General features: G+C 70.7%; 35 protein-coding genes, 3 tRNA genes and 2 pseudogenes (1 of these 40 cut by a window edge). 21 read left to right on the top strand and 19 right to left on the bottom strand.

Features of this window, described 5'->3' with window-relative positions; all coding sequences use genetic code 11:
• On the top strand, nt 1-8 hold the final stretch of the coding sequence (locus tag A5771_RS13755; RefSeq protein WP_064855772.1) for a LapA family protein. 316 nt of this gene lie to the left of the window's left edge; the window shows 8 of its 324 coding nt (coding positions 317-324); its start codon lies off the left edge, out of view; its stop codon occupies nt 6-8.
• Here the strand turns inward: A5771_RS13755 and A5771_RS13760 are convergent.
• From A5771_RS13760 to A5771_RS13775, 5 genes are all read right to left on the bottom strand, one after another.
• On the bottom strand, nt 5-646 hold the full coding sequence (locus tag A5771_RS13760; protein ID WP_064855773.1) for a histidine phosphatase family protein: 642 nt from the start codon (nt 644-646) through the stop codon (nt 5-7). The genes A5771_RS13755 and A5771_RS13760 overlap by 4 nt on opposite strands.
• Nucleotides 647-679: 33 nt before the next feature.
• On the bottom strand, nt 680-2,551 hold the full coding sequence (locus tag A5771_RS13765; protein ID WP_064855811.1) for an alkyl/aryl-sulfatase: 1,872 nt from the start codon (nt 2,549-2,551) through the stop codon (nt 680-682).
• Nucleotides 2,552-2,600: 49 nt separating this feature from the next.
• Nucleotides 2,601-2,732, bottom strand: a complete 132-nt coding sequence (locus A5771_RS24335) for a hypothetical protein (RefSeq protein ID WP_267887469.1) — start codon at nt 2,730-2,732, stop codon at nt 2,601-2,603.
• Nucleotides 2,733-2,959: 227 nt separating this feature from the next.
• On the bottom strand, nt 2,960-4,450 hold the full coding sequence (locus A5771_RS13770) for a sensor histidine kinase (protein WP_064855774.1): 1,491 nt from the start codon (nt 4,448-4,450) through the stop codon (nt 2,960-2,962).
• On the bottom strand, nt 4,428-5,132 hold the full coding sequence (locus A5771_RS13775; RefSeq protein WP_064855775.1) for a response regulator transcription factor: 705 nt from the start codon (nt 5,130-5,132) through the stop codon (nt 4,428-4,430). The genes A5771_RS13770 and A5771_RS13775 overlap by 23 nt, the downstream gene beginning before the upstream one ends.
• Before the next feature lie 75 nt (nt 5,133-5,207).
• Between A5771_RS13775 and A5771_RS13780 the strand changes: the two genes are divergently transcribed.
• From A5771_RS13780 to A5771_RS13810, 7 genes are all read left to right on the top strand, one after another.
• Nucleotides 5,208-5,552, top strand: a complete 345-nt coding sequence (locus tag A5771_RS13780) for a nuclear transport factor 2 family protein (RefSeq protein WP_064855776.1) — start codon at nt 5,208-5,210, stop codon at nt 5,550-5,552.
• A 6-nt stretch (nt 5,553-5,558) separates the two neighbouring features.
• Nucleotides 5,559-6,578, top strand: a complete 1,020-nt coding sequence (locus tag A5771_RS13785; protein ID WP_064855777.1) for a phosphotransferase family protein — start codon at nt 5,559-5,561, stop codon at nt 6,576-6,578.
• Nucleotides 6,579-6,581: 3 nt separating this feature from the next.
• Nucleotides 6,582-7,841, top strand: coding sequence for an amidohydrolase (locus A5771_RS13790; RefSeq protein WP_064855778.1), 1,260 nt, complete (start codon nt 6,582-6,584; stop codon nt 7,839-7,841).
• Between the two features lie 79 nt (nt 7,842-7,920).
• Nucleotides 7,921-8,229 carry a hypothetical protein gene (locus A5771_RS13795; RefSeq protein ID WP_064855779.1) on the top strand — a complete coding sequence of 103 codons (309 nt, stop codon included), beginning with the start codon at nt 7,921-7,923 and terminating at the stop codon, nt 8,227-8,229.
• 29 nt (nt 8,230-8,258) lie between these two features.
• On the top strand, nt 8,259-9,014 hold the full coding sequence (locus A5771_RS13800) for a hypothetical protein (protein WP_064855780.1): 756 nt from the start codon (nt 8,259-8,261) through the stop codon (nt 9,012-9,014).
• Nucleotides 9,015-9,020: 6 nt separating this feature from the next.
• The gene (locus tag A5771_RS13805) at nt 9,021-9,758 is read left to right on the top strand and encodes a hypothetical protein (RefSeq protein WP_064855781.1); all 738 of its coding nucleotides are present in this window, start codon (nt 9,021-9,023) and stop codon (nt 9,756-9,758) included.
• On the top strand, nt 9,755-10,480 hold the full coding sequence (locus A5771_RS13810; RefSeq protein ID WP_064855782.1) for a hypothetical protein: 726 nt from the start codon (nt 9,755-9,757) through the stop codon (nt 10,478-10,480). Before A5771_RS13805 ends, A5771_RS13810 begins: the two co-directional genes overlap by 4 nt.
• Before the next feature lie 80 nt (nt 10,481-10,560).
• Here A5771_RS13810 and A5771_RS13815 read toward each other — a convergent pair.
• Nucleotides 10,561-10,633, bottom strand: a tRNA-Arg gene (locus A5771_RS13815).
• Nucleotides 10,634-10,673: 40 nt separating this feature from the next.
• Nucleotides 10,674-10,765 (bottom strand) — tRNA-Ser (locus A5771_RS13820).
• A 97-nt stretch (nt 10,766-10,862) separates the two neighbouring features.
• On the opposite strand from A5771_RS13820, the gene hisC reads away from it, so the two are divergent.
• The 4 genes from hisC (at nt 10,863) to A5771_RS13840 (ending at nt 13,121) form a co-directional block, all read left to right on the top strand.
• Nucleotides 10,863-11,906: a histidinol-phosphate transaminase gene (gene hisC, locus A5771_RS13825; protein WP_064855812.1), complete on the top strand. Its 1,044-nt coding sequence runs from the start codon at nt 10,863-10,865 to the stop codon at nt 11,904-11,906.
• A gap of 11 nt (nt 11,907-11,917) precedes the next feature.
• On the top strand, nt 11,918-12,331 hold the full coding sequence (locus tag A5771_RS13830; RefSeq protein ID WP_064855783.1) for an SRPBCC family protein: 414 nt from the start codon (nt 11,918-11,920) through the stop codon (nt 12,329-12,331).
• A gap of 90 nt (nt 12,332-12,421) precedes the next feature.
• Nucleotides 12,422-12,889 carry a DUF4334 domain-containing protein gene (locus tag A5771_RS13835; protein WP_064855784.1) on the top strand — a complete coding sequence of 156 codons (468 nt, stop codon included), beginning with the start codon at nt 12,422-12,424 and terminating at the stop codon, nt 12,887-12,889.
• A gap of 43 nt (nt 12,890-12,932) precedes the next feature.
• Nucleotides 12,933-13,121 carry a hypothetical protein gene (locus A5771_RS13840; protein WP_064855785.1) on the top strand — a complete coding sequence of 63 codons (189 nt, stop codon included), beginning with the start codon at nt 12,933-12,935 and terminating at the stop codon, nt 13,119-13,121.
• A 47-nt stretch (nt 13,122-13,168) separates the two neighbouring features.
• Here A5771_RS13840 and A5771_RS13845 read toward each other — a convergent pair.
• A pseudogene (locus A5771_RS13845) lies at nt 13,169-14,032 on the bottom strand (TerC family protein); the annotation flags it as partial.
• 56 nt (nt 14,033-14,088) lie between these two features.
• Nucleotides 14,089-14,664, bottom strand: a complete 576-nt coding sequence (locus A5771_RS13850) for a TIGR03086 family metal-binding protein (RefSeq protein ID WP_064855787.1) — start codon at nt 14,662-14,664, stop codon at nt 14,089-14,091.
• Nucleotides 14,665-14,686: 22 nt separating this feature from the next.
• On the opposite strand from A5771_RS13850, the gene A5771_RS13855 reads away from it, so the two are divergent.
• The 4 genes from A5771_RS13855 to lipE are packed head-to-tail and all read left to right on the top strand — an operon-like array spanning nt 14,687 to nt 17,953.
• Nucleotides 14,687-15,511: a crotonase/enoyl-CoA hydratase family protein gene (locus A5771_RS13855; RefSeq protein WP_064855788.1), complete on the top strand. Its 825-nt coding sequence runs from the start codon at nt 14,687-14,689 to the stop codon at nt 15,509-15,511.
• Nucleotides 15,508-15,834, top strand: coding sequence for a DMT family transporter (locus A5771_RS13860; protein ID WP_064855789.1), 327 nt, complete (start codon nt 15,508-15,510; stop codon nt 15,832-15,834). Before A5771_RS13855 ends, A5771_RS13860 begins: the two co-directional genes overlap by 4 nt.
• Nucleotides 15,831-16,703, top strand: coding sequence for an acyl-CoA thioesterase (locus A5771_RS13865; RefSeq protein ID WP_064855790.1), 873 nt, complete (start codon nt 15,831-15,833; stop codon nt 16,701-16,703). The genes A5771_RS13860 and A5771_RS13865 overlap by 4 nt, the downstream gene beginning before the upstream one ends.
• 14 nt (nt 16,704-16,717) lie before the next feature.
• Complete coding sequence (gene lipE, locus A5771_RS13870; protein WP_064855813.1) at nt 16,718-17,953, top strand: lipase LipE; 1,236 nt, start codon at nt 16,718-16,720, stop codon at nt 17,951-17,953.
• A 96-nt stretch (nt 17,954-18,049) separates the two neighbouring features.
• On the opposite strand, the gene A5771_RS13875 is transcribed toward lipE, so the two are convergent.
• Nucleotides 18,050-18,901 (bottom strand): alpha/beta fold hydrolase, encoded by an 852-nt coding sequence (locus A5771_RS13875; protein WP_064855791.1) that lies wholly within the window; start codon nt 18,899-18,901, stop codon nt 18,050-18,052.
• A gap of 85 nt (nt 18,902-18,986) precedes the next feature.
• Between A5771_RS13875 and cynR the strand changes: the two genes are divergently transcribed.
• Both cynR and A5771_RS13885 read left to right on the top strand, forming a co-directional pair.
• A complete protein-coding gene (cynR, locus tag A5771_RS13880) occupies nt 18,987-19,904 on the top strand; it encodes a transcriptional regulator CynR (protein WP_064855792.1) in 918 nt (305 codons plus the stop codon).
• Nucleotides 19,905-20,010: 106 nt separating this feature from the next.
• Nucleotides 20,011-20,439 carry a hypothetical protein gene (locus A5771_RS13885; RefSeq protein WP_064855793.1) on the top strand — a complete coding sequence of 143 codons (429 nt, stop codon included), beginning with the start codon at nt 20,011-20,013 and terminating at the stop codon, nt 20,437-20,439.
• A gap of 258 nt (nt 20,440-20,697) precedes the next feature.
• Here the strand turns inward: A5771_RS13885 and A5771_RS13890 are convergent.
• The 4 genes from A5771_RS13890 to A5771_RS22000 all read right to left on the bottom strand — a co-directional run bounded on the left by A5771_RS13890 (nt 20,698) and on the right by A5771_RS22000 (nt 25,769).
• Nucleotides 20,698-20,784, bottom strand: a tRNA-Ser gene (locus A5771_RS13890).
• A gap of 18 nt (nt 20,785-20,802) precedes the next feature.
• The gene (locus A5771_RS24340) at nt 20,803-23,250 is read right to left on the bottom strand and encodes a PGRS repeat-containing protein (protein ID WP_131808915.1); all 2,448 of its coding nucleotides are present in this window, start codon (nt 23,248-23,250) and stop codon (nt 20,803-20,805) included.
• Between the two features lie 48 nt (nt 23,251-23,298).
• A complete protein-coding gene (gjpA, locus tag A5771_RS13900) occupies nt 23,299-24,375 on the bottom strand; it encodes an outer membrane porin GjpA (RefSeq protein ID WP_064855795.1) in 1,077 nt (358 codons plus the stop codon).
• Between the two features lie 332 nt (nt 24,376-24,707).
• Nucleotides 24,708-25,769 carry a MarR family winged helix-turn-helix transcriptional regulator gene (locus tag A5771_RS22000; protein ID WP_082947224.1) on the bottom strand — a complete coding sequence of 354 codons (1,062 nt, stop codon included), beginning with the start codon at nt 25,767-25,769 and terminating at the stop codon, nt 24,708-24,710.
• A 43-nt stretch (nt 25,770-25,812) separates the two neighbouring features.
• Here A5771_RS22000 and A5771_RS13910 point away from each other — a divergent pair, with 43 nt between their 5' ends.
• Entirely contained in the window at nt 25,813-26,781 is a 969-nt protein-coding gene (locus A5771_RS13910; RefSeq protein ID WP_064855796.1) for an NAD(P)H-quinone oxidoreductase, read from the top strand.
• 179 nt (nt 26,782-26,960) lie between these two features.
• Entirely contained in the window at nt 26,961-27,587 is a 627-nt protein-coding gene (locus A5771_RS13915; protein WP_064855797.1) for a GNAT family N-acetyltransferase, read from the top strand.
• Nucleotides 27,588-27,722: 135 nt separating this feature from the next.
• Here A5771_RS13915 and A5771_RS23070 read toward each other — a convergent pair whose 3' ends face one another.
• The 4 genes from A5771_RS23070 to A5771_RS13940 all read right to left on the bottom strand — a co-directional run bounded on the left by A5771_RS23070 (nt 27,723) and on the right by A5771_RS13940 (nt 49,979).
• Nucleotides 27,723-36,827, bottom strand: a complete 9,105-nt coding sequence (locus A5771_RS23070) for a hypothetical protein (RefSeq protein ID WP_207545447.1) — start codon at nt 36,825-36,827, stop codon at nt 27,723-27,725.
• Between the two features lie 118 nt (nt 36,828-36,945).
• Nucleotides 36,946-45,132, bottom strand: a complete 8,187-nt coding sequence (locus A5771_RS23080; RefSeq protein ID WP_207545448.1) for a PE family protein — start codon at nt 45,130-45,132, stop codon at nt 36,946-36,948.
• A gap of 91 nt (nt 45,133-45,223) precedes the next feature.
• A complete protein-coding gene (locus A5771_RS13935) occupies nt 45,224-47,605 on the bottom strand; it encodes a hypothetical protein (protein WP_064855801.1) in 2,382 nt (793 codons plus the stop codon).
• A gap of 49 nt (nt 47,606-47,654) precedes the next feature.
• Nucleotides 47,655-49,979 carry a hypothetical protein gene (locus A5771_RS13940; RefSeq protein ID WP_064855802.1) on the bottom strand — a complete coding sequence of 775 codons (2,325 nt, stop codon included), beginning with the start codon at nt 49,977-49,979 and terminating at the stop codon, nt 47,655-47,657.
• 249 nt (nt 49,980-50,228) lie between these two features.
• Between A5771_RS13940 and A5771_RS13945 the strand changes: the two genes are divergently transcribed.
• Nucleotides 50,229-52,043: a fatty acyl-AMP ligase gene (locus A5771_RS13945; RefSeq protein WP_064855803.1), complete on the top strand. Its 1,815-nt coding sequence runs from the start codon at nt 50,229-50,231 to the stop codon at nt 52,041-52,043.
• Between the two features lie 3 nt (nt 52,044-52,046).
• On the opposite strand, the pseudogene A5771_RS13950 reads toward A5771_RS13945, so the two are convergent.
• Nucleotides 52,047-52,240, bottom strand: a pseudogene (locus tag A5771_RS13950) (fatty-acid--CoA ligase); the annotation flags it as partial.

The raw sequence follows: 52,240 nt of genomic DNA on the forward strand, positions 1-52,240 counted from the left end.
GGCGTTAGCCAGCCGCGTCGGCGGCGTCATTGCCGGGCACTCGGGGTTGGTTGCGCGGCAACAGATCCCAAACGTGCTCGGTACCATTGGTGGAGGCCACCGCGGCCTGCCCGGATCGGGAATAGAGCAACCGCGTGATCGACACGTAGTCGATGGGAAACGACAGCAGCCGCTGAGTGCCCAGGATCTGGTGCAGCACCACATTGATCACCCCGCCATGGCTGAACACCGCCACGGTGTCGTCGGCGTCGGCGGCGGCCACCACGTCGGCCAGGGCAGCGGCCACCCGCGCGCAGAACGCGGCCTCGTCGACGTCGGCGGGCAGGTGGCCCTGGGCCATCCGGGCCCAGTCCTGCGGCCGCTCGGTGCGCAGCTGCTCGATCGGCAGGTAGCCGGCCAGGTTCCGGTCGTATTCGGCGAACCGCTCGTCGATGTCGATGGCCAGCTTGCGCTGGGCGGCCAGCGGTTCGGCGGTCTGCACGGCCCGACGCTGCGGGCTGCTGACCAGCCGGGTGATCGGGTACCGCGCCAGCGCGTCGGGCAGGCGCAGGGCCTGCTGGTGGCCGGTCTCGGACAGCTCGGGGTCCGAGCCCTGGCCGTACTCGCTGCGCAGCGGCAGCGCGTGGCGGATAAGCAGCATCTGCACGCTGCCACCCTAAGGGGCGTATTCGCCCCCGGGTCAGGGGGTGACGATGTTGAAACCCGGGTCGGCGGTGTCGAGCACCTCCCGCAGTTTCGTCCACGCCGACCGATCACCGGAGATCTCCAGTGTCCCGCTACCCAGCAGTGCCCCGAGCAGCGCCAGCTTGGTGGCCGCGGTGACGGTGGCGTCCGCGCTGGCTGGATCCGGCAGCGCCTTACGGTGGACCAGCACGCCGTTGCGCACGCTGAGCCGGTAGCTGAGGCCGCTGTCGGCGAACGAAACGTCGAGGGCCACTTGGAGGTCCCAGGCGCGTGGCCCGTCGACCCGGATGGCCAGGCTGTCGAAGAGCTGCTCGGGACTCAGCTGTGACAGCAGCGTCATCGAGGTGACCTGACCGGCGGTGCCGAACACCCCGGTGCGCAATTCGGTGGCCCCAGAGAGGAAGAAGTTGCGCCAGGTGGCGTTCTCCGAGCCGTAAGCCAGTTGTTCAAGAGTATCCGCGTAGACCCGGCGTGCCCCGGCGTGATCGGGATCGGTGAACACGGCGTGATCGAGTAGTGTTGCCGCCCAACGGAAATCGCCGTCGCAAAACGCTTCGGTTGCCAGCTCGACGACGCGGTCCACCCCGCCCATGGCCGCGGTGTAGCGGGTGGCCAACGCCTCCGGTGGGTGCGGCCAGAGCCGGGCCGGGTTGCCGTCGAACCAGCCCAGGTAACGCTGGTAGACGGCCTTGACGTTATGGCTCACCGAGCCGTAGTAGCCGCGGGCGTGCCAGGCGCGTTCCAATGCGGGGGGCAGCCGGAACTGCTCGGCGATCTCGACGCCGGTGTAACCCTGGTTCAGCAGCCGCAGGGTTTGATCGTGCAGGTAGGCATACAGATCCCGTTGCAACGCCAGGTATTCCGCGATTCGCTCGGTACCCCAGGTCGGCCAGTGGTGTGAGGCGAAGACGACGTCGGCTCGACCGGCGAAGGTGTCGATGGCCTCGGTGAGGTACCCCGCCCAGGCACGCGGGTCGCGCACCAGCGCGCCGCGCAGCGTCAGTAGGTTGTGCTGGGTGTGGGTGGCGTTCTCGGCCATGCACAGCGCGCGGAACTGCGGGAAGTAGAAATGCATCTCGGCCGGCGCCTCGGAGCCCGGCGCCATCTGGAATTCGATCTGCACCCCGTCGACGACGCGGCTCTCACCGGTCTGGGAGATGGTCACGGTCGGAACGATGACGCCCACCTCGCCGGTCGAGGTGTTCTGGCCCAGGCCGCAGCCGACCTGCCCGTACGGGCCGCGCTCCAGCGTGGTGCCGTACATGTAACTGGCGCGCCGCAGCATCGCGGTGCCGGCGTAGACGTTCTCGGCCACCACGTGGTCGATGAAGCCCTCCGGGGCGATGACCACCACCCGGCCGGCGTCGACCTCGGCCTGCGAAGTCACCCCCAGCACACCGCCGAAATGGTCGACGTGGCTGTGGGTATAAATAACGGCGGTGACGGGGCGCTGGCCGCCGCGGTGCTCGCGGTACAGCGCCAGCGCGGCGGCGGCGACCTCGGTGGAGATCAGCGGATCGATGACGATCACGCCGGAGTCGCCCTCGACGAAGGTTATGTTGGAGATGTCGAAGCCACGAACCTGGTAGATACCTTCGACCACTTCGTAGAGACCCTGCTTGGCCGCCAACTGGGATTGCCGCCACAAGGCGGGATGCACCGAAGTCGGGGCGCCACCGGCGAGGAAGCCGTAGCTGTCGTTATCCCACACCACGCGGCCGTCGGCGGCGGTGATCACACACGGCGCCAGCGCGGCGAGGAAACCGCGGTCGGCGTCCTCGAAATCCGTTGTGTCTTCGAAGGACAGCGTTTTCAGGTGTTCGTGGTGGGCGGCCTCGACCGCCGCGCTGACCCGCCGACGCTCCATGTCGACCAGATTGCCACGCATTGCACCGGGGCGGTGGGAGTTGGCGTCGTCAGTGGCTGCGCTTCAAGCCCAGCGCTTCGCGCAACCGCGTCCAGACCGACGGGGGCTTGACTCGGTCCTGCGTCTCCTGCGCCTCGCGCGCGTAATCCTGAATGGATTCGTCGCCTTCTTCCGCACGCATGGGACCTCACTCCTTCGGGGGGTCTTCGGGCACCAGCCGCTCCGGCGTTTCTTCGGGCGCCAGTCGTTCGGGCGGGTCCGCCGGTACCAGTCGTTCCGGTGGATCCGCGGGAACCCGCCGGTGGGGTGGTTCTTTCGGTGTTCCCGGTTCCGGGGGCATTTCGGGATTCATCCCTGTCGCCTACCCCTTACCCGGGGGAAGGCAAACCCGCGCGAGGGTGCGAGTGGCTACCGGGGCAGGCGCACCATGAACTCGGTGTGGCCGGGGGTGCTGGTCACCCCGATGGTGCCGGTATGGGCCCGGACCACCGCCGACGCGATCGCCAGCCCCAGGCCGGTGCTGCCGCCCTTGCGGGACCGGGAGGTGTCCCCGCGGGCGAACCGTTCGAAGATCTCCGGCTGGAACTCCGCCGGAATGCCCGGGCCGTCGTCGGTCACCGTCAGCACCGCCTCGGCGTCCTCGACCTCCAACCGGACCCGCACCACGGTTCCCGGGCCGGTGTGCACCCGGGCGTTGGTGAGCAGGTTGGTCAGCACCTGGTGCAGTCGGGCGCCGTCGCCGGGCACCGTCACCGGTTCCTCGGGCAGCTCAAGCTGCCACTGGTGGTCCGGGCCGCCGACGTGGGCGTCGCTGACCGCGTCGACCGCCAGCCGCGACAGGTCCACCGTCTCGTGCTCCAGCGGCCGGCCGGAATCCAGCCGGGCCAGCAACAGCAGGTCCTCGACCAGCTGTGTCATCCGCTCGGTTTCGGACTGCACCCGGCTCAAAGCGTGGGATACGGCTGCACTGTCGTCCGGAACCCGTTGGGCCAGTTCGGTGTAGCCGCGGATCGCGGTCAGCGGGGTGCGCAGCTCATGGCTGGCGTCGGCGACGAACTGACGCACCCGGGTCTCACTGGCCTGCCGGGTCGACAGCGCGGCGGCGATGTGGTCGAGCATCCGGTTGACCGCGGCGCCCACTTGTCCGATCTCGGTGCGGGGGTTGGTGTCGGATTCGGCGATCCGCACCGGCAACGTCGCCTCCCCGCGATCCAGCGGCAGCCCGGCGACCTCGCCGGCGGTCTGCGCGACGCGGCGCAGCGGAGCCAGCGCCCGCCGGGTGACCACACTGCCGGCCGTGGCCGCGGCGGCCACCGCGACCAGAGTGACCAGCCCGAAGATGAGCAGCACCCGCATCAAGGTGGCGTCCACCGCTGCCAGCGGCAGCCCGGTGATGATGATCTCCTCACCGTGGCGGGCGCTCGTCGCGACCAAGCGGTAGCGCCCGACCCCGTCGAGCCGCCGGGTGACCGGCGCGGGTTCGGCGGCGATACCGGCCAATTGCGTTGTGGCCGAGGGGCTCAAATCCTCGCGCAAGCCGGCGGTGCTCAGCCGGCCGGCGTCGGTGATCGGGCCCGAGCCGTCGAGCCCGTCGACCACCGCACCGACCATGCCGACCGGCTGACCGGGGGCGTCGAGGAAGTCCGGCCCGGGCCCGGGCCGGGGCCGATGGTGGCGATGCCAGGACGGCGGTGGCGGCTGGCCGTGCAGCCGCGCCGACCGGCGCGCGGCATCGGAGAGCTGGTGGTCGAGTTGGCTGACCAGGTACTGGTAGAGCGCCAACTCCGTCACCGCCCCGATGCCCAGGCAGGCCACCGTCAGCAGCGCGATCTGACCGGCCAGCAACCGCGCCCGCAGCGACCAGGAACGGCGCACGTTACGGAGTCGGCTTGAGCACATAACCGGCGCCGCGCAAGGTGTGGATCATCGGCTCGCGGCCGTTGTCGATCTTCTTGCGCAGGTAGGAGATGTAGAGCTCGACGATGTTGGCCCGGCCGCCGAAGTCGTAGTCCCACACCCGGTCCAGGATCTGCGCCTTGGACAGCACTCGTTTGGCGTTGTGCATCAGGTAGCGCAGCAGCTCGAACTCGGTCGAGGTCAGCGCGATCGGGTCACCGCCGCGGGTGACCTCGTGGGAGTCCTCGTCGAGAACCAGGTCGCCCACCACGATCTGGGCTCCGCTGTCGGCGGTGCTCACCCCGGTGCGGCGCAGCAGCGCCCGCAGCCGCAACACCACCTCCTCGATGCTGAAGGGTTTGGTGACGTAGTCGTCGCCGCCGGCGGTCAGCCCGGCGATGCGGTCCTCCAGCGCGTCCTTGGCGGTCAGGAACAACACCGGCAGCCGCGGGTTGATCTCGCGCAGCTTGCCCAGCACGTCCAGCCCGCTCATGTCGGGCAGCATCACGTCGAGCACCACCACATCGGGGCGTTCGGCTTTCGCGGCAGCGATCGCCGAGGCGCCGTCGCCTGCGGTCGCGGTGGTCCAGCCCTCGTAGCGCAGCGCCATCGACACCATCTCGGCCAGCACCGTCTCATCGTCGACCACCAGCACCGTGATCGGCTTGCCGTCAGCACGCGCCATCACGACACGTTCGACAGATCCCCGAGGCTGTGTCATCACGCTCCAGTATGTCGCTAGTCCCGATATGGTCGGCTCATGGCACGCACACCGCAGGAGATCTTCGACCACCACCTTCACGCGCTGGTCGCCCGCAACGTCGACGAGTTGCTCACCGACTACGACGACGATTCGGTGCTGATCACCCCCGCCGGGGTGGCACAGGGCCTGGCCGGAATTCGGGCCGCGTTCAGCCAGCTGTCCGACGCGCTGGCCTCCGCGGTGTTCGACATCAAGACGCGGACCCACCACGGCGACGTCCTGCTGATCGAGTGGATGCTCGACTCGCCGGGTTTCCAGACCGACGGCGTGGACACCTTCGTGTTCGGCGACGACTCGATCCGGGTGCAGACCATCTCTCAGCTGGTGCGCGCCAAAGACTGACCCGCGATGGACATCGAACCGGTAGCGCAATGGATGTCCGACCGGCGCCTCGGTGAGGGCCCGCTCGAAGACGTCACCGAACTGTCCGGCGGCACCCAGAACATCATGCTGCGGTTCACCCGGGCCGGTCGCAGCTATGTGCTGCGCCGCGGCCCGCTGCACCTGCGTCCCCGCAGCAACGCGGTGATGCTGCGCGAGACCCGGGTGCTGGCCGCGCTGGCCGACACCGACGTGCCGCACCCGCGGCTGATCGCGGTCTGCGACGACCCGGCGGTGCTCGGTGACGCGGTGTTCTACCTCATGGAGCCGGTCGAGGGCTTCAACGCAGGGGAGGAACTGCCCGCGCTGCACGCCGGCGACCCGGCGATCCGCTACCAGATGGGCCTGTCGATGGCCGACGCGCTGGCCCGCCTCGGCGCCGTCGACCATGTGGCGGTGGGGCTGGCCGACTACGGCAAGCCGGACGGATTCCTGGAACGCCAAGTGCCGCGCTGGCTTTCGGAGTTGGATTCCTACCGCCAGTTCGAGAACTATCCGGGCCCCGACCTGCCCGGCATCGACGAAGTCGCCGCGTGGCTGCAGCGCAACGTGCCGGCATCGTGGCAGCCGGGCATCCTGCACGGCGACTACCACGTGGCCAACGTGATGTTCTCCCGCACCGGGCCGCAGCTGGCGGCGATCCTGGACTGGGAGATGTCGACGATCGGCGATCCGCTGCTGGACCTGGGCTGGCTATTGGCTACCTGGCGCCAAGACGACGGTTCCAGCGTGTTCAGCCACACCCTGACCGGCATGGACGGACTGGCCTCGCCCGGCGAGCTGCTGGAGCGCTACGCCAAGGGCAGCTCCCGCGACCTGACCCACATCGGCTGGTACACGGTGTTGGCCTGTTTCAAACTGGGCATCGTGATCGAGGGAACGCTGGCCCGCGCGTCGGCGGGCAAGGCACAGAAGGAAGTCGGCGACCAATTGCACGACGCGGCGGTGTGGCTGTTCCAGCGCGCGCGGACGTTGACGGAGGGCTGAGCGATGACTGGACACCTCGATGAAGTCGAGGCGATCGTCGCCGACGACACGCCCCGGCTGATCGAGGTGTTCAAGGATCTGCACCGCAACCCCGAGCTGGGCTTCGCCGAGGTGCGCACCGCGCGGATCGTCGCGCAGGCCCTCACCAATCTCGGGTTCACCGTGACGACGGGGATCGCCGGCACCGGGGTGGTGGCGATCCTGGAGCGCGGCCAGGGCCCGGTGGTGATGTACCGGGCCGACATGGACGCACTGGCCGTGCGGGAGGCAACCGGCCTGGACTACGCGAGCACGGTGCGGGTCGCGGGCGACGACGGCAGCCAGTCGCCGGTGGCGCACGTGTGCGGCCACGACGCCCACGTCACCTGGATGCTCGGGATGGCCAAGGTACTCGCGCAGACCACCTGGTCGGGCACCGCGGTGCTGATCGGCCAGCCGGCCGAAGAGCTGATCTCCGGCGCCCAGGCGATGATCGACGACGGGCTGTACAACGTTGCGCCGCAGCCGGATTCATTCGTCGCGATGCACACCGCGCCGGTCCCGGTGGGCATGGTGGCCGCCGTGGGCGGTGAGCGGATGGCCGGCACCGACCAGCTCGAGATCGTCTTCCACGGCGTCGGCGGGCACGGGTCGATGCCGCAACTGGCCAAGGACCCGGTGCTGATGGCCGCCCAAGCCGTCGTGGGTTTTCAGAGCATCATCAGCCGCACTATCGCGCCGCACGAGAGTGCGGTGCTCACGGTTGGCTCGGTGCAGGCCGGCGCGAGCTACAACGTCATCCCGGACCGGGCCCGGCTGTTGGCCAACCTACGCTGGTACAACCCGCACGTGCGCGAACAACTGCTCACCGGAATCCGGGCGATCAGCGAGGGCATCGCCCGCAGCGTCGGGATGCCCGACGAGCTGATGCCGGTCATCACCATGGCCGGCGGCTCCACCCCACTGGTCAACGACACGGCCCTGACCGCCCGGCTGGCCGCCGCCCTGGGCGGTCTGCTCGGGGAGCAGAACGTGATCACCGAGCTGCCAGCGGTCACCGCGTCGGAGGACTGCCACCTGCTCAAAGGCCCGCACAGCGACATACCGTTGGCCTACCTGATGGTCGGGGTGGCAGACCCAAAGGTCTATTCCGACGCCGCCGCTCGCGGGCAGCTGTTCCCCTACTCCCCGCACTCCCCCGACTACGTCGTCGACCTGGCGGCGATCCCGTTGGGCGCCCGAATCGCCAGCCAAGCGATGCTGGAACTCCTCGCCGCTTGTTAGGAACACGGGCGCTTTTCCGTACCAATCGTAGGGACCGTACGGTTGTGCGGTCTACGAAGCCGAGCTAAGGTTTATTGCTGTGGACGATCGTCACAAAGACCCAACCGTAGTGTTGCCCTACCTCGTCGGGAGGCCGCTCGGAGCGACCGAGGTCTACGAGGCATTCGGGTACCGCAAGTCGGCCTACTACAAGGCGGCCCACGAAGGCCGGCTGATCAGCGCCGACAACCTGATCCGGGTTGCCAGATATTTCGGGTTGAACCCCGTCGATCTGCAGGTCCGGTTCGGCTTGATCGAGCACGACGCCGTTGCGGAATATCTGGACTCGTCGTCGCGGCCGCTGCGGCTCGGTGATCTGAAGGCGGATCTCGACAAACCGCCTGTCTAAGCGGACCTTAAAGAAGTACCGTCGACGTCATGACGTCGGGCTTCATCGGCGCCACCGTGCTGGTGGCGCTCTACACCCTATGGGTGCGCCGCGACACGTGGTGGTCACGCTGGGAGATCGGGGTCAGCTCGGCCATCGCGCTGGAAGTCGGCGCACTGGTGCTGATGTCACCCTGGGCCGCTGAGACGCTCGGGCCGTGGCTGTACCGGGCCGCGCGGATGTGGAACCTGCAGCAGCTGGCCGGCCACATCTGCTTCGTCATCGCGATCGCGGCCAACATCTATCACGTGTTGCCGCGGCTGGCCGACTTCAACCGGATCCGGCCGCTGTTCCGCAGACACGTGGAGTGGCCCGTGGGGATCGGTGTGGTGGCGCTGGCGGCGGTGTTCATCACTGCCGACGCGGGCTACCGACCGGACGGTTTCTCGACACGCGGCGGCGGCGGCGCCTGGGCGAGCGCCTACTGGGTGCTGCTCTGCGGGCTGCTGATCCTCCTATCCGGCTATGCGACCCGGCTGCTGCTGTTGGTCCGGTCGGATCCCCGCGCCAAGGAGACCGTCGAGCTCTACACCGCCTCGTCGGCGTTCGCGCTGGCGGCCCTGGTGGCGCAATTGAGCACCACCTGGACCAAAACCGATGTCAGCTCCCTGGTCTGGTTGTGCGCGTGCATCTCGGTGACGATCTTCGCCTACGGCTCGGCCCGCTCGTGGAAAGCGAAGGCGGCGTGGTTTACCACCGGCCGCCGATCGATCAAGGAGCCCAACCCGCCCCAAGCGCTTTCTTGAGGCGCCATGACGTCGGGACTCATCGTCGCCACCTTGGTGCTGATCGCGTACAGCTCCTGGATTCGCCGCGACACCTGGTGGTCGCGCTGGGAGGCCGCCGCCTCGCTGGCATTGGCGTTGGAAGGCGTTGCGCTGCTGTTGATGTCGCCGTGGGGCGCGACCACGATCGGCCCGATCTTGCACCGCGGCCTGGGGGCCTGGAACGTGCAGCAGATGCTCGGCCATCTGTGTCTGATCGCGGCCGTCACGGCGAACATCTATCACATGCTAGTTAGGCTCGCCGATCCCGAGCAGGTGCGCTCGATCATGCGCCGCCAGCTGATGGTCCCGATATGGCTGGGCATCGCACTGATGGTGCCCTCCTTCCTGCTCGCCGACCAGGAGTACCGCATCGACATGTTCGCCGCCGCACGCACTGATTCCTGGCTCGTCGTCTACGAATTGGTGGGCTGCGCCGTGGTGCTCTACCTCAGCGCCTACGTCAGCCGGCTGATGCTGATGCTGCGCGAGGACCCGCGGGCCAAATCCACCATCGACCTGTTCCTGGTGTCGATGAGTTTCGCCGCCGCGGCCTGTCTGATCGTGATGGGCTCGGCGTGGGTGGACGGCGACGATGCCAGTCCGGCGATCTGGCTGTGCATCTGCCTGTCGGTGGGGACCTTCGCCTACGGGTCGGCGCGGTCCTGGGTGGCCAAGAGCGCATGGTTCACGTCGGGGGGCGGCACGGCGATCGGTGCACAATGACCTCGGTATTCATCGCCGCCACCCTTGGGGTGATCCTCTACAGCCTGTGGGTACGCCGCGACACCTGGTGGTCGCGCTGGGAATCCGCCGCCACCTTCGCCATCGCGATGGAGGGCTGTTCGTTGGTGTTGCTGTCGCCGCGGGCCGGCGCCGAGCTGAGCCCGTGGCTGTACCAATGGCTGGGCATGTGGAACGTCCAGCATCTGATCGGCGGCCTTTGTCTGATGGTGGCGGTGATCGCGAACATCTACCACATGCTGGTGCGGCTCGCCGATCCCGATCAGGTACGCCCGCTCATGCGCAGGCACCTGCAGCTGCCGTTGGGGGCGGGCGTCTTGGTGCTGCTGGCCAGCTTCGTCAAGATCGAACGGGGCCACGAGCCCGACATGTTCGCCGGCCTGACCGGTGATGCGTGGCTGACCGCCTACGAGGTGGCCGCGTGTGGGATCGTGCTCTACCTGAGCGGCTACGTCGGCCGGTTGATGCTGGCGCTGCGCCACGACCCGCGGGCCAAAACGACGGTCTACCTGTATGCGGCGTCGATGTTGTTGACGGTGGTGGCCTGCGTGATCGCGATCGTCTCGATCGGGGTGGGCAGCTACGCCGGCCCGGCGATCTGGGCCTGCATCTGCTTGTCGGTGGCGATCTTCGCCTACGGGCTGGCGCGGTCCTGGAAGGCCAAGCAGGCCTGGTTCTCTCCGGGCGCCTCCGCGCGGCGGTGAGCCGGGTTGACTCTGCCTCCACCAGGCGGGTTACTCGTATTTTTGCCTGGTACGCGCAGAGTCAGTGGGGAATTTTTGAGTGCGCCCGAAGGGATTCGAACCCCCAACCTTCTGATCCGTAGTCAGATGCTCTATCCGTTGAGCTACGGGCGCCTGTCTTCAGTTGTACTGCGCGGCCGAGCAGGCTCGGCCGTGGCGGAGGCGAGAGGATTTGAACCTCCGGTCCCCCGTAAAGAGGACAACTCATTAGCAGTGAGTCCCATTCGGCCGCTCTGGCACGCCTCCTCGAACTCGTTGAGGGTACCGGATCGATGCCCCGGCTCCGAAACCGCGGGTTCATGCGGCGGCGAACCAGGCTACCGGCGCACCTATGCTGTGGTCCGTGACCGCCCGTCTGCGCCCGGAGATCGCCGCATTGCCGGCCTACGTCGAGGGCAAGACGGTGCCGGGCTCGATCAAGCTGGCCAGCAACGAGACGGTGCTGCCGCCGCTGCCCAGCGTCATCAAGGCCGTCGAAGCCGCCCTGGCGGGAACCAACCGCTATCCGGACAACGGCTACGCCGCGCTGCGGACCCGGCTGGCCGACCATGTCGGATTCGCCCCGGAGCACGTCGCCGCGGGCGCCGGGTCGGTGAGCCTGTGCCAACAGCTCATCCAGATCAGCACCGGTGCGGGCGACGAGGTGCTGTTCGGCTGGCGCAGCTTCGAGATCTACCCGCTGCAGGTGCGCACCGCCGGCGCCGTGCCGGTGCAGGTGCCGTTGCGCGAGCACACCTACGACCTGGACGCGATGCTCGCGGCCATCACCGAGCGCACCCGGCTGATCTTCGTCTGCAACCCCAACAATCCGACCTCCACCGTCGTCGATCCCGACGCGCTGACCCGGTTCGTCGCCGCGGTGCCGCCCCACATCCTGATCGCCATCGACGAGGCGTACGTGGAGTACGTTCGCGACGGCATGGTGCCGGACAGCCTGGGGCTGGCCCGCCGGTACCCGAACGTCGTTGTACTGCGGACCTTTTCGAAAGCCTACGGGCTGGCCGGGCTGCGCTTGGGCTATGCGGTCGGCGATCCGGAGATCATCACCGCCCTGGGCAAGGTCTACGTGCCGTTCACGGTGTCCACCGTGGCGCAGGTCGCCGGGATCGCCTCGATGGACGCCGCCGACGAACTGCTGGCCCGCACCGACGCGGTGGTCGCCGAGCGGGTCCGGGTCTCCGCGGCGCTGCGGGAGGCCGGCTTCGAGCTGCCGGATTCGCAGGCCAACTTCGTCTGGCTGCCGCTGGCCGAGCGCACCGCGGACTTCGTGAGCGCTGCTGCGGACGCGCGGATCGTGGTGCGCCCGTATGGCAGCGACGGGGTCCGGGTGACCATCGGCGCGCCGGAGGAGAACGACGCGCTGTTACGGTTCGCTCAGGCTTACTGAGGAGGAACGCTATGCACGCGACCGCTACCGCCACCGTCGCCGCGCCCGCGGCCCGGGTGTGGGCGGTGCTCTCGGACTACGAGGGCATGTCCGCCTGGGCGCCCGGCCTGCAGATCACGCTGGCCCGGCCCGGCTCCCCCGAACCCAACGGCGTCGGCGCCCAGCGCCGCATCAAGGCGATGCCGGGGATGGCGCCCCTGGTGGAGGAGATCGTCGCGTTCGAGCCCGATCAGCGGCTGAGCTACCGGGGCGTGTCGGGCATCCCGTTCCGCAACTACGTCGGCGACGTCGTGCTGCGCCCCTCGGGGGCGGGCACCGAGATCAGCTACACCATCAGCGCCGACAACCAGCTGCCCGGGGTTGCCACGGTGCTGGCCAACGTGCTGCTGTTCGGCCTCAAGCGGGCCGTCAAGAAGGCCGGCTGAGCCTCTACTCCCCCGCCCAACGTGACGTTAGCTTCACGCTCGGCGGCGAGTGTGAACCTAACTTCACGTTGGGCAAGGAAAGGTAGGCAGATGAGCGACGAGCAGGCTCGCGCCGCGTTCACCGCGCTCAAAGGGCGCACCGGGGAGATCCCCGACGCCGAACTCGATGAGTTCTGGGCGTCGCTGCCGCCGGCCACCGTCGAGGGCATGATCGGCGAATGGCGCGGCGGGGAGTTCATCACCGGCCACAAGATGAACGGCCTGCTGGAGAAGGCGCGCTGGTTCGGCAAGACGTTCCGCTCGGCCACCGACGTGCAGCCGCTGGTCTGCCTCGACGAGGACGGCAACAAGTTCTCCAACATCAAGCTCGGCAAGGGCGAGGCCAGCCTGTGGGTCGAGGAGTTCCGCGGCGAGATGGTGGCCACCATGGTCTACGACGGCCAGCCCACCCACGACCACTTCAAGCGCGTCGACGACGACACCGTGCTGGGCATCATGAACGGCAAGGGAGTGCTGGATAACGGCCGGTACTTCTACTTCTACCTCGAGCGGGTGTAACGCCCACGCTTAAGCGTGGCAGGGGGCGGGAACCCTGCCAGGCATGTCTAACTATCGAGTGCTGGACCCCCACGGCGACGTCGTAGCCACCAAAGACATCGCCAGTGCCGAAGACGCCCACGCCTGGTTCGTCGACGTCAAGGCCGACAACTCCGAACTTGGCTGGCGGATGGAAGTCGATCTCGACGGCGAGTGGCGGTTCTTCGAGAGCACCGAAGGCGACCGCTCTTAAGCCACCGGGACCGGCTCGGGCTCCTTCTGGGCGGCCTCCTTGGAACCGCTGCGCAGCGAGGCGACCACGGTGACCACCAGCACGCTGACGATCACCAGCAGCGACGGCCCGGTACCGATCTCGATGACGCCGATGCCGTCTTCGTGCAGCGCGTGCAGGATCAGCTTCACCCCGATGAACCCCAGGATCGCCGACAGTCCATAGGACAGGTACACCAGCCGGTCGAGCAGGCCATCGATCAGGAAGTAGAGCTGCCGCAAGCCCAGCAGGGAGAACGCCGTCGCGGTGAACACGATGTAGGTGTTCTGGGTGAGGCCGAAGATCGCCGGGATCGAGTCGAGGGCGAAGACCACATCGGTGCCGGCGATGGCGGTCAGCACCAGCAGCATCGGGTTCTTGACAACCCTTTTCGCCAGCCGGATGACGCCTTCGGGGGCTCGGTGGGACTGTTCACCGCCGCTAGATTTGAACATGTTGTGCGCCGCCAGCAGCAGGAGCAGCCCGAAGAAGTAGAAGACCCAGGCGAAGGAGTTGATCAGGGCGGCACCGGCGAAGATGAAGCCGGTCCGGGCGGCCAGGGCAAGGGTGATCCCGAACAGCAGCACCTTCTGCTGGTGCTCGCGAGGCACCTGGAAGCTCGCCATGATGATCAGGAACACGAACAGGTTGTCCACCGACAGCGCCTTCTCGGTGACGTAGCCGGCGAAGTATTCCGAACCGGCATCGGCCCCGCCGAAGGCGAACATGCCGAGCCCGAACAGCACCGCGATCCCGACGTAGCCGCTGGACCAGATCGCGGCTTCCTTCAGCGTCGGCAGGTGCGGGCGGCGGGCGTGAAAGACGTAGTCGACAACGACCAGTCCGACCAGGCCGACGACTGTCAGCCCCCATACCCAACCGGTAATGTCCATGTGTCACCCACCGTAGGTGGTCTGGGCGAAGCCGGACTGACGCGCAGGTAGCGAGGTTATGACCGCCCGGTGAATGCGATCAACCGCTGCAGGGCCGGAGCAGTGCCGGAGACGTCGACGGGCTCGTCGAAACCCGCCCTGACCCGGCCCTCCGGCGTGATGATGGCCTGCGCCAGGCCCAACACGTACTCGGCCAGCGACTCGGCCACCTCCACCGTGCGGCCGGTCGCCGTCGCGTAGTCCCAGGCGTGCACCAGGAATTCGACCGCCAGAATGCCCGCCACCATCGCCGCCGGAAGCTCGTTGGGGCCGATCGTGACGGTGCCGTCCAGGCCGCGGCCGTGCCAGGCGTCCAGGGCGGGCCGGGCCGCGGCGATGACCTGCCGTTCCGGCGACTCCGTGGCGTCGCGGTCCGGGAACTGGGCGCCCGCGGCGCCCCCGAGCATTGTGATGGAGCCCAGCAGGTGCTCGGTCAGCTGCGCGACGTCGAATTCCGAGCACGGCGTCTGGTTGGACAATTCGTCGCTGCTGATGTGGTGCAGCACCTGCGCCAGCACCGCAAGGGCAGCCTCGGCGCCGGCCAGCTCATCGGTGGGGGGCGCGTCGGGACCGGGTCGCAGATCGGAAGGCATGCGCCCAGGTTACGGTCTGGGTATGACCGAGTCGTATGAAGCCGTCACCGTCGAGATCAAAGACCACGTCGCCCAGGTGACGCTGATCGGGCCGGGCAAGGGCAACGCGATGGGCCCGGCATTCTGGTCGGAGCTGCCGGAGGTGTTCGCCACGCTGGACGAGGACCGCGACGTGCGGGCGATCGTGCTGACCGGATCCGGCAAGAACTTCAGCTACGGGCTGGATCTGGCCGCGATGGGCGGGACGCTGACGCCGATGCTGGCCGAGGGGGCGCTGGCCCGGCCGCGGGCGGACTTCCACCGCGAACTGCAACGCATGCAGGGCGCGATCACCGCGGTCGCCGACTGCCGCACACCGACGATCGCGGCGATCCAGGGCTGGTGCATCGGCGGTGGGGTGGACCTGATCTCGGCGGTCGACATCCGCTACGCCGCCGCCGACGCCAAGTTCAGCGTGCGCGAGGTGAAGCTGGCCATCGTCGCCGACGTCGGCAGCCTGGCCCGGCTGCCGCTGATCCTGTCCGACGGGCACCTGCGCGAGCTGGCGCTGACCGGTAAAGACATCGACGCCGCCCGGGCGGAGAAGATCGGCCTGGTCAACGACGTCTATGCCGACGCCGAGGCCTGCCTGGCCGCCGCGCACGCCACCGCAGCCGAGATCGCCGCCAACCCGCCGCTGACCGTGGCCGGCGTCAAGGACGTGCTCGACGAGCAGCGCACCGACCGGGTGGCGGCCAGCCTGCGCTACGTCGCCGCCTGGAACTCGGCGTTTCTGGCGTCCAAGGACCTCATGGAGGGCATCGGCGCCATCATGGGCAAGCGCAAGCCCGAGTTCACCGGAGAATGACGGCCTGGCTACTGCTGTTCGGGGCGATCGGGTTCGAGGTCGCCGGGACACTGTCATTGCGGGCCTCCGACGGCTTGAGCCGGTGGCCGTGGGCGATTCCGGTGGGGATCGGCTATCTGGTGTCGTTCGTGTTGCTGGCGCTGGTGTTGAAGCGGGGTATGCCGGTGGGCGTGGCCTACGGGGTCTGGGCGGGGGTCGGGGTGGCGCTGACCGCGGCGCTGGCCCGGTTGCTGTTCGCCGACCCGTTCACCCCGGCGATGGCCGGCGGCGTGGTGCTGATCGGGGCCGGGGTGTATTTACTGGAGCAGGGGGCGCACGCGTGACGTCGCACCGGCAACCGGCCCTGGCCGACATCGTCGCCACCCTGGATGTCGACCGGGTCGGCGACGAGCACTTTGTGGCCACCCAGCTCGACAACGCGGCGCACCACATCGTCGGCGGCCACATCGCCGGGCAGGCGCTGATGGCGGCCAGCCGCACCGCCCCCGGCCGGGTGCCGCACAGCCTGCACGTCTACTACGTGCGCGCCGGCGACGCCCGCCGCCCGGTCGATCTGCAGGTGGACGTGGCCCGCGACGGCGGCACGTTGTCGACGCGGCAGGTCACCGCCCGTCAGGACGGCGAGATCCTGCTGGAGGTGTTGTCGTCGTTCAGTGCGCCCGTCGCCGCGCCCGAATATCAGCAGCCGATACCCGATGTGCCCGAACCGGATTCGCTGGCGCCGGTGCAGCAGCAGTTGGCCGACTACGCCGACGAGCTGGGCGGCTACTGGGTGCAGCCACATCCGTTCGACCAGCGCTACATCGACCCGCATCCGCGTCTGGCTGTTGACCGCGGCGAGCCGTCGCCGCGACTGCGGTTGTGGTGGAAGCCTGCCGGGGAGGTGCCGGCGGATCCCGCGATGCACAGCGCCCTGTTGACCTACCTGTCCGGCACCAAGATGGTCGAGGCAGCGGTGGGCATGCGCCGGGCCACCCAGGCCAGCGTGTTCAATGCGCTGATCGACCATGCGCTGTGGTTCCAGCGGCCCGTCGACCTCTCGGATTGGGTGCTGTCGGACCAGTTCTCGCCCAGCGGCATCGCCGGGCGCGGCCTGACCACCTCGACGATGTACAACCGGGCCGGACAGCTGGTCTGTGTGGCGACCCAGGAACTGTACTTCGGCCGCGGCGAGGGCAGGGAGCGACGGTGAAGATACCCGAAATCTTGACACCCGACGGGCGGATCCGGCTTCCCGCCGATCTGGATGCGGTGACCGCGGTCGGCGAGGAAGACGCTGGGTCTCTGGATCCTGCTGCGGTGGAGAGGATCTGGCAGGCGGCGCGGCACTGGTATGCGGCCGGCATGCACCCGGCGATCCAGCTGTGCCTGCGTCACAACGGCCGCGTCGTGCTCAACCGGGCGATCGGGCACGGGTGGGGTAACGCGCCCTCGGATCCCGCCGACGCCGAGAAGGTGGCCGTGACCACCGATACCCCGTTCTGCGCGTACTCGTCGGCCAAGGCGATCACCTCCACCGTGGTGCACATGCTCGTCGAGCGCGGCTGCTTCTCGCTCGACGACCGGGTGGCCGACTACCTGCCCGGCTACGGCCGGCACGGCAAGGGCCGCACCACGATCCGGCAGGTGCTCACGCACAGCGCCGGCGTGCCGTTCGCCACCGGACCGCGGCCGGATGTGACGCGGGTCGACGACAGCGACTACACCCGGGCGCAGCTGGCGAATCTGCGCGCAATCTACCCGCCGGGGTGGGCGCACATGTACCACGCGCTGACCTGGGGCCCGCTGGTGCGGGAGATCGTCTCGGCGGCCACCGGGCGGCAGATCCGGGAGATTTTGGCGTCGGAGATTCTCGACCCGCTGGGTTTCCGGTGGACGAATTTCGGTGTGGCCCAAGACGATGTCTCTTTAGTGGCGCCCAGCCACGCGACCGGCCAGCCGCTTCCCGGGCCGGTGGCGGCGGTGTTTCGCCGGGCGATCGGCGGCACCATGCACGAGATCATCCCGTTCACCAACACCCCGCTGTATCTGACCAGCGTCATCCCGTCGTCGAACACCGTCTCGACGGCGTTCGAGCTGTCGCGTTTCGCCGAGATCTGGCGCCGCGGCGGCGAACTCGACGGCGTGCGGGTGGTCTCGCCGGAGACGATGGCCGCGGCGACGGCGCAGTGCCGGCGGCTGCGCCCGGATGTGGCGACCGGGTTGGTGCCGCTGCGCTGGGGTACCGGCTACATGCTGGGCTCGGAGCGGTTCGGCCCGTTCGGGCGCGGTGCGCCGTCGGCGTTCGGGCACCTGGGCCTGGTCAACGTCGCGATCTGGGCCGACCCGGCGCGCGGGCTGGCCGCCGGGCTGATCTCCAGCGGCAAGCCCGGGCGTGATCCGGAGGCCAAGCGCTACACCGCGCTGATGGACACGATCGCCGCTGAGATCCCGCGGTCGTAACGACCCCAGTGTTGACTCTGCGCCCACCAGACAAAAGTGCGAGTGAGGAGCCTGGTGGGCGCAGAGTCAAAACGTCGGCGAAGAGGGTGCCGGGCATCACGCGTCGGTTGGGTGCATTCTGAAGTGTTCTATCAGCAGGTCCGTCAGGCCTTCCGGCGCCTCGTCGGGGATCCAGTGGCTGACCCCTTCGAGGGTACGCAATTCCCAAGGGCCGCTGACGAATCGTCGCGACAATTCATGGCCCTTGCGGCCGACGGCGGTATCGCCGTCACTCCACACCTGCAGGGTCGGCACGCTGACCTTGCGCCGCAGGACAGACGGCTGGGTGAAGGGCATCGCCCGGTACCAGTTCACCGCCGTTCTGGCACTGCCGAGCCGATGGAGGCCGGCCATATCCCTGGCGGCGTTCGCCGGTGTCTGTCCCGTGCTGCGGAGACTGCGCTGGAAGAAGCCGGACTGGTTGCGCATCAACAGTTCCGGAAGCCAGGGCAGCTGGAAGAAGAGCATGTACCAGGATTTGAGGGCCTGGGCACTGCTGAACATCGAGTAGATGAAGGCCAGCGGATGCGGAACCGACACCGCGGTCAGGGTCCTGACCAGGTCGGGGCGTTCACCCGCCAGCCCCCAGGCAACTGCGGCTCCCCAGTCGTGGCCGACGAGGTGCACCGGACCGGCGCCGGCGGTTTCGATCAGGGCGGCGGCATCGTCGACCAATTCGGACAGCCGGTAGTCGCGGCGCCGTGACGGCGCGGCTCCGGGCGTATAACCGCGTTGATCCGGTGCCAAGGTCCGGAACCCTTGACTGTTCAGCAATTCGGCCACCGATGCCCAGGAGGCTGAGGTCTGCGGGAAGCCGTGCAGCAACACGACCGGGGTCCCGTCCTGCGGCCCGGTATCCCTGACTTCGAAAGTCAGTCCTTGCCGTGCGAAGGTGCTCAGCCTGGGCATGTCGTCATCCTAGCCACGGCACGCGACGCCGAACCGGAACCGGCATGGCAGCACACCCACGCTGGATAGTTTCTATAGTCGACCGATGGAGCTGCGGCACATCAAGTACCTGCTGGCGGTCGCCGACCATCAGAATTTCACCCGGGCCGCCGAAGCGCTGCACGTCTCCCAGCCGACGCTGTCCCAACAGATCAAGCAACTCGAGCACACCCTCGGGGTGGAACTGTTCGACCGGTCCGGCCGCACCGTCCGGCTCACCGACGCCGGTTCGGCCTACGTCCACCACGCCCGGCTGGCACTGCGGGACCTGGAGGCCGCCGAGCGAGCCGTCCACGATGTTCGTGACCTCTCACGCGGCCACCTACGCGTCGCGGTGACGCCCACCTTCACCGCGTACCTGATCGGTCCGCTGATACAGCAATTCCGGGCGACCTACCCAGGCATCAGGGTGACGGTGGTGGAGACCAACCAGGACCGGATCGAGGCCGACCTGCTGGCCGATCGGCTCGACCTCGGGATCGGCTTCGCGGGTCCGCATGCCGCCGGCATCGAGTTCCGGACACTGTTCACCGAAACGCTGAGCCTGGTGGTGGGCGCGGGTCATCCGCTCGGGACGGGCACTCACCGGGTGCCGGTATCTGAGCTGGCCGAGGAGCCGCTCGGTCTGCTCAGTTCGGACTTCGCCACCCGAGGGCACGTCGACTCCTACTTCACGAACTCCTCAGTGCCGCAGAACATTGCGATCGAGGCGAACTCGGTCAGCGCATTGCTGGAGCTGGTGAGCCGCGGCGTCGTTGCCACCGTGCTGCCGGATGCGACGACCAGTGAACGCCCCGACCTGCACCCGGTCCCCCTCGACCCGCCGCTGCCGACCCGCACCGCGCAACTGCTGCAGCGGGCCGGCGTTTACCACTCGGCGGCGGCGCGCGCATTCACCGCAACGCTCGACGCCGTCGTGGCCGAGCGGCGGGGCCCGTCGGGAAGGTATTCGTTTTACCAATAGCTCCGCGTGGTTCTACGTATTGGACAGTGTGCGCGCCGCCTCCCATGCTGAATGTCGTCTGAGTGAACGCTTTTCAAACCAGGCGAGGAAGGCTGGGCGACCCACTATGACGACTGCCCTCTATGACGACACCACCAGCGCGCCCGGGCTGGCGCAGCTGGAGCAGATGCTGCAGATCGACCGCGGCAGCAATGTGGCAGTGATCAACGCGCCGCCCGAATCGGGGCTGCGGCTGCTGGCGATCAGTCGCGCCAACCCGTACGACGTCGAGGTCGTCATCGCGTTCGTGACCCGCCGGGTGGACGTGGCCTGGATACGGGCGGCCTACAGCGCGGCCAACTCCGGCCGGACGGCCTGGGTCGTCTACCCCGAGCCGGGCCGGCCCGGGAGCGATCTGCGCTGGGAGTGGTTCCTGGCAGCGCTGCGCCAATACGGCGTTCAGGCGGTGCAGCAGGTTCCGATCGACGGATGTTGGTCGGCGGTGCTGTTGCAGCGCAAGCGCAACGGCGAACCGGAGCCGGGTCTGGTGGGCTGAGCGGGCCCGTGTCGTCCTCTACTGTCTCAGCCGTTTGATGCGATCCCAGAGCACCGCTTTGGGGGTGGCGGACATCTGCAATTCGCGCATGCAGTCGTCGAGACGGTGCGGGTTGTCCCGTAGGTAGTCGCTGGCCCAGATTGCCGGCAGCCATGTGGCTATTCCCCCGCAACTCCTGAAGAGCAGGCCCCCAACAAACAGAAAAACCCCGGCAAAAGCCGGGGCGATCTGTCACCTATGACGCGACTCATCACACTGCGGTGGCGGAGGGATTTGAACCCCCGGACGGTTTTAGCCGTCTCTCGCTTTCAAGGCGAGTGCATTAGGCCGCTCTGCCACGCCACCGCGGGAAATCGTACCGGGTCAGCCGGGCTGCCCACTGCCGCCGTCGGTACCGGGCTGCCCGGGCGGGGTGCCGGTGCCCGCCACGCCGCCGGCGCCGCCTGCTCCGGCCGCCCCAGCCGCGCCGTGCGCCCCGCTGATGCCGCCGGTACTGGTGCCGCCCGCTCCGCCGGCCGCGCCGTTACCGCCAGTGCCGCCGTCGCCGCCGTCCCCGCCGGGCAGGGTGTTGCCGTCGGAGTCGGTGCCGCCGTTGCCGCCGCGGCTGCCGGCGCCGCCGGTGCCGCCCGATCCACCGGCGCCGCCGTTCCCGCCGTTGCCGTCAACGGCACTGCCGCCGGCGCCGCCTTGGCCTCCGTTGCCGGCGACGCCACCGTCGTGACCGTTACCGCCGGGGCCGTGCGCGGGGTTGGTTGCCGGCGCGCCCGTGGATCCGGTTCCGCCGACGCCGCCGTTACCGCCATTGCCGGCGTCGACACCGCCTTGGGCATTCCCACCGGCCCCACCGGCTCCGCCGTTGCCGCTGGCGCCGATGGTCCCGGTTCCGCCCAAGCCGCCGTCCCCGCCGTTTCCGGCGTGGCTGGGGCCAGCACCGTAGGGGTTGTCGGTGGGAATGGTGACGCCGCCGCTGTTGCCGCCGGCACCACCAGCCCCACCGTTACCGGCGGTGCCGCCTTCGCCGCCGGTAAAGGGGAAAGACGCGGTTCCGCCGGCACCGCCAGCACCACCGTTGCCGCCGGAGGCGGTACCGCTGCCACCGCTACCACCGCTGCCACCATCGCCGGCCGCGGTCCCGCCGGAGGTACCTCCGCCGCTACCACCGCTACCGCCGTTGCCGCCCACGCTGACCACACCGGCGCCGGTGGCGCCGTCACCGCCGGCCCCCCCGGCGCCCCCAGCACCGCCGGCTACGGGGGCGTAGCCGATGATGCCGGAGCCGCCGTCACCGCCATTACCGCCTCGACTCCAGATGGTGCCGGACCCGTCGTTCCAGCCGGTGCTGGTGCCACCGCTGCCGCCATTGCCGCCGCCATCTCCGCCGTTACCGCCGTCACCCCCGGCGTAGGTGCCAGTGCCGCCGTTACCCCCGGCACCGCCGGGGAGCTTTCCGCCGATGAAGCCGCCGTTACCGCCATTGCCACCGATGGTCTTCACGTCTGCGTCGTCGGTGGCGCCGTTGCCGCCGTTACCGCCATTGCCGCTGGCACCGCCCACGGTGTAGCCGCCCTCACCGCCGTCGCCGGCCCGGCCGGCGGTGGCATTTCCACCGTTGCCGCCGTTACCAGCGTTACCGGCGTTGTAGTTCCAGTTGCCGCCGGCGTCGCCGCCGTTGCCGCCGTTGAGGCCGGTGCCGCCGTTGCCGCCATTACCGCCGTTCGCACCGTCACCGGTACCGGCGTCGCCGCCGTAGCTGCCGTTGCCGCCGTTGCCGAGGTAGTGGCCGGTGGCGTCTTGGTAAGCGTTACCGCCGGCGCCGCCATCGCCGCCATCGCCGGCCATACCGGCCTGTCCCGCGTGCCCAAACATGGGGCTGGTGTAGATGCTCGACCCGCGCCCCCCACCCGCACCCGCGCTACCACCGCTCCAGCCGCCGTTACCGCCATTGCCTCCGTCGACGTGATCGAGGGTTCCGGTAGCGCCGTTGCCGCCATCGCCGGCGTCGCCGGCGTTGCCGCCGCTGCCGCCGTTGCCGAACATGAAGCTGCTGCGGCCGCCGTTACCGCCATTGCCGCCATTGCCTCCGCCGGTGCCGTTCCCGTCACCGCCGCCTGTGTAGGTTCCCGCACCACCCGCCGCACCGGCCGCGCCTAGGCCACCGTCGCCGCCGTTGCCGAAGAACCACGCGGAAGCGTTACCGCCGTTGCCGCCGGTACCACCGTTGACCACGGCATCGGTTGCTGCGCCGCCGGCGCCGCCGGCTCCGCCGTTGCCCATCCAGAGGCCACCGGCCCCGCCGTCACCGCCGTTGGCGCCCGCACCGCCGTCGCCGCCGATGCCGCCGTCCCCGATCCAGCCGGCCGCGTTACCGCCGCTGCCGCCGACGACGCCGGCTTCGGTGCTATCCCAACCGTTTCCGCCGTCGCCGAACCACAGACCACCGTTGCCGCCGTCGGGGTGGTCGACGGTCCCGTCGGCGCCGTCGCCGATCAGGAACTGTCCGGTCGAGGTGTTGATCCAGCCGTTGACCATCGCCCCGAAGTCACTGTTGATCCAGCTCTCTATCGAGGTGTGGATCGGGTCGTAGAACCATTGATCGATCATGGCGGTCCAGTCGAAAGCGCCGACATCCGCCGGGCCGGGGTCCAGCCATGCCGAGGAGTCGAAAAGATCCGCGATCCAGTCGAATTCGTCGGCCTGGGCTGGGGGCGCCACGGTCAGCGGGGCCATGCCGAAAGCCAGGAACGCGCCTACCGCACTTGCAGCACCGCCTGCCCGGGAGCGGCGGCGAGGGTTGGTGTGATGACGACTCATGTTGAGGGAAACCTCTCTAACAAGTTGGGGGATAAGGGTTTGGGGGGATTAGAGCCCGAGCAGGTCGCCCAGCCAACCGAACGCATCAGTCGCTGAAGCACCACCGTCATCAAGCAGGGGCAGGTCCGCACCGGCGAGCGGCGGAGTCACCACCACCGCGCCCTTGCCATCCCAGCCCGACCCCAACAGCGCCCCGACGGTTTGGCCCCAGGCCTGCCAGGCGGCGATCGGGCCGATCCCGGCACTGTTGAGGTCGAGGGTGCCCAATACCGGGACGCCACTGAATTCGATTCCTACGCTTTGGAAGATCGACCCGCCGACCGCGGGGACCGAGGCCGCGACCTCCCCGCCGGGGCCAAGGACCTGATACGGGCCCACCGCGACGGCACCCGGGGACAGCAGCCCACCGAAGGCGATGTCCAGATGATCCATGTTCATCCCGGCCGGGAAGTATCCGGACTCGTTGATCATCGGCAACAACGCATCCAAATTCAGAGTGGCGCCGTTAAGGGTGGCCCCCCACATATTGGCCAGGGTGTCGCCGAAACTGTCGTGGTCGGTGATGCTGTTCATCAATGCGATCCACGGACTGATCATCGGCCCGATCATCCCCATGAAGACCGCACTCGACGGGGAGCCGAGGTAGTCGATGATCGGCATGATCATCGACTTGTCCACATCGGCCGGGATATAACCCGCCACCTGGCCGAACATCAGCTGATGGGTGCCATCCATCGTGTGGTTGAGCACCGTAGCGTGGGTTGCGTCGGTCTCGTTCTGCAGCGCCCAGCCCGAGATCACCGCGTTGAGGTGCTTCTGAATCTCCTCGTTGACCGCATTGGTCGAACCCGAAGGGTCGTTGGCCAACTGGTCCCAGTAGTCCAGCTGGTTGGCCCAGAACTGCTGCATGCCGACCCCGGGCGCCAGGTACCAGTTGTTCAACAAGCTGGTCATGTTGGCCGAGGCGGCATTGAGCACGTCATCCCATGCACTGGTCAACGCCACCGCCGGGGATTGGACGTCACGCAGCGCGGGCAGCGGCGCGGACAGCGGGGCAGCCGCGACGAGACTGGCTCCGACCAGTGCCACACCAGCGGTGGCGTAGGGGCGAATGGTGGCGTGCAAGGGAAACTCCTCGGCAGGTGAATGTCGTGACGTGCTGAACAGCGCTGAACGTAACTAAGCGAGGGCTGAGTGTCTCTAATCGAACGTTGTTATTGCCGAAGATGTTTGTTGCCACGGCGCGCCGGGCTTCTTCGCCTGAGTCCAAACCCCCAGCTCAACGGCATAGTCGCGGGTCGCCGATCAGCAACCACAACGGACCGAACTGTTTCAAGCGGTAACTACCGACGGGTAACAGGTCCGTTCGCGCCCCGGCAGAACCACGCCGCCCCGTGCCAGCAAACTGTGGAAACACTGGGAACCAGACTGCGCTCGAAGGCAGCGTCAGAGGGTGATCACCGGGCAGCGGCGTCGATGCCGGCGGCCACTGCCACCGGCGAATTCCGGCGGCCCAGCCGTGCCGGTCGGTCGGCGCCGGATCTGCCGGGCACGCTGATCCGGCGGCACGCATCACCGAGCGCGATCGCCTGCTGACGTGACATCGGATCCAAGAAATTCCGACGAATCTCCTTGGCGTAGAAGGCAAGTGCCGGCCCCAACCGCGTTCGTCCGTGGGGCGTGACGGCGGCGACCACGCGTCGCCGATCACCCTGACCGGGTCCACGGCGCACCAGTCCTTGAACTTCCAGGCGGGTGATCTGCTGGGTGACCCGACTGGGCGCCAGTGCGAACGCCTCACCCAACCTGCTCAGCGGCATCGATCCGCCGGGGTGCTTGGCGATCCGGTCCAACAGCAGAACGTCGATCAAGGTGAGCTGGTGCGCGGCCACCAACCGGTCGCTCAGCAATGGGCCCAACGCCTCCGAGGACTCCAGGAACTGGTGCCAGCAACGCTTGCCGGCGTCGTCGACACCGGGCAGATAACACGTCGGAGCCTCAGGGAAGGCCGACTCGTCGGGTGCGCCGACGGGGTCGCCGGAGCGCACGGCTCGACTGATGCGCCAACAATTCTCCGCGACGGTGTTGACCTGGCGAGCCGTCAGCGAACCGAGCAGGTAATCGGCCACCCCGCGCGCGTAGGTGTTCCTCGCCTCGTCGGCCATGTTCCGGCCGACGTCGGCGAGGAGCGCGGCCACTCCGCGCCGGTCCCGCGGATCGGCCCCGCGTCGCACCAGACCGCGTTCTTCCAGCCGGTCGACCCGCTTGGTCATCTGGCGGCGTGTCGTGCCCAGCGCACCGGACAGGTCTCCCATGCGCGCAGAGCCATCCGAAGACTTGGCCAGAATGTCCAGCACGCGCAGGTCGATCACCGACAACTGATGCTCCGCGTTGAGCAACCGGTTCAGCAGCGCATCGAAGCGCAGCACGGCGTCTAAGTAGTGTTGCCAGGCTTGGTGTTCGGCGAGGTCCAAGCCTGGCAGGTCACTCCCGGTCCGGGGGCGATCGCGGCGCTGCACAGCGTCATGCTAAGCGATTCCGGCTGGTAGTAGCGTGTTCGGCATGCGTGCCATCGTCGCTGAATCCCCCGAGGTGTTGTCCTGGCAAGAGATCGACGACGTCCAACCGGCCCCCGGTGAGGTGCTGATCCGGGTCGCCGCGGCCGGGGTGAACCGGGCCGACCTGCTGCAGGCGGTGGGTAAGTATCCACCGCCGCCGGGAGCCAGTGACACCATCGGCCTGGAGGTCTCCGGCGAGGTCGCCGCGGTGGGCGACGATGTCTCTGATTGGGTTGTGGGACAGCAGGTTTGCGCGCTGCTATCGGGCGGCGGCTACGCCGAGTATGTCGCGGTGCCGGCCCCGCAGGTGCTGCCGATCCCGGACGGCGTGGACCTGGTGGACGCCGCCGGACTGCCGGAGGTGGCCTGCACGGTGTGGTCGAACCTGGTGCAGACGGCGGGACTATCCGAGGGACAACAGTTGCTCGTGCACGGCGGCGCGAGCGGGGTGGGCAGCCACGCCATTCAGGTGGCCCACCAGCTCGGCGCGTGGGTGGCCGTCACCGCCGGATCGGAGGCCAAACTGGCGTTCTGCCGCGAGCTGGGCGCCGACGTGACCATCAACTATCACGACGAGGACTTCGTCGCGCGGATCCGCGAAGCCGGGGGCGCCGACGTGATTCTGGACATCATGGGAGCGGTCTACCTGGACCGCAATATCGACGCGCTGGCCAACGACGGGCGCCTGATCGTCATCGGGATGCAGGGCGGGGTCAAAGGCGAACTGAACCTGGGCAAATTACTCGCCAAACGCGCCGGGGTGATCGCCACCGCGTTGCGCGGCCGGCCGGTGGAGGGCCCGCACGGCAAGGGTGCTGTGGTGGCCGCAGTGACCGACGACGTGTGGCCGATGCTCGCCGACGGCCGGATCAAGCCGGTGATCGGTGCGCGGCTGGCCATCGAGCAGGCCGCCGAGGCGCACCGGCTGCTGTCGTCGGGTGAGGTGGCCGGCAAAGTTGTGCTGACCGTCTAAGCCGCGAGCGTGCGTGGTCCCGGTCTGGGCACGGAGTGTCGGATCGGGGACACGCACGCTCGCGCCAAAGTAGCATCAGTGGCGAACCCATTGGCGACGGCGCTGCCGTTATCGGAACCCCAGGAGGAACTTGTCATGGCGACCGAAACCGCCTCAGTTACAACGGATTCGGGAGCGCTATGAGTGCTCACATGCCGCGGCAGTTGGACTTCCTGACGGATGAGCTGCGGGCGGTTCCCCCGCCACCGCTGCCGGTGTTCCCCGAGCCGTACAGCGTGCGCTTCGCAGACCCGGACGGCGACGCCGAGCTAATCTCCGAGTGGATGAACCGGCCGCACCTGGCCGAGACCTGGAGCTACGATTATCCACCCGAGGAATGGCGCCAGCACTTGGCGATTCAATTCGAGGGCAACTACTCGCGTCCCTACGTTTTCAGTATCGACGGCCGGCCGATGGGCTACATGGAGTTGTTCCGGGCCGCCCAGGATGACATCGCCAAGGTCTACGAGGCCCATCCTTACGACGTGGGCTTGCATGCAGCCATCGCCGAACTCGACATGGTCGAGCACGGACACGGAGCGATCATGTTCCGCGGTTTTGTGCAAAGCATTTTTGAGATCGAACCGCAGTGCCGACGGATCATCGGAGATGCCAATGCGGGCGACGGCTCGTACGGGCGGCGGTTCTGGGAGCGACGAGGCGGGGCGTTTCTCGGCGAGCACTACATAGCCAAGTGGGATCAGCGGATCGCGCTATTCGCCTGGCCGAGAACTCCCGAGGACATCCCGGCCTATCAGGGCAGGTAGCACTGACGAGGGCGGTGGCGGATCATCATCCGTCACCGCCCTTTTCGTTGACGGGGCGACAACGGCGAATCCCCGGACCCGAAGGGTCGGTCCGGGGATTCGCTCGCTTGCCGAAAAGCGGTGCCTAGCAGGTCATCACGGTGCGCCCGTACCGCCGGCGCCGCCGCCGCCGCCCTTGCCGACGGTGCTGCCGCTGGAGTTGGTTCCGCTGACCCCGCTGCTGCCCGGCGAGCCCGCCACGCCGTCGCCGTTGGTACCACCGGCACCACCGTGGCCGCCGTTGCCGCCACGACCGGCGAAGCCGGCCTTGCTCGGCTTGGAGGCACCGTTGACGCCGTTACCGCCCTTGCCGCCCTGGCCGCCGGAGCCGCCCTGCGCGTGGGTGCCGTCGGTGTTGACACCACCCTGACCGCCGGTGCCGCCGACGCCGCCGTTGCCGCCGGAGCCGCCGGCGCCACCGCCACCGGTGCCCTGACCGGCGAGGCCGTTGTAGCCCGCACCGCCGGCGCCGCCGTTACCGCCGATTCCGGCGGTACCGCCCAGGCCGCCCTTACCGGCCACACCGCCGGCGCCATGCGCCCCGGACTGGCCGTCACCGAGTGCGACACCACCGGCGCCGCCCTGACCGGCGTTGCCGCCGACGCCTCCGACGCCGCCCATGCCGCCGTCGCCGCCGGTGCCACCCTGGCGCCCCGGCAGGCCGAGGGCCCCGGCACCACCGGTACCGCCAGTACCGCCGTTGCCGCCGGTGGCACCCTTGCCGCCGATACCGCCGTTACCGCCGAGGCCGCCCTGGCCACCGTCACCGGAGACCGTGCCGCCGGCCCCGCCGACACCGCCGGTGCCGCCCTCGCCGCCGGCGAACCCGGCCGCGCCGTTGGCGCCGTTGCCGCCGGTGCCGCCGGCCATCGGCTGGCCCTGCGGGTCCTTCGGCGAGTTGACGCCGGCCGCGCCGTTGGCACCGACCGCGGTGTTGGCGCCGGCGTTACCGCCGCTGCCGGCGTTACCGCCGGTGCCACCGGTGCCGTGCTGCCCAGCCGCGCCGCCGTTGCCGCCGTTGCCGCCGGCCGCACCGGCACCCTTCGCCATGTCGGTTCCGTTGGTGCCCGCGGCGCCGTTGCCGCCGTTACCGCCGGTACCGCCATTGCCGTACTCGCCGGTGGAGTTACCGCCCACACCGCCGTGGCCGCCGGCCTGCGCCAGGCCACTGCCCAGCGTCACACCGTTACCGCCGTTACCACCGGTTCCACCAGCGGCGATCGCGCCGTCGGCACCGGCAGCACCGCTGTCGGCCTCGGTGACGCCGTCGCCACCGACACCACCGGCCCCGGCCGCGCCGCCAGCGCCCGCGGTGCTGCTGCTGTTGCCGCCCTTACCGCCGCTGCCCGCAACCGCATTGGTTCCGCCGCCAGCGCCGTCACCACCGCGACCACCGACACCGGCGTTACCGCCCGCGCCGCCGTCGCCGCCGTTGCCGCCGTCACCGTCGGCGCCGTTGTTGCCGACGTTGGCAACACCGCCGGTGCCACCGCTACCGCCGGCGCCGCCGGCACCGCCGTTGCCGGCCGCACCCGTGGCGTCACCGCCGGCGCCGCCGTTGTTGCCGCTGCCGGCGGTGGCGTTGGTTCCCGCGGTGCCGTTGGCGGCGTTGCCACCGACACCACCGGCACCACCGGTACCGCCCTGGCCGCCGGCGCCGCCGTCACCGGAGTTGGTGCCGCCGGCACCGCCCACGCCGCCGTTGCCGCCGGCCGCGCCGGCCGTCCCGTCGCTGCCGTTGCCGGATCCATCGGTGGTCCCGGCCAAGCCGGCCGCGCCGGCCCCACCGTCACCACCGGCGCCACCCTGCCCGACCGTTCCGGCCGCGCCACCCGACCCGCCGTTACCGCCGGCCTGGCTCAGGCCGCCGACGATCTGGCCGTTGCCACCGGCGCCACCGTCGCCGCCGTTGCCACCGAGCACGGCGCCGTCCACACCGTTTTCGGCCGCGGTGCCGTCACCGCCGGTGCCGCCGGTGCCGCCCTGGCCGGCCGTACCGGCGATGCCGCCGTGGCCACCGTTACCGCCGTTGCCGGCGATCTCGCTGGCCCCGCCGCCGGCACCCGCGCCGCCGTCGCCGCCGTTGGCGCCGTCGCCGGTGTTACCACCGGCGCCGCCCTGGCCGCCGGCCCCGGCCGCGCCGGTATTGCCGTTGGTGGCTGCACCGCCGACGCCACCGTTACCGCCGTGGCCGCCGGCGCCACCGTTGCCGTTGGTGCTGGTGGCGTCGCCACCGTCAACGCCGTTGCCGCCGCTGTTGGCGCCTGCGTCAGCACCATTGGCCGCGTTCTCACCGGCACCGCCGTGACCGCCGGCTCCGCCGTCACCGCCGAGGCCACCGACACCGCCGTTGCCCGAGGTGGTGCCGCCGGCGCCGCCGGCGCCGCCGCTACCGCCGTTGCCACCGGCCGTACCACTGGTCCCGTCGCCGTTGAGGGCGGTTTCGCCGTCGATACCCGCCGAGCCGGTACCGCCGTTGCCACCGGCACCACCGGTACCGATCGCGCCGGCGTTACCGCCCTTACCGCCGGAGCCGCCGTCCTGCGCGGAACCGTCCGCCAATGTCAGGCCGTTACCGCCGTTACCGCCGGCACCACCGTCACCGCCGGCGCCGTTGGTGCCGTCCTGGCCGGCAGCAGCCTGACCGCCCTTGCCGAGACCACCGGCACCGCCCGCGCCACCGAGGTCACGGTCACCGCCGTCGCCGCCACTGCCGCCGTTGCCCGCAGTCGCATCGATGCCGCCGCTGCCGCCGTGGCCGCCCGCACCACCGTTGCCGGCGTTGCCGGCGTTGCCGCCCTGACCACCGACGCCACCGGCGCCGTTGGCGGCCGTGCCACCCTGGCCACCCGCGCCGCCCGCTGCCGCGTTGCCGCCGTTGCCGCCCTGGCCGCCGGAGCTTCCGCCGGTGCCGGAGACGCCCTCGCCACCGTTGCCGCCGCTGCCACCGGTACCACCGGCACCACCGGCACCGCCGGCGCCCGAGATGGTGCCACCGGCGCCGCCGGTACCGCCGTAGCCGCCGACGCCACCGTTGCCACCGAGGGTGCCGTTGCCATCGATGTCGGTGTGGCCGAGCACGCCGCTGCCGCCGTTACCGCCGGCACCGCCCACGCCGCCGGTGCCGATCGCGCCGGCCGCGCCGCCGTTACCGCCGTAGCCACCGGCCTGGCCGGTCGACCCGTCGGCGAGCAGCGTGCCGTGACCACCGGCACCGCCGTTGCCGCCGTTGCCCCCGCCGCCGTCACCGCCGGCCGCGCCGCTGGAGCGGTAGGTGACACCGTCACCGTTCAGGCCGCCCTTACCGGCTGCGCCGCCGGTGCTGCGGTCGCCACCGGCGCCACCGTTGCCGCCGTGCCCGGCGGTGTCGTTCGCACCGCCGCCGGCACCGGCACCACCGCGGCCGCCGTCGCCCGCGGCGCCAGCCGAACCACCGTTGCCGCCCAGGCCACCGGAACCGTTGAGGCCCGCGGTGCCATTGGTGGCGCTGCCGCCCTGGCCGCCATTGCCGCCCGCACCGCCGACACCGCCGGCGCCGCCGTTGCCACCGTTGGTGCCGTCGCCACCGTTGCCGCCGCTACCTGCGGCAGCGTCGATGCCCGCGATGCCCTGGATCCCGGCGCCACCCGCACCGCCGGCACCGCCCGCGCCGCCGACACCGCCGGAACCGCCGTTGCCGGAGATCGAGCCGCCCTTACCGCCGCTGCCCGCGTTGCCACCGGCGGCGCCGTTGCCACCGGTCCCGCCGTTGGCGGTGGCCGTCGATCCGACCGCACCGGTCGCGCCGGCACCACCGTTGCCGCCCGCGCCGCCGTGGCCGATCGAGCCCGCGTCACCGCCGTGCCCGCCGGCGCCGCCGACCTGTGCGGTGCCGTCGGCGAGCAGCACACCGGTGCCGCCCTTGCCGCCCGCGCCGCCGTTGCCGCCGATGGCTGCAGTCCCGGCGTTTCCGCCGGCTGCCTGACCGGTGTGCGTGGCGTTCCAGCCGCCTGCGCCGGCCGTGCCCGCGCTGCCGCGCTCACCACCGGCGCCGCCGTTGCCGCCGGAGCCCGCCACGGCACCGGTGCCGCCGCCGGTACCGTCGGCGCCGCGTCCGCCGTTTCCGGCGTTTCCGGCGTTGCCCGCATTGCCACCGGCGCCGCCGGCGCCTTCCGCGCCGAGGTTGCCGTTGCTGGCGGTGCCACCGGCACCACCGTCGCCGCCCACGCCACCGTTACCGCCGATGCCGCCGTCGCCACCGTCGCCTCCGTTGGCGCCGGAGGCTCCGCTGCCAGGAGTGACCGGGGTGGCGCTCATGCCGTTAGCCCCATGGCCGGCGTTGCCACCGGCGCCGCCGACGCCGCCCTGACCGCCCGCGCCGCCGTTGCCGGAGGTCGTGCCGCCGGCACCGCCCACGCCGCCGACGCCACCGGCGCCGCCGTGGGTGCCGTTGGTGCCATTGCCATCGACGTCGGTGATCCCGGCGTCGCCGACCGCACCGGCCCCACCGGTTCCGCCGACGCCACCGTTGCCGACCGATGCCGCGTCACCGCCGTGGCCACCGGCACCGCCGCCCTGACCGACATCGGTACCGGCGATCACACCCGCGCCGGCACCGCCGTTTCCACCGGCACCGCCATCGCTGCCCAGACCCGCTGCGCCGCCGTTGCCGGCCGCGCCGTCGCCGTCCGTGCCGGTGCCGCCGGTGCCCGCGGTTCCGGCCGCGGCGCCATCAGCACCGTTGCCGCCCGCGCCACCCGCGCCCGCGTTGGCGCCGCCGCCACCGCCGAGGCCGGTACCACCAACCCCGGCCGCGCCACCGGCACCACCATCGCCGGCGTCGCCGCCGGCACCACCGGTTCCGGCACTGGCCGCGCCGCCCTGTCCACCGTTACCGCCCGCGCCGCCAGCGGCGGCGTCACCGCCATTGCCGCCCGCCGTGTCGGCCACCGTCGCGTCTGCGCCCGCGCCACCGGCCCCGCCCTTACCACCGGCGCCGCCGTTGCCGCCGGCACCACCGTTGCCGGAGGTGCTGCCGCCGAGGCCACCGGTGCCGCCGTCGCCGCCGACGCCACCGACGAAGCCGTTGGTGCCGTTGCCGTCGATGTCCGTGATGCCGTCCACGGTCGCGCCGACGCCACCGGCGCCACCGGCGCCGCCGTTGCCGACCGCCCACGCGTTACCGCCGGTGCCACCGTTTCCGCCGCCCTGGCCGATGTCGGTGTCCTCGATCAGGCCCGCACCGGCACCACCCTGGCCGCCGGTCCCGCCATCGCTGGCGACACCGTCCTGGCCGAGGCTGCCGTCGGCGCCGTTTGTGGTGCCGGTTCCGCCGTTGCCGACGGCGCCTGCCAGGCCGCCTTCGGCACCGTCACCACCGTTACCACCGTTGCCGGCGACTGCCGCACCGCCGCCGCCGAGGCCCTTGCCGCCGACGCCGGCGTTGCCGCCGTTACCGCCGTAGCCGGAGGTGCCACCGGCGCCACCGATGCCGTTGGTTGCCGTACCGCCCTGGCCGCCGTTACCGCCGTTACCGCCGGCGCCGGCGTTACCGCCGTTGCCGCCGTCGGTGTCGGCGACCGTGGCGTCCGCGCCCGCTCCGCCGGCACCGCCCTGGCCACCGATGCCGCCGAAGCCGCCCGCACCGCCGTTACCGGAGGTGGTGCCGCCGGCGCCACCCTGGCCACCGTCGCCGCCGACGCCGCCGACCGCACCATGGGTGCCGTTGCCGTCGATGTCGGTGATGCCGTCCACGGTCGCGCCGGTGCCACCGGTGCCGCCCATGCCGCCGTTTCCGACCGCGCCGGCGTTGCCGCCCTGGCCGCCATTGCCGCCGCCCTGTCCGATGTCAGTCCCGCTGATCAAGCCCAAGCCGTCGCCACCGCGACCGCCGTCGGCGCCGTCGGTGTTGGTGCCGGCCGTGCCCTCGGCGCCGGCTGCACCACCGGTGACTCCGAGGCCACCGACCCCGGCCTTGCCGGTCGCGCCACCGACGGCGCCGTCGCCGCCGGTGCCGCCGTTACCGGCGTTGGCGCCGCCTCCGCCGCCACCGCCCTGACCGCCTTGTGCCGCCGTGCCGGCATTGCCGCCGCTGCCCGCCGCGCCACCGGCGCCACCGGTCCCGGCGGCCGCGATGCCACCGGAGCCGCCGTTGCCACCTGCGCCACCGGCGCCCGCGGCGCCGCCGTTACCGCCATTGCCATCGAGGAGGTAGGCGTCATCCGCTGCGCCACCGTTTCCACCGGCACCGCCCTGACCGCCGGCACCACCGGCGCCGCCGTTGCCGGAGTTCGCGCCGCCGGCGCCACCCTGACCACCGGCGCCACCGGCCGCACCGGTCCCGCCGGCGGTGCCGTCGATGCCGACGGTCTCCCCGTCGGCTCCGGTTGCGCCGTTGCCGCCGGCTCCACCGGCGCCACCGTCACCGTCGTTACCGGCCGCGCCGGCGTTGCCGCCGGCGCCACCGGCCTGAGCGATGTTGCCGGCGAGCAGCTCACCGTCGCCGCCCCTGCCGCCGGCGCCGCCGTTGCCGCCGCCGCCTGCCGCGCCGGTCGCCCCGCTGTCGGCCTGGGCGCTGTTGTCGGCGTTCCAGCCACCGGCACCACCGGTGCCGGCCGTCCCGCGGTTACCGCCGTTGCCGCCCTGTCCGCCGTATCCCGCGGTGGCATTGGTGCCGCCGCCCGCGCCGTCGCCGCCGTTACCGCCGTTACCGGCGTTGCCGGCCGCACCGCCGAGACCTCCGGCACCGCCGTCACCCTGCACGCCGGCGTCACCCGCGGTCGCGACGCCACCGGCACCACCCTGGCCACCGCTACCACCGGTACCGCCGTTACCGCCGTTACCGGCGTTCACACCGGCCGTACCGTTGTCGCCGCTGCCGGCCACGGCGTCCACGCCGTCCTCGCCGTCGAAGCCATGACCGCCGGTGCCACCGGTGCCGCCTACGCCGCCAATGCCGCCGGCGCCGCCGTTACCCGAGGTGGTGCCACCCGCACCACCGGTGCCGCCGGCACCACCGTTGCCGCCGGTGCCACCGTTCGTGCCATTGCCGCTGAGGTCGACGCCACCACTCTTGCCGGTCGCGCCCTGACCGCCGGCGCCACCGTTGCCGCCGTTGCCGACCTCGCCGGCGTCGCCACCGTCGCCACCGCGGCCACCGTCCTGCACGGTGCCGTCCGCCAGGATCTCGCCGTCGCCACCGGCACCACCATTGCCGGCATTTCCGAGCAGACCGTCAGCGCCGGCGCCACCGTCGGCGCCGTGTGCCGTCCCGCCACTGGAGCCACCGGCGCCGCCGGCACCGCCCACGCCGGCAGTGGAGCCCGCGGCGCTGCCGCCCTTACCGCCGGAACCGGCCGCCGCAGCGGTGCCGCCACCGGCACCGGCACCACCGTTACCGCCATAGCCCGCGTTACCACCAGCACCACCGGCACCACCGTCGCCGCCGATACCGTGGGCACCCACCGTGCCGTGCGCCGACGCGCCGCCGACGCCACCGGCGCCACCGGCACCACCGGCACCACCGTCGCCGGCCGTGCTGGTCGCGTCACCACCGTCGCCGCCGTCAGCACCCGAGCCGGCTGCCGCGTCCTGACCCGTCGCGCCGTCCGCGCCGGCACCGCCGACACCACCGGCGCCACCACGGCCGCCCGCACCACCGGCACCACCGTTACCAGCGTCCGAACCAGCGGCGCCACCGGCGCCACCGACACCACCGACACCACCGGCCATACCCGTGGTGCCGTCACCATCGGCATCGGTGTGGCCCGCGGTGCCGTCAGCACCGTCACCGCCCTTGCCACCGGCGCCACCGTTACCCAGGTTGCCCGCCTCACCACCGGCACCACCATTGCCGCCGGCAGCGCCCGCTGTCGTGGCACTGAACCCGTCACCACCGGCGCCGCCGTTGCCACCGTCGGTCGCCGCCGCACCCGTAACACCAGCGGCACCACCGTTAGAACCACCATTGCCGCCAGCACCAGCGACACCCGCATCGCCACCAGCACCACCAGCACCACCATGGATGCTCGTCTCGTCACCGTCGGCGCCGGCACCACCATTGCCGCCCTCGCCCGCGGCACCACCGGTGCCACCATTACCGCCGACACCGGCCTTGCCCGTGGCACCCATCAGGCCACCGGAACCCCCGGCGCCACCATTGCCGCCATGCCCGGCCGCGCCACCACTGCCGCCATCACCGGCGTCGCCGCCGGCAGCGCCGGCCTCGGTGGCATCGGTACCGTCGCCACCGTTACCACCGGCACCACCATTGGCGCCCTGGCCACCAGCACCACCGGAGCCACCGGAACCGATCAGCCACGAACCCTTACCGCCGGCACCACCATTGCCACCGTTACCACCGGCCTGACCCAGGCCGCCGTCAGCACCCGCCAAGCCCAGGGCACCAACAGCACCCACAGCGCCGTCGCCACCGAGGCCACCGTTGCCGCCCACGCCGTACATGAAGCCGATACCGGCGCCACCGGCACCACCGTTGCCACCGGTACCACCGTCGATGCCGGCACCACCAGCACCGCCATCACCGCCGACACCCATCCACCAGCCACCAGCACCGCCGGCGCCACCAGAACCACCGGCAAGACCCGCACCACCGGCGCCACCATCGCCGAACATGCCCGCCGCACCACCGACACCACCGATGCCCTCAAGCGAGGTGCCACCAGCGCCACCGTCACCGAACCACAAACCACCCGCGCCACCAGCAGCCTCGGCCAGCGTGCCGCCATCAATACCGTCGGCACCGTTACCGATCAAGATCTGACCGAAACCGAACATATTGATAAACGAGTTGACCTCAGCACCAAAGGGACTCAAGATCCACTGCTGCCCCAGATCATGCAACGGCTGGTAGAACAACGAGCCGAACCAGTCATCAGCGGCCGCCGAACCCGGCAACTCCGCCACCGACGCATCAAAACTCAAACCCACATTGGCCAGCAACGGCTCCCACGACGCCGCATCGAACAACGTCTCCCACGACGACGCCTGACTCAAATCCCCCAGCGCCGAAGCCAGATCCGCACCGAGCAGATCAACCGCCCAGTCCAACTCATCAGCCTGGGCCGCCGGAGCCACCGCCACCGGCGCCACCCCAAACGCCAAAAACGCACCGACCGCACTACCGGCAGCGGCTATCCGGCCGCGCCGACGGCCGCCGCCCGTGATGCCACGACGCTCTGCGCGGTGCTGCTTGCCAGTCATGTGGGACTCCCTATTCTGCGACGAACCCATGTCGGTAATGCTTTCTCGGATCAGGTTTTTGAGGTCGATGTGGCTGCTGAGGTCTCAGCACCGTTGGCCGGCCGACGGCGGGGCGTCATCATCCGACGCCGCCCGCGCCGCCGGCACCGCCGGCACCGCCGGTACCACCCGTGCGGCTGCCGCTGCCGGAGGGGTTGTTGCCGCCTGCGCCGGGGTTCCCCGGGTTGCCGACCACGCCGCCACCGCTGGTGCCACCGGTACCACCGGTACCGCCGGTACCGCCCTTGCCGCCGGGGTTATTGCTGCTGCTGCCACTGGCGGTACCACCTTGGCCGCCCTTACCGCCGGCACCGGCGTTGCCGCCGCTGCCGTTGGTGCCGTTGGCGCCGTTGGTACCGGCCGTGCCGGTGGCGTTGTTCTGGGCACCGGCCGCACCGCCTTGACCGCCGGTACCGCCATTACCGCCGTTGCCGCCGACACCGCCGTCACCGCCGATACCGCCGGGAGTCCCGGTGGAGCCGCTGACCCCAGCGCCGCCCTTACCGCCCGTGCCGCCGGCACCGCCGGCCGAGCCGTTGGCGCCGTTGCCGCCGATACCGCCGGAGCCGGAGCTACCGGAGTTGGTGCCGCTGGCACCGCCGGCACCACCGGCACCGCCGTTCCCGCCGGCCTTACCGTCGCCGCCGGCACCGCCGATGCCGCCTGCGCCTGCGGGGTTTGTCGAGGTGGTTCCAGCGGTCCCAGTGCTGCCCGTGCCGCCGGTGCTGCCGGTGGTGGTGCCGGCGCCACCGGCGCCGCCGTTGCCGCCCTTACCGCCGTTACCGTCGACCGCCGCGCTGCCGCCCTGACCACCGGCGCCGCCCGACTGGCCGTCGTTCGAGGCGTTGCCCGCGGCACCGGCCGCGCCGTTACCGCCGTTACCGCCGTTGCCGGATGCGCCGGCCGCGCCGGTCGCCCCGTTGGACGCCTGCGCGGAGTGGTTGCCGTTCCAGCCGCCGGTCCCGCCGGCCCCGGCCGTTCCCGCGGTGCTGGAGCTGTTGCCGCCGTTACCGCCGGCACCCGCAACGGTGCCGGCACCAACGGTCAGAGTGCCGCCGTTGCCGCCGTTACCGCCATTACCGGCGTTACCGCCATTACCGCCATTGGCGCCCACGCCGCCCGCGCCGTTGGCACCGGCGGTGCCGTTGACGGCGTTCCCGCCGGCCCCGCCGCTGCCGCCGCTACCGCCGATGCCACCGTTGCCGGCCGTCCCGGTGGCGTCGCCACCGTTGCCGCCCGCCAGGCCACTGCCCGCGGCCGCGTTGGCGCCGACCGTCCCGTTGGCCGCGTTACCGCCGTGACCACCGACACCTCCCTTACCGCCGACACCGCCCGCGCCGCCGTTACCGGAGGTGGTACCCCCGGCACCGCCGGCACCGCCGGCACCGCCGTTTCCGCCGTTGACACCGTTGGTGCCGTCGCCGGAGCCCAGGGTCGTGCCGTTGGATCCCGCCGCGCCCGCACCACCGTCGCCGCCGCGGCCGCCGTTGCCAACCGCTCCGGCCGCGCCGGCGTCACCGCCGGCACCACCGGACTGCGCGACACCGTCACCGAGCATCACCCCGGTGCCGCCGTTGCCGCCGTTGCCGCCGTTACCGGTGGCGGCGTTGCCGGCCGCGCCGGCCGCGCCGTTGGCCGCGATCAGCCCGTTGGCGCCGATGCCGCCCTTGCCGCCGGTACCACCGACACCCGCGTAGCCGCCGGCACCGCCGTCGCCGCCTCGACCCGCGATGTGGCCGGCGCCGCCGCCGGCGCCGTTGCCGCCGTTGCCGCCGCGCCCGGCGTCACCGCCGGCACCGCCGGCGCCGCCCTGACCGCCGACGCCCACGGCGCCCTGGCTGCCGTTGGTGGCGGTGCCGCCGAGGGCGCCCGCGCCGCCGTGGCCACCGGCACCGCCGTTACCGCTGATGCCCGCGTTGGTGCCGGCTTCGCCGAAGTTGCCGCTGCCGGCGGTCGCGCTCTGCCCGTCCACACCGTTGGCGACGCCACCGACACCGCCGGCACCACCGATTCCGCCGCGTCCGCCGGCGCCACCGTTGCCGGCGATGCTGCCGCCGGCGCCGCCGACGCCACCGTTGCCGCCGGTGCCGCCGTCGGAGCCGTTGGTGCCGTTGCCGCCGACGACGATGCCGCTCGCGCCGGTCGCGCCGTTGCCGCCGTTACCGCCGGCGCCGCCGTTACCGATGATTCCGGCAGCACCACCGAGGCCGCCGTGGCCACCGGCCTGGGACGAACCGTCAGCCAGTACCTGGCCGACGCCGCCGTTACCGCCGGCACCACCGTTACCGCCGGTGCCGAGCGCACCATCGATGCCGTTCGCGGCCTGGCCGTTCTCGCCGAGACCGCCCTGGCCGCCGGCACCGGCCGCCGCGGCCCGGTCACCGCCCTGGCCGCCGTTACCGCCGTTGCCGGCGACGGCGTTCGTGCCGCCGCCACCGCCGTTGCCGCCGGCACCACCGGTGCCCGCATTGCCGGCGTTACCGCCGTTGCCTCCGACACCCGCGGTGCCGTGGGCGGCGTCGCCACCGCGGCCGCCTTCCGCGCCGTTGGCCGCGTCGCCGGCGTCGCCACCGTTGCCGCCATTGCCGCCGCCGGTGCCCACGGCGCCCTTACCGCCGTCACCACCGCTACCGCCGGCACCGCCGTTGCCGCCCGCACCGCCGTTGCCGGAGATGGAGCCGCCGGCGCCACCGTTGCCGCCCTTGCCGGCCGCGGCGCCATTTCCGCCGTCGGTGCCGTTACCGTCACCGCCGGTGACACCGCCAGCGCCGTCGGCGCCGCTACCGCCGTTGCCGCCCGCGCCGCCGTTGCCGATGTTGCCGCCGGCGCCACCGTTGCCGCCCCGCCCACCGACTTGGCCGCTGCCGAGCTGCCCGTTGCCGCCGTTACCGCCCGCGCCACCGTTACCGCCGCGAGCGGCCGCAGCGCCGTCGACGCCGTCGGCCCGCTGGGTGACGCCGTCACCGTTCAGGCCGCCGGTGCCGCCGGTTCCAGCCGTGCCGACGTCGCCGCCCGCGCCACCGTTACCACCGGTTCCGGCCACCGGGTTGACGTCACCGCCGGCACCGTGGCCGCCGCGGCCGCCGTCGGCGCCGGTTCCGGCGTTGCCGCCCCGGCCACCGACGGTGCCCAGACCGTTGCTGCCGGCGTTGCCGCTTGTCGCCGTTCCGCCGGCGCCACCGTTGCCGCCGTTACCGCCGTTGCCGCCGGAGCCGCCGTTTCCGCCCGCGGCACCGTTGCTGCCGACGCCGCCGGTGCCGGCCACTGCGTCGAGGCCGGCCTTGCCCAGGGCGCCGTTGCCGCCGTTGCCGCCGGTGCCCGCCGCGCCGGCGCCGCCGCCATTGCCGCCGTTGCCGGCGATCGTGCCGCCCTTGCCGCCCGCGCCGCCGTCGCCGCCGTTGCCGCCGGACTGACCGTTGCCACCGTTGACCTGGCCGAGCGTCGTGCCGTTGGCGCCGTTACCGCCGATGCTGCCGGCGCCGCCCGCGCCACCGGCGCCACCGTTGCCGTAGGTTCCGGCGTCACCACCGGCGCCGCCCTCGCCACCGGCCTGGGGGTTTCCGTTGGCCAGCACCGAGCCGTTGCCGCCGCGGCCGCCGGCACCACCGTTGCCGCCGGTCCCGGCGCCACCGTTGCCGCCGTTGACCGCCTGCTGGCCATCGCCGCTCAGACCACCCTGGCCGCCGTAGCCGATCCCGCCGCGGTCGCCGCCGTCGCCGCCGTCGCCACCGTTTCCGGCCACCGCGTTGGCGCCGCCACCGGCGCCGTTGGCGCCGGTGCCGCCGTTACCGGCGTTGCCCGCCGAACCACCTTGACCGCCGGCGCCACCGGCACCGACCGCACCGTCGTTGCCGAGGGTGGCCGTGCCGCCCAGACCGCCGTTGCCGCCGTTGCCGCCCAGGCCACCGGTTCCACCGCTACCGCCGTCGCCGCCGTCAGCGCCGCTCAGGCCGCTACCCGATGCCACCGGCGCCGCGTTGGCCCCGTCGGCGCCGTGGCCGCCGCGGCCGCCCGCACCACCGGCGCCACCCTGGCCGCCGGCACCGGCGTCGCCGGACTCGTAGCCGCCGTCACCGCCCTGGCCACCGTTACCGCCCAGGCCGCCGACGCCACCGCCGGTGCCGTCGGTGCCGTCACCGTTGGCGTCGACCGTGCCGTCGACGCCGGCCAGTCCGGTAGATCCGACGCCGCCGTTGCCGCCCGCGCCGCCGACGCCGATCGCCCCGGCCGCACCACCGTTGCCGCCGTCACCACCGGCCTGGGGCGAGCCATCGGCATGGACCAGACCGGTCCCGCCGGCGCCGCCCGCGCCGCCATTGCCGCCGGTGCCCGCGGCACCAGCCTGGCCGCCGGCCGCCTGGTCGGTGTGGCCGGCGTTCCAGCCGCCCGCACCGGCGTTGGCGCCGGCTACGCCACGGACACCGCCCTGGCCGCCGTCACCGCCGTGGCCGGCCTTGACGCCGGCGCCGCCGCCGGCGCCCTGACCGCCCTGGCCGCCGTTGCCGGCGTTGCCCGCGTCGCCGGCGTTGCCGCCCAGGCCGCCGAGGCCTTCGGCGCCGGCCGCACCGTTGGTGGCAGAACCACCCGCACCGCCGTTACCGCCGTGGCCGCCGTCACCGCCGGCCCCACCGTTACCGCCGTCGCCGGCATTGGTTCCGTCGCCGCCGCTACCGGCGATCGCGTCGACGCCGTCCGTTCCGTCGGCGCCGTTTCCACCGTGTCCACCGTGGCCGGCCGCACCGCCGTTACCGCCGGCGCCGCCGTTGCCGGAGGTGGTGCCGCCCGCGCCGCCCTGTCCGCCCTGGCCGCCCTGACCGCCGGTGGCACCGTCGGTGCCGTTGCCGTCAAAGGCCGTGATGCCGTCGACGGTCGCTCCGGCGCCACCGGCGCCACCGGCGCCACCGTTGCCGATCGCCGCCGCGTCACCGCCCGCACCACCGGCGCCACCGCCCTGGCCGATGTTGTCGCCGGCGATCAAGCCCGCGCCGGCACCGCCCTGGCCGCCGGCGCCGCCATCGCTGCCGGAGCCGGTGCTGCCCGCGGCGCCCGCGGCGCCCGCCGCGGTGCCGGTGCCACCGGCACCCACCGCACCCGCAGCGCCACCATCGGCGCCGGCCCCGCCTGCACCACCGGCACCGGCGTGGGTGCCGCCGCCACCGCCGAGGCCCAGACCACCTGCGCCCGCCGCGCCGGCGTCGCCACCGTTGCCGGCATTACCGCCCGCGCCACCGGTGCCGTCGGTCGCGGCACCGCCCTGCCCACCGGCACCGCCCTGTCCGCCGGCGCCGGCATTGCCGCCGTCACCGCCATCGGCGTCGGCGACCGTCGCGTCGTCGCCCGTGCCGCCGTTGCCGCCCTTACCGCCGGTACCGCCGTTGCCGCCGACACCACCGTCGCCGGAGGTGGTGCCACCGGCGCCACCCTGGCCGCCCGCGCCACCGACGCCGCCGACCAGGCCGTGCGTGCCGTTGCCGTCGCCGCCGGTGCTGCCGTGCACGGTCGCACCGACGCCACCGTTTCCGCCGGCACCGCCGGTGCCGACCTCGGCGGCGTCCCCGCCCTGGCCACCGGCGCCGCCGGCCTGAGCGGTCAAACCATCGCTGGCCAGCCCGTCACCATCGCCACCGTCACCGCCCGCGGCGCCATCGCTGCCCGCACCGGCGTTGCCCGCACCACCGTTTGCACCGCCGTCGGTCCCGGCGCCGGCCGTACCGGCCGCACCGCCGAGGCCACCGTTACCGCCCTGGCCACCCGCACCGGCGGCGTCGAAGTCGCCGCCGCCGAGACCCTTGCCACCGGCCGCGGCCGGGCCCGCGGCGCCACCGTCGCCCGCGGCGCCACCGGCGCCACCGATACCGTTGCCGGCGCTGATCCCGCCGGCGCCGCCGTCACCACCGATACCACCGGCACCGGCGTGGCCACCGTTGCCGCCGGTGCCACCGGCCACCGTCGCGTCCTCGGCCGCGCCACCGTTACCACCGGTGCCGCCAACGCCCCCGGCGCCACCTACGCCGCCCGTGCCCGAAGTGGTGCCACCGGCACCGCCGGTGCCGCCCGCGCCGCCGGCGCCGCCCGTGCCGCCCGCGGTGCCGTCGCCATTGGCATCGGTTACGCCGTTCTCGCCGGTTGCGCCTTGGCCGCCGGCACCACCGTTGCCGCCGTTACCGGTCTCGTTGCCCGCGTCACCACCGTCGCCGCCTCGGCCACCGGCCTGCACGGTGCCGTCCGCCAGGATCTCGCCCTTGCCGCCGACGCCACCATTGCCACCGTTACCGACGGCGCCGTCGACACCCGCAGCGCCCGCGGCCGCGTGCCCACTGTCGCCGTTGGCGCCCCCGGCGCCGCCCGCGCCACCAACGCCGGCGTTGGAGTCGGTCGCGCTGCCGCCCTTACCGCCGGCACCGGCCGCCGACTCGGTGCCGCCACCGGCACCGGCACCACCGGTACCACCATTGCCCGCGTTACCACCGGCGCCACCGTCGCCGCCGAGGCCGCCGATGCCGTGGGCGCCCGCCGTGCCGTGCGCCGACGCCCCGCCGACGCCACCGGCGCCACCGGCGCCACCGGCGCCACCGTTGCCGGCCGTGCTGGTCGCATCACCACCATCGCCACCGTCAGCACCCGAGCCGGCTGCCGCGTCCTGACCCGTCGCGCCGTCCGCACCGGCACCACCGACACCACCGACACCACCACGGCCGCCCGCACCACCGGCACCACCGTTACCAGCGTCCGAACCAGCGGCGCCACCGGCGCCACCGACACCACCAGCACCACCGGCCATACCCGTGGTGCCGTCACCATCGGCATCGGTGTGGCCCGCGGTGCCGTCAGCACCGTCACCGCCCTTGCCACCGGCGCCACCGTTACCCAGGTTGCCCGCCTCACCACCGGCACCACCATTGCCGCCGGCAGCGCCCGCTGTCGTGGCACTGAACCCGTCACCACCGGCGCCGCCGTTGCCACCGTCGGTCGCCGCCGCACCCGTAACACCAGCGGCACCACCGTTAGAACCACCATTGCCGCCAGCACCAGCGACACCCGCATCGCCACCAGCACCACCAGCACCACCATGGATGCTCGTCTCGTCACCGTCGGCGCCGGCACCACCATTGCCGCCCTCGCCCGCGGCACCACCGGTGCCACCATTACCGCCGACACCGGCCTTGCCCGTGGCACCCATCAGGCCACCGGAACCCCCGGCGCCACCATTGCCGCCATGCCCGGCCGCGCCACCACTGCCGCCATCACCGGCGTCGCCGCCGGCAGCGCCGGCCTCGGTGGCATCGGTACCGTCGCCACCGTTACCACCGGCACCACCATTGGCGCCCTGGCCACCAGCACCACCGGAGCCACCGGAACCGATCAGCCACGAACCCTTACCGCCGGCACCACCATTGCCACCGTTACCACCGGCCTGACCCAGGCCGCCGTCAGCACCCGCCAAGCCCAGGGCACCAACAGCACCCACAGCGCCGTCGCCACCGAGGCCACCGTTGCCGCCCACGCCGTACATGAAGCCGATACCGGCGCCACCGGCACCACCGTTGCCACCGGTACCACCGTCGATGCCGGCACCACCAGCACCGCCATCACCGCCGACACCCATCCACCAGCCACCAGCACCGCCGGCGCCACCAGAACCACCGGCAAGACCCGCACCACCGGCGCCACCATCGCCGAACATGCCCGCCGCACCACCGACACCACCGATGCCCTCAAGCGAGGTGCCACCAGCGCCACCGTCACCGAACCACAAACCACCCGCGCCACCAGCAGCCTCGGCCAGCGTGCCGCCATCAATACCGTCGGCACCGTTACCGATCAAGATCTGACCGAAACCGAACATATTGATAAACGAGTTGACCTCAGCACCAAAGGGACTCAAGATCCACTGCTGCCCCAGATCATGCAACGGCTGGTAGAACAACGAGCCGAACCAGTCATCAGCGGCCGCCGAACCCGGCAACTCCGCCACCGACGCATCAAAACTCAAACCCACATTGGCCAGCAACGGCTCCCACGACGCCGCATCGAACAACGTCTCCCACGACGACGCCTGACTCAAATCCCCCAGCGCCGAAGCCAGATCGGCACCGAGCAGATCAACCGCCCAGTCCAACTCATCAGCCTGGGCCGCCGGAGCCACCGCCACCGGCGCCACCCCAAACGCCAAAAACGCCCCGACCGCACTGCTGGCTCCCAGCAATCGCCGGCGCTGCCGCCGACGTGGGAGACCGTTGCCCGAAGTGTTACGCCCTACAGCCATTTGGGATTTCCTATCTGTGCTGGCCCACAGGTGTGCTAGCTCTTGGTTTGTCGTTTAGTTCTCAGAACATGGGTTTGTCGTCGCCGCAGGATCAGCCGTAGAAGCCCAGCGCTTCGGCAATCTGCTGCGGAATGTTGTTGAACCACTCCGGGAGCATCCCGAAGAAGTCGGCGTTGACATCGACCAGGCCCACATCCGACAGACCCAGTCCGCTGAGCAGGTCGTTGATGGTGGTGGCGCCCAAGCCCAAATCGGTGAGCAGCGAGTTGATCGACCAATCGCCCAGGCCGAGGTTCGCCACGATGGTGCTCAGATCGTTGCTGTCCAGCCCCATCCAGCCCAGGAACGTTCCTACGGTCGGGTCGCCCAGCACGCTGGTCATCAGGTCGGTGATGAAGGTGTCCAGATGTACCTCGTCGAGACCGAGGCCTCCGAGCATGCTGCCGATCGAGACCCCGCCCAGCAGGTCGTTGATGACCTGGTCCAGGTGCCGGTCGTCGAAGCCCAGACCGCTGAGCAAGCCGGCAATCGAGATGTCGCTCAAGCCGATTCGGTCGATGAACATGTCCAGGTCGATGTTGTTCAGGCCGAGAGCGCTGAGCATCGAGGAGATGTTGAGGTTGTCCAGGCCCAGCGCATCGATCAGGTTCTCCAGCCCGATGCTGCCCATGCCCCAACTGGAGAAGAGGGAGAGCACGCTGACGTCGCCCAGGCCCATCCCGTCGAGCAGGCGCTCCATGAGCTCCGAGAGGGTCGGGTTGAAGCCCAAGTCGGTGAAGAACTGCTCCAGCGTGACGTTGCCGCTGAGGTTGCCCAAGCCTTCGAACAGGGTCTCCAACTGGTAGTTGGACAGACCCATCGCCTGGACCATCTGGCTCACCGTGGCGTCATAGAGTCCCAGGTTCGACAGGGTCTGGCCGACGGTGTTGGTGCCCAACAGCGCATTCAGGGTCGGGTTGCCGATCTTCTCGATCAGGCTGGCGTTCTCCGGGGAGAGCTCGGCCAGCGGCGTGTCGCCCATCCCGGCGATCGACATCAGCTGGGTGAACTTGATGTCGGTCAGCATGGTGGTCGGGTCGATGCCGAGTTCGTTCTCGCCGACCGCCATTGCCCCCAGGACCTGCCCGAGGGTCTGGTTGCCGTAGTCGCCGATGAAGTCGTTGAAGGTCATTCCGGGCTCGAACATCGAGCTCAGCAGTCCCAGCAGCCCGGTGTTGCCCGTGATGTCGGGCCCGAGGAAGCCGCTGTTGAGCAGATCCAGCAACGTGTCGTTGCCCATCTCCCCGAACAGGCTGCCGAGCGCGCTGCCCAGGGTCAGGCTGCCCAGGCCCAGCTGCTCGAAGAAATCGGTCAGCGGGGGGTTACCCATCGCGTCGGTCAGCAGGCCACCGATGGTCCAGCTCGGGTCGACCAGGCTGGCCAGCGATTCGCTGCCCGACGCGCCGAGCAGGTCCTTGATCAGCCCGCCCACCGTCTGGTTGTCACCGCCGACGAGGTCCAGGATCAGCTCGGACAGCGTGGGGTTACCGATGTCGGTCGAGTTGAGCAGTGCGATCAGCAGGCTGGCGATCGAGTCGTCCGGGCTGATGCCGCCGAGGTCGGACAGCAGTTCCGCGATGGTGGGGTTGCCGATGCCGGCCTCGTTGATCAGCCCGATCAGGAAGTTGGACAGCGACTCCGTGCCGATCCCGAAGTCGTTGAGCAGGTCGACCGGGGTCATGTGACCGAAGCCGAACTGGTCGAGCAGATCGATGATCAGGGTGTCCAGCGGGGTGTCGCCGATACCGATCTCGGAAAGCAGGCCGGTCAGGGTCTCGTTGCCCATGCCGGTGGCGTCGACGATGGTGCCGACATCGATGTTGATCCCGAGCTGGCTCGTCGCCAGCAGACCATTGAACAACGGGATGCTGAACCCGCCGAGGTCAAAGCTGCTGTGGCCGTTGAGGAATGCGTCCAGCAGGATCGCGGGCGCACCGAACAGCGCGGAGAGCGCCGCCATCGGGTCTTGGAAGTTGAAGATCTGGCCCATCAGATCTTGCATGGCGTTGAAGACGTTGATCCACGGGCCCATTCCGGCGAGCATCGAGTTCAGCCACATGGGCAGCTGCAGGCTGATGTCGGCCGGGAAGGGCAGGAGCTGTGCGTCGATGGTCGGCAGCGGGTTGGTGAAGATGTTGATGACGTCCGGGATGCCGGCCATCGCCTGCTGCGGGTTGGTGAAGATGTGCTGCAGCAGCCCCCACATGTCGACTGAATTCTGGTTCAGCGCTTGCAGGTTGGCGGTGGTGTGGTTGAACAGGTCGGTGTAGGGCGAGAAGAAGTCACCGCCCGCGGTCAGCTCGACGGCCCGCTGCTCGACGGCGGCGAGCCGCTGCAGCTGCGGTGCCTGCGACGCCGCGGACGGAACCGCGACGAGGCCCACTCCGACGATGGCCAGGCCGGTGGTGACGTAGGGGCGAAGTGTCTGCTGCATGATGCCCTCCCGGACGGAAGTTCCGAAGTTGTTGTGGCGCTGAAGCTGTTTAAGCACCGAGCACCGCCGCGATCTGGTTCGGCAGGCCGTCGAGGAAGTAGGCCATCGAGCCGAAGAATTCTTCGATCTGGGCGTTGATCACGGTGAGGTCGCCCAGACCCATGGACACCAGCAGTTCGTTGACGGTCTGGGTGCCGAAGTCGCCGAGGAGCGAACTCACGGTCGACGCCCCGAACAAGGAGTCGATCAGCTCGTTGAGGGTCTGATCGCCCAAGCCCACATCGATGAGCGCGCCGCTGACGGTCAGGTCGCCGAAGAACTGGTCGAACAGGTCGCTCAGCGACTGACCGCCGATGCCGAACTCGCCGAGCATGTCGTTGAGGCTCTGGCCGCCGAGTGCCTGCCGGATGATGTCGTCGAGGTGCATGCTGCCCATGCCACCGTCGTCGAGCGCGCCGGCGACGGTCTTGTCACCCAGGAACTGGTTGAGCAGGTCGCTGATGTGCTGGTCGCCGATGCCCGCGTCGTTGAGCATGTCGACGATGGTCACGTTGGCCGGGACCAGCTGGTTGATCAGATCGGCGAGGGTGGTGTTGCCCATGTCGCCGAGCAGTTCCGTCAGCGGCTGGTTGGGCATCATCGACATGACCAGGTCGTTCAGGGTCATGTCGGCCATGCCGGAGCCGGCGAGCATGTCGATCAGCGGCATCGAGAAGTTCTCGCGGATCATGTCGGCCAGCGACATCGTGCCCATCTCGCCGAGCAGCGCGGACAGCGGCGAGTTGAGCATGCCCTGGTCGTCCAGGATCTGGCCGAGAGTTGTGCCGCCAAGCGAGGTGATCAGCAAGGCGTCACCACCCTTGTCCAGCGGGGTGCCGCCGGTGGCGGCGATGAAGTCGTTGATCGTGAGGTTCCCGATGATCCCCATGTTGTGCAGGTTTCCGAACACCGTGCCCAGGGACAGGTTGGTGACGCCCAGCAGGTCAGTGAGGTCCTTGACCGTGACATTGGCGAAGCCGGCCGCCTCGAGCACGTCGGCCATCGAGGTGTTGCCGGCGTCGCCGAGGATGGAGATCACGATCTCGCCCATGTCGGCGTCGGCCACGCCAGCCTGACTCAGCAGGTCGAACAGGGTCTGGTTGCCCAGGCCCAGGCCGCCGAGCAGCGAGGTGATCACCTCGTGGGTGGTCAGGTCGCCGCCGCCGAGGGCGTCGATCAAGGAAGCCGGCGTCTGCCCGCCGAGGCCGAGGGCGTCGACCGCGGTGGTCAGCAGGCCGTTCAGCGTCAGGTCGTCGGCGCCGATCTGGCCGAGCAGACCGCTGACCGTCGGGTCGCCGATGCCCAGCGCGTTGAACACGCTCATGCCCAGGTCGGCCAGCTTGAGGTCGGCCACGCCGACGCTGTCGGCGATACCGGTGATCGTCGGGTTGTCGAAGCCCAACGCGCGGGTCAGGTCGATGACCAGGTCGGCCACCTCGACGTCGCCGATCCCCAACTGGCTCATGATGTCGGTGATGGTGGGGTCGCCGATCCCGACGGCGTCGAGCACGGTCGACAACACGCTGGAGATCTGCTGATCGCCGAGCCCGAGGGAGTCGAGCAGGTCGACCGGCGTCTGGTTGCCCAGTCCCAAGGTGTCCAGCAGGCCGGTCAGCATGCCCGCCACCGACATCGTGCCGATGCCGGTCTGGTCGAGCAGGCTGGCTACGGTCTGGTCACCGATCTTCAGGCCGTCGACCACGTCGCCGGCGGTCAGGTCGAGTTCCAGGTTCTGGCCCGGGACCAGGATCCCGTTCCAGGCCGGGATGTGGATGCCCAGAATGTCCAGGGTGTCGGTGCCGTTGAGGTATGCGTTGAGCAAGACGGCCGGTGCGGTGAAGATCGCCGCGAACGGGTCCATCGGGTTGGTCGGGTTCCAGATCTGCTCGTTGATGTCGTGCCAGGCGTTGTTGACGGCGACCAGCGGGCCGATCAGGCCCATGCCCATGGTCAGCAGCGGCGAGAGCATGACCATCATCGGGTCGCTGCCACTGATCGTCGGCATCGGGTTGGTCAGGAAGTCGATCACTTCCGGCAGCTTCGACAGCGACGACGGATCGCTGAGGATCTGCATGATCAGGTTGCCCCAGCCGTTGTCCGACCCCATCGCTACCAGGTTGGTGGCGGTGTTGTTGAACAGGTCGGCGTACGGCTGGAAGAAGTCCGGGCCGGCGGTGAGCGCCACCGGACGGTGCTGGACGTCGGGCAGCACCTCGCGGATCTCGGCCTGTGGCTTCAGAACGGCCGTTGGGACGGCCGCATTGACCGCCACGAGCGTGGCGCCCGCAATGACGACGCCGGGGGTGACGTACGGGCGAAGCGCCAGCTGCATCATGCTCTCCTACGGAAACTGATCATGGACGTTGCTGAACTTTACATGAGTTTTTGACTTTGTCTAAGCGAAATTTTTCTCATGAAAACCCGGGGTAAAACGCCAGGGAATCGCACGTGAGGCGATACATGTCCGACCGAGCGGACCCCTGTAGACCTATCACACCGATGCTTCCGTTCGGGCAAAAACCAGATTCTTAGGTTTTTGTTAACGGATATTCTGCGCTGAGGGGGTCGCTAAGGTGGGGGCATCATGAGCGCAACCAACCTGATGAACTTGCTCCAGCAACAGGCCGAGCGTTACGGCGACAAAGTCGCGTTCAGCTTCAGCCCGGACGGTGGTGCCGAACAAAGTCGCATCACCTACCGGGAGCTCGACGAGCGCGCCCGCGCCCTCGCCGCCGAGCTGCATCGGCGCGGTGCCGCCGGGCGGCGGGTGCTGTTGGCCTGCGAGCCGGGCCTGGACAACGCCGTCGGCTACTTCGGCTGCGTCTACGCCGGCGCCATCGCCGCGCCGATGAACGAGACCCTGTCCCGGCTCAAGCAGATCGCCACCGACATCCAGGCCGACTTCGCCCTGGCCACCGCCGAGATGCAGACCCGGATCCGCCCGGCGATCGACGCGTTGACCACCGAGCGCCCGCTGCAGTGGTGCACCCTGGACCAGCCCGGCGCGGACGCCGCCGAATGGGTCGCGCCGGACATCGACGCCGACGACATCGCCTTGATCCAGTACACCTCCGGATCGACCAAATCCCCCAAGGGCGTCATGGTCAGCCACGCCAACCTGATGCACAACATGGAGGTCGTGCGGCAGCGGTGGAACGGCCACGACGGCGACGTCGCGGTGTGGTGGCTGCCGCAGCACCATGACATGGGCCTGATCGGCGGCGTCCTGGAGATGGTCTACGTCGGCGTCACGACGTACATGATGCCGCCCAATACCTTCATCAAGCGGCCGGCGAGCTGGCTGGAGATGCTGTCGCAGCACCGCGCCACGATCACCGGCGCACCGACCTTCGCCTACGACCTGTGCGTCAAGACCACCACACCGGCCCAGCGCGCGGCGCTGGACCTGTCCAACCTGACGCACGCCTGGATCGGCACCGAGCCGGTCCGGGCGACCACGCTGCAGAACTTCGCCGAGGCGTTCGCACCGGCCGGATTTCGGCTGAACGGCATCCAAGCCGCCTTCGGCCTGGCCGAATCCACGCTGCTGGTCACCGCAATGCAGAGCCCGGTGGCCGCCGGGGTGCGCTACGTCGACCGCAACGCGCTGGGCCGAAACCAGGTGATCGACGTCGCGGCCGACGACCCCGACGCCCTGCCGATGGTGGGCTGCGGCACGGAGCTGGACGGGATGCGGGTGCTGATCGTCGATCCGGAGACCCGAATCGAGTGCGACGCTGACCAAGTGGGCGAGATCTGGGCATCCGGCCCCAGCATCGCCCACGGCTACTGGGGGCGGCCCGAGGAGACCGAACGCACCTTCGGCGCAACGCTGGCCGACACCGGTGAGGGCCCGTTCTTGCGCACCGGTGACCTCGGATTCGTCTGCGCGGGTGAGCTATTCGTCACCGGGCGGTGGAACGACCTGATCACGATCCGCGATATCAAGTACTACCCCAACGACATCGAGGACACCGTGGGCGGCAGTGACCCGGCACTGATGCCGGGCCGCACCGCGGTGTTCACGGTCAAACCGACCCCGCGCGCCGACGAGCAGCTGGTGATCGTGCAGGAGGTGAACCGCGCGTCGCTGGACTCCGACCTCAGCGGCGCCGTCGAGGCCATCCGGGCGGCAGTCCTTGCCACCCATAATGTTTCGGCCCATGATGTGCTGCTGGTCGAGCCCATGCAGGTCCCGACGACCACCAGCGGCAAGATTCAGCGCAGCGCGTGCCGGCAACGCTTCGTCGACGGCGGGTTCACCCCGGTGGCGCAGTGGCAGGCGCCACCGCCAGAAGACGACACCCCGGACGTCAAGAGTGCGCTGGTGGGCGGCCTGGTGCGCCTCGCCGCGACCGGATTGGCGCAGCGGCGGCGGGGATCAACGGGGCGGGGCTGAGTTTCAGTCCCGCTGAGACCGCTGCTGCTGCAACGAATTCCGCATCGCATCGGCCAGTTTGCCGAAGTTCAGCCGGGGGCCTTTCGGGGTGGCGGCGGGCGGCGGTGCATGCCACTGCGCCACCGGGGTGAACCCGCCGTCGACGAAGCGTTGCCGGCACGCGCTGCGCTGAATCTTGCCGCTGGTGGTCGTCGCGG

The sequence above is a fragment of the Mycolicibacter sinensis genome (assembly GCF_001667375.1).
Taxonomy (GTDB): Bacteria; Actinomycetota; Actinomycetes; order Mycobacteriales; family Mycobacteriaceae; genus Mycobacterium; species Mycobacterium sinense_A.

What these genes read in the sequence shown, in the direction of transcription:
- A5771_RS13765 (WP_064855811.1), bottom strand. Translation starts at nt 2,551, where the DNA reads ATGGAGCGTCGGCGGGTCAGCGCGGCGGTCGAGGCCGCCCACCACGAA.
- A5771_RS24335 (WP_267887469.1), bottom strand. Translation starts at nt 2,732, where the DNA reads ATGCGTGCGGAAGAAGGCGACGAATCCATTCAGGATTACGCGCGCGAG.
- A5771_RS13770 (WP_064855774.1), bottom strand. Translation starts at nt 4,450, where the DNA reads ATGTGCTCAAGCCGACTCCGTAACGTGCGCCGTTCCTGGTCGCTGCGG.
- A5771_RS13775 (WP_064855775.1), bottom strand. Translation starts at nt 5,132, where the DNA reads ATGGCGCGTGCTGACGGCAAGCCGATCACGGTGCTGGTGGTCGACGAT.
- A5771_RS13780 (WP_064855776.1), top strand. Translation starts at nt 5,208, where the DNA reads ATGGCACGCACACCGCAGGAGATCTTCGACCACCACCTTCACGCGCTG.
- A5771_RS13785 (WP_064855777.1), top strand. Translation starts at nt 5,559, where the DNA reads ATGGACATCGAACCGGTAGCGCAATGGATGTCCGACCGGCGCCTCGGT.
- A5771_RS13790 (WP_064855778.1), top strand. Translation starts at nt 6,582, where the DNA reads ATGACTGGACACCTCGATGAAGTCGAGGCGATCGTCGCCGACGACACG.
- A5771_RS13800 (WP_064855780.1), top strand. Translation starts at nt 8,259, where the DNA reads ATGACGTCGGGCTTCATCGGCGCCACCGTGCTGGTGGCGCTCTACACC.
- A5771_RS13805 (WP_064855781.1), top strand. Translation starts at nt 9,021, where the DNA reads ATGACGTCGGGACTCATCGTCGCCACCTTGGTGCTGATCGCGTACAGC.
- A5771_RS13810 (WP_064855782.1), top strand. Translation starts at nt 9,755, where the DNA reads ATGACCTCGGTATTCATCGCCGCCACCCTTGGGGTGATCCTCTACAGC.
- A5771_RS13830 (WP_064855783.1), top strand. Translation starts at nt 11,918, where the DNA reads ATGCACGCGACCGCTACCGCCACCGTCGCCGCGCCCGCGGCCCGGGTG.
- A5771_RS13835 (WP_064855784.1), top strand. Translation starts at nt 12,422, where the DNA reads ATGAGCGACGAGCAGGCTCGCGCCGCGTTCACCGCGCTCAAAGGGCGC.
- A5771_RS13840 (WP_064855785.1), top strand. Translation starts at nt 12,933, where the DNA reads ATGTCTAACTATCGAGTGCTGGACCCCCACGGCGACGTCGTAGCCACC.
- A5771_RS13850 (WP_064855787.1), bottom strand. Translation starts at nt 14,664, where the DNA reads ATGCCTTCCGATCTGCGACCCGGTCCCGACGCGCCCCCCACCGATGAG.
- A5771_RS13855 (WP_064855788.1), top strand. Translation starts at nt 14,687, where the DNA reads ATGACCGAGTCGTATGAAGCCGTCACCGTCGAGATCAAAGACCACGTC.
- A5771_RS13860 (WP_064855789.1), top strand. Translation starts at nt 15,508, where the DNA reads ATGACGGCCTGGCTACTGCTGTTCGGGGCGATCGGGTTCGAGGTCGCC.
- A5771_RS13875 (WP_064855791.1), bottom strand. Translation starts at nt 18,901, where the DNA reads ATGCCCAGGCTGAGCACCTTCGCACGGCAAGGACTGACTTTCGAAGTC.
- cynR (WP_064855792.1), top strand. Translation starts at nt 18,987, where the DNA reads ATGGAGCTGCGGCACATCAAGTACCTGCTGGCGGTCGCCGACCATCAG.
- A5771_RS13885 (WP_064855793.1), top strand. Translation starts at nt 20,011, where the DNA reads ATGACGACTGCCCTCTATGACGACACCACCAGCGCGCCCGGGCTGGCG.
- A5771_RS24340 (WP_131808915.1), bottom strand. Translation starts at nt 23,250, where the DNA reads ATGAGTCGTCATCACACCAACCCTCGCCGCCGCTCCCGGGCAGGCGGT.
- A5771_RS13910 (WP_064855796.1), top strand. Translation starts at nt 25,813, where the DNA reads ATGCGTGCCATCGTCGCTGAATCCCCCGAGGTGTTGTCCTGGCAAGAG.
- A5771_RS13915 (WP_064855797.1), top strand. Translation starts at nt 26,961, where the DNA reads ATGAGTGCTCACATGCCGCGGCAGTTGGACTTCCTGACGGATGAGCTG.
- A5771_RS23070 (WP_207545447.1), bottom strand. Translation starts at nt 36,827, where the DNA reads ATGACTGGCAAGCAGCACCGCGCAGAGCGTCGTGGCATCACGGGCGGC.
- A5771_RS23080 (WP_207545448.1), bottom strand. Translation starts at nt 45,132, where the DNA reads ATGGCTGTAGGGCGTAACACTTCGGGCAACGGTCTCCCACGTCGGCGG.
- A5771_RS13935 (WP_064855801.1), bottom strand. Translation starts at nt 47,605, where the DNA reads ATGCAGCAGACACTTCGCCCCTACGTCACCACCGGCCTGGCCATCGTC.
- A5771_RS13940 (WP_064855802.1), bottom strand. Translation starts at nt 49,979, where the DNA reads ATGATGCAGCTGGCGCTTCGCCCGTACGTCACCCCCGGCGTCGTCATT.
- A5771_RS13945 (WP_064855803.1), top strand. Translation starts at nt 50,229, where the DNA reads ATGAGCGCAACCAACCTGATGAACTTGCTCCAGCAACAGGCCGAGCGT.